This window comes from Azohydromonas sp. (assembly GCF_035325925.1).
GTDB lineage: Bacteria > Pseudomonadota > Gammaproteobacteria > Burkholderiales > Burkholderiaceae_C > Calidifontimicrobium.
Genome location: NZ_DAOKZA010000025.1, coordinates 1 through 52583, shown reverse-complemented (window position 1 = coordinate 52583; position 52583 = coordinate 1). Strand labels below are relative to the sequence as shown.

Below are 52583 nucleotides of genomic sequence, written 5' to 3'. Positions count from 1 at the left end.
AGGTGTCGCCGTTGGTCGACAGCACCTCGAACTGCTTCTCGCCGTCGACGTCGGCGATCTCGATGATCGAGATGTCGAAGGTGCCGCCGCCCAGGTCGTAGACCGCGATCTTGCGGTCGCCCTTGCCGTGCTTGTCCAGGCCGAAGGCCAGCGCGGCCGCGGTGGGCTCGTTGATGATGCGCTTGACGTCCAGCCCGGCGATGCGCCCGGCGTCCTTGGTGGCCTGGCGCTGGCTGTCGTTGAAGTACGCCGGCACCGTGATCACGGCCTCGGTGACTTCCTCGCCGAGGTAGTCCTCGGCGGTCTTCTTCATCTTGCGCAGCACCTCGGCGCTGACCTGGGGCGGTGCGAGCTTCTTGCCGCGCACCTCGACCCAGGCGTCGCCGTTGTCGGCGGCGACGATCTTGAAGGGCATCAGGTCGATGTCCTTCTGCACCTCCTTCTCGGTGAACTTGCGCCCGATCAGGCGCTTGACCGCGTACAGCGTGTTCTTCGGGTTGGTCACCGCCTGGCGCTTCGCGCTGGCGCCGACCAGGATCTCACCGTCCTCCTGGTAGGCGACGATCGACGGCGTGGTGCGCGCGCCCTCGCTGTTCTCGATCACCTTGGTCGAGTTGCCTTCCATGATCGACACGCACGAGTTGGTCGTGCCGAGGTCGATGCCGATGATCTTTCCCATGGTTGTGACTCCTGGATGCGGGTTCGGGTTGTTGTCGAGTTGCGGCTCGGCGCGCGGCTTTCAAGCCCCGGCGCGGCGCGTCACGACCGGGCGGCGGCCACGGTGACCAGCGCCGGGCGCAGCACGCGATCGGCGAGAAGGTAGCCCTTCTGCAGCACCGCGACCACCGTGTTCGGCTCCTGCTCGGCGGGCACGACGCTGATCGCCTGGTGCTGGTGCGGGTCGAACCGGGTGCCCGCCGGCGGGTTCACCTCGACGACCTTGTTGCGCTCGAGCACCTGGGTCAGCTGGCGCAGCACCGCGTGCACGCCCTCGAGCACCTGCTCGGTGCTCGTGCCGGGGGTCGCGATGGCCGCCTCCAGGCTGTCGCGCACCGGCAGCAGGCTGTCGGCAAACCCCTCGAGCGCGTACCTGCGCGCCTTGGCGATCTCCTCCTCGGCGCGGCGGCGCGTGTTCTCGGCTTCGGCCTTGGCGCGCAGGTAGGCGTCGGCCATCTCCGCGTGCTTGGCCTCGAGTTCGGCCAGCCGGGCCTCGGTCGACGTCTCGGTGTCGGTCGTGGCGGTCGGTGCGACGTCGGCGGGGGTCGGATCGTTGTTCGAGTTCATCGGCAATCGGGTCGGGCAGGTCGGGAACAGGGTGGTTCAGCGTCGAAGTGGGGACCGCGGCAGGGAATTCAAGCCCTGCCACGGCGGCGGCAGGCGCACGGGCGGCTCGGCGTCACTGGTCGTCGATCGACACGCTCCAGCGCTGCCACGTCGCACTGGCACGCGTCAGCTCGCGCCGCTGCTGCTTCGTCGGGCGGCCGTGCACGATCGCCAGCGCCGGCTCGACGCCCTGGCGGCGCTGCTCGGCGGCGTGCTGTCGCGCCTGCACGCTGGCCGCCGTCTCCTCGTAAAGCGCCTGCGCCACCGCTGCCGGTCCGCGCACGTGGCTGAGCCCGCGCACGTACAGCTCGCGGCGCAGCGCGCCCTGCCGAAGTTCGATGCGGTCGCCGACGCGCAACTCGCGCGCCGGTTTGGCGACCGTCCCGTTGACGCTGACGCGCCCCTTGTCGATCTCGTCGGCGGCCAGACTGCGCGTCTTGTACAGCCGTGCCGCCCACAACCACTTGTCGAGGCGCACGCGCGCCGCACCGGAGCCGGGAGCTTCGTTCATCGGGGCGGGATTGTCGGCGAATCGGTGACGGCCCGGGGCACTCAATCGGCCGCGCCGAGCGCCAGCGCGCGCTCGCGCTGCGCCTGCAGCGCGGCGGCATCGGTTGGCGAGGTCGTGTCCCAGCCCTGCAGGTGCCGGATCGCCAGCGACGCCAGCGCGGCGATCCACTCGTGCCGGTCGTTCAGGCACGCGATGTAGTTGAACTCGCGCCCGCCGGCCGACAGGAACGCCGCCTTGGCCTCCTGCGCGATCTCCTCGAGCGTCTCGAGGCAGTCGGCGACGAAGCCCGGGCACATCACGTCGACGCGACCGACGCCCTGCGCCGCGAGCTGGCGCAGCGTCGGCTCGGTGTAGGGCTCGAGCCAGCGGGCCTTGCCGAAACGGCTCTGGAACGTCACCACCAGCTGGTCCGCCGGCAACCCCAGGCGTTCGCCGAGCAGCCGGGCGGTCTTGTGGCACTCGCAGTGGTACGGGTCGCCGAGCGTCAGCGAGCGGTACGGCACGCCGTGGAAGCTCAGCACCAGCCGGTCGGGGCGGCCGTGCGTCTGCCAGTGGTCGAGCACGCGGCGCGCCAGCGCGTCGACGTAGCCGGCGTCGTCGTGGAAGCGTTGCACGAAACGCAGCTCGGGCAGGGTGCGCGTGCGCCGCGCCCAGTCGCCGACCGCGTCGACGACGCTGGCGGTCGTCGCAGCGGCGTACTGCGGGTACATCGGCAGCACCAGCACGCGCGTCGCGCCCTCGGCCTTCAGTTGGTCGAGCACCTTCGGCAGCGACGGCTCGCCGTAGCGCATCGCGTGGCGTACCAGCACGCGGTGGCCGCGCTCGCCGAGGTAGCCGGCGAGCAGCTTGGCCTGCTTGTCGGTCCACACCGCCAGCGGCGAACCGTCGGGCGTCCAGATCGTCGCGTACTTGGCCGCCGACTTGGCCGGACGCACGCGCAGGATCACCCCGTGCAGGATCAGCCACCACCAGGGGTTCGGGATCTCGACGACGCGCGGGTCGGCGAGGAACTGGCCCAGGTAGCGGCGCAGCGCCGCGGCGGTCGGCGCCTCGGGTGTGCCCAGCGCGACCATCAGCACCGCGGTGCGCGGAGGCTGGCCGTGGCGGTACGCGGGTTCGGTGTGAAACCTCATCGCCGGCATTGTCGACGATCGCCTCTTCAGCGCCGTGACCCGCCGACGCCGGATCGCGCCACGGCGCCGTTCGCTCAGTCGACGCCGGTGCGCCGCGAGCGCAGCGCTTGCAGCTCGCCGAGCACCGCGTCGATGTCCAGCGGCTTGGTCCAGTAGCCGCGGAAGCCCGCGTCGAGCGCGCGCTGCACGTCCTCGGGCATCGCGTCGGCGGAGCACATGTACGCCGGCGCGTCGGCCAAATCGTCTCGCTCGCGCAGCGCACGCAGCACCTCGTGGCCGCTGGCGCCGGGCAGGTGCGCGTCGAGCACCAGCACGTCGGGGCGCCAATGCTCGACCAGCTCGAGCGCCTCGCGCCCGTCCTCGGCCACGCGCAGCTCGAAGCCTTCGTGGCGCCGCAGGGCCTCTTCGAACAGCAGGGCGTTGATGCGGTTGTCCTCGACGTACAGCAGGCGCAGCGGCAGCGATGCGTCCAGCACGATCGGCGTCGCCGACGCGGGCTCGCGCGGCGGCGGCGGCGCCGGGGCGACCGCCGCGGCGACCAGGCGGATCGTCACCCGGGTGCCGACGCCGGCGCGGCTGTGCAGGCCCAGCGTGCCGCCCATCTGCTCGACGAGACGGCGCGCGATCACCAGCCCGAGCCCGGTCCCCTCGATCGTCGAGGTGTCGCGCCCGAGCCGCTCGAACGGCTGGAACAGGCGCGCGAGCTGGTCGTCGGTCATCCCCGCGCCGGTGTCCTCGACGACCACGTCGACCGCGCCGTCGGCGTGGCCGGCGAAGCTCCAGCGCACCTGGCCGGCCGGGCGGTTGTACTTGATCGCGTTCGAACCGATGTTGAGCAGCACCTGGCGCAGGCGCTGCGCGTCGGCCAGCGCCGGGCGCGGCGCGTCGTCCGGCGGGGGCAGCTGGTGCACGGCGCGTGCGTCGGCCAGCGGGCGCAGCATCGCGATGCACTCGTCGACGAGTGCGCGCAGCGACAGCGGCTGCGGGTGCAGCGCCAGCTCGCCGGTCTCGGCGCGCTGCAGGTCGAGCACGTCGTTGACCAGCATCAGCAGATGGCGTCCGGCGTCGAGGATGTGGTCGACGTGGTCGATGCGCGTGCCCGAGCGCAGGCGCAGCAGCTGCGCGAAGCCGATGATCGCGTTCAGCGGCGTGCGCATCTCGTGGCTCATGCGCGACATGAACTCGCTCTTGCTGCGGTTGGCCATCTCCGCGACGATCTTCTCCTGCCGCGCCTGCTCGGCCTGCCGTCGCTCGCTGCGGTCGTGCAGCAGGCCGATCAGGTGCGTCGTGCGACCGTCGGCGTCGCGCGCGGCGACGATCGACAGCTCGTTGACGAAGCGGCTGCCGTCGCGGCGCACGCCGTCGACGACCAGCGTCGCGTCGCCGCGGCGGCGCAGCGCGTCTTCGAGCAGCGCGCGCGCCGGCGCGTCGGCAGCGGCGAAGAAGTCGAACGGCCGCCCGACGGCTTCGTCGCGGCTCCAGCCCGTGAGCTGCTCGAACGCGTTGTTGACGTAGGCGAGCACGACGCCGCCGTGGTGCGTGTCGGCGATGAGGATCGGCAGCGACGCCGGCGACTCGAACACGCGCTGCATCAGCAGCACGTCGCGTGCCAACGCGCGCATCTCGGTCAGATCGCGCGTCAGGTACAGCAACTCGCCGCCGGGCATCGGCGAGACGCGCGCCTCGAAGTGACGCGTCGCGCCGTCGCCCATCGTCAGCGCGTACTCGAAGCGCTGCACCCGCCCGAGCGTGCGCGCGCGCTGCATCGCCTGCTGCGCGACCTCGTTGACCGACGCCGGCAGCCCGTGTGCAAACGGGCGCCCTGCGAGTTCCTCGAACGGGCGCATCAGCGCCGGGTGGCGCGGCGAGCTGACGCGGCTGTAGCGGCCCTCGGCGTCGAGCACGAACCACAGGTCGGGCACCGCCGCGAGCACCGCGCTGAGCTGCGCGTCGGCGTCGTACTGGCGCCGCTGCAGCGCGGCCAGCGCGCGCTCGGTGTTCTTCTGCGCCGTGCGGTCGACCGACAGGTGCACGACGTGGCCGCCGGGCAGCCGCAGGTCGCTGACCAGGCCCCAGCCCTCGCGCCAGCGCAGCTCGCGCGGCGCCGGGTGTTCGCCCGCGAGTCCGAGCCGCCACTCGATGAACGCCTCCTCGCGGCCGACGGCGTCGGGGTAGTCGCCGGCATAGGCCAGGTGGCGCACCAGCGACGGCCAGGTCAGCGGCGCCGGCAGCTCGGCGCCGGCGACCTGCTCGTACCAGGCGGCGTTGGCGAGCACGATGCGCCCAAGGGCGTCGCTGACCGCGACGCCGGCCGGCAGCCCGTCGAGGGTCGCGTGCAGCAGCGCTTCCGCGCGCTGCGCCGCGAGCCGCGCGGCCAGCGCGTTGGTGACCACGCGGGCCGCACCCCGGTAACCGGCGAAACGCCCGGCGGCGTCGAACACCGGCGCACCCCCGAAGGCCACGACGACCCGGCCCTGCGCGGCCGGCGTGTCGCCGACCGCGTCGTCGAACGCACGCTGGTCGCGCCAGGCGGACTCGAACGCCAGCCAGCTCGCGCGCGACTCGTCGGCGCGCGGCGCGTGCACCTCGGCCAGCGGGCGGCCCAGCCACCGTTCGGGCGGCTGCCCGAGATGGCGCTCGACGTCGTCGGAGATCCAGCTCAGCCGCCCGTCGGCGTCGGTCTCCCACAGCCAGTCACAACCGGCCTGGCTCGCATCGTGCACGCGTTGCTGCTGCTGCACGCGGCGGCGCTCGCGCAGCCGCGCGTGCAGCAGCGTGCCGGCGGCGGTCGCGAGGTCGGCCAGGAGCTCAAGTGTCGATTCGTCCCAGTCCGTGGCGCCGGGACCGGCGACGCTCAGCGTGCCCACCGGCAGCCCCTCGACGCGCACCGGCACCCCGGCGTAGGTGTCGCCCGGCGTCGCGGGGCCGGCGCCGGCGCCGCGCAGCAGCAGCGCGGCGTCGGAGGCGACGACGCGCGCGCACGGGCTGGCCGCGCGCGGCGAAGTGGCCGACGGCGCGCCGTGCACCGCCATCGGCCACAGCAGCTGGGCGGTCACGAGGTTCAGCCTTGCGCTCGACGCACCGGCCAGCGTGGCGGCACTGCGCACCAGCGCGTCGATGGCCGGGTCGGGGCCGGTGTCCAGCACCGCCATCGCCTCGAGCAGGCGCAGGCGTGCGACTTCCTGGCGGTGCAGGGTGGTCGCCGGGCCCGACATCGGCGCGCGGGTCGCCGTCGTGGGCGGCGCGGTCATCGCGCCGGCGACGCGGCATCGGTCCGCGGCGTGCGCGCCATGCCGTGCCGCAGCACCTCGAAGCGCACGACGGCGGCGCTGAGGTCCTGCGGCGAGCTGCCCAGGCCGATCGAGCCGCTGCCGTGCAGCGCACAGGTGCCACGTCGCAGCGCCAGCACCTCGGCGTCGTCGCCGAAGCGCAGGTAGGTGCCGTTGAAGCTCAGGTCGGTGAGCTGGAACGCGCCGCCATGCCAGTCGATGCGTGCGTGCGAGCGCGACACGCGCGAGTCATCGACGCAGAAGTTGGCCTGCGGGCTGCGCCCCAGCACCACCGGCAGCTGGGCGACCCTGAACACGCGGTTCGCGTCGAGCCAGCTCAGCCGCAGCCCTTCGGGCTCGTCGGCCGGCGGCAGGTCGCCGAACTGCGTGACGGTGCCTTCGCCGGTGTGCGTGTTGTCGAGCAGGAACACCGGCACCGGCTCGGCGCGACCGCGCAGGTGGATGCGGTCGAGGCTTCGAAAGCGCGTTCGCGGCGCCATGCCGAGGCCGGCCACCACCTCTGCAGTCGCCAGCGTCTCGTTGTCGCCGGCGTGCTGCAGCAGGCGTGCCGCGATGTTGACCGCGTCGCCGTAGCAGTCGCCGGCCATCTCGACGACTTCGCCACGGGCCAGCCCCACCTGCAGGCGCAGTCCGCGCAGGCCCGACGACGCGCCACGCTCGCCGCCGCGCACCACCAGGCGCGCCAGCGCGTCGTGCATCTGTTCCGACGCGTCGAACGCATGCTGCGGGCGGTCGAACACCGCCATCAGTCCGTCGCCCAGCGTCTTGACGACGTGGCCGCCGTGCGCCTGCGCGCTGTCCGCGAGCGCGCCGACGGTGTGCGTGATCACCGAGGTGGCTTCGGCGTTGCCCAGCGTCTCGAACAACGCCGTACTGCCCCGCAGGTCGGCAAACAGCACGGTACGTTCGAGGATGCGCGTCATCTCGGGAGCCGAGTTTAACGGCGCCCGGTGTCGGGCCTGCCGCGGACTGCCGCTGCGCGCCCCCGAATCAGACGTCGGACGGAAGGCGCGCGCGGGCCGTCACCGGGGCGCAGGCCGCCCCCTGTCCCGGCAGCGACCACAAGCGCAGGTGACGGCCGCTTCCCTGGCCGATCAGAGATTGTCCAGGTAGGTGCGCAGCTTGTCCGAGCGGCTGGGGTGCTTGAGCTTGCGGATCGCCTTGGCCTCGATCTGGCGGATGCGCTCGCGCGTGACGTCGAACTGCTTGCCGACTTCCTCCAGGGTGTGGTCGGTGCTCATCTCGATGCCGAAGCGCATGCGCAGCACCTTGGCCTCGCGTGGCGTGAGCGAATCGAGCACCTCCTTGACGACGCCGTGCATCGACGCGTGCAGCGCGGCGTCGGCCGGCGCCAGCGTGGCGGTGTCCTCGATGAAGTCGCCCAGGTGCGAGTCGTCGTCGTCGCCGATCGGCGTCTCCATCGAGATCGGCTCCTTGGCGATCTTCATGATCTTGCGGATCTTGTCCTCGGGCATCTCCATCTTCTCGGCCAGGATGGCGGCGTCGGGCTCGAAGCCGAACTCCTGCAGGTGCTGGCGCGAGATGCGGTTCATCTTGTTGATCGTCTCGATCATGTGCACCGGGATGCGGATGGTGCGCGCCTGGTCGGCGATCGAGCGCGTGATCGCCTGGCGGATCCACCAGGTGGCGTAGGTCGAGAACTTGTAGCCGCGGCGGTATTCGAACTTGTCCACCGCCTTCATCAGGCCGATGTTGCCTTCCTGGATGAGGTCGAGGAACTGCAGGCCGCGGTTGGTGTACTTCTTGGCGATCGAGATCACCAGGCGCAGGTTGGCCTCGATCATCTCCTTCTTCGCGTCGCGCGAGGCCCTCTCGCCCTCGTTCATGCGCTTGTTGATCAGCTTCAGGTCGTCGAGAGGCACCACCGCCCTGGCCTGGATGTCGACCAGCTTCTGCTGCAGTTCCTGCACCGCGGGCAGGTTGCGCGCGAGGACGGGGCTGTAGGGCTTGCCCGCCGCGGCCTCCTTCTCGGCCCACTTCGGGTTCAGCGCGTTCGGCGGGAACGTCCGGATGAAGTGCTCCTGCGGCATGCCGCACTTGTCGACGACGATCTTGCGGATCTCGCGCTCGTAGCGGCGCACGTCGTCGACCTGCGAGCGCAGGATGTCGCACAGCTTCTCGATCGTCTTGACCGTGAAGCGGATCGTCATCAGGTCGTCGCTGATCGCGTGCTGCGCCTTGTTGTACGCCGCCGACTTGTAGCCTTCGCGCTCGTAGGCCTTGCGCATCTTGTCGAAGTGCAGGCGCAGCCCGGCGAACTTCTCCAGCGCCTGGCTCTTCAGCTCCTCGAGCTTCTTCGTCAGTGCCTTGGAGCCGCCGTTGCCGTCGTCGTCGTCCTCCTCGTCGAACTCGTCGAAGTCCTCCTCGGCGACGTAGTCGTCGGCCTCGTCGTCGCTGACGAACCCGTCGACGACGTCTGAGATCTGCATCTCGCCGGCCTCGATGCGGTCGGCCATCGCCAGGATCTCGGCGATCGTGGTCGGGCTGGCGCTGATCGCGTACATCATCGCCTGCAGGCCGCCCTCGATGCGCTTGGCGATCTCGATCTCGCCCTCGCGCGTGAGCAGCTCGACGGTGCCCATCTCGCGCATGTACATGCGCACCGGGTCGGTGGTGCGGCCGAACTCGCTGTCGACCGTCGACAGTGCGGCCTCGGCGGCCTCCTCGGCTTCCTCCTCGGTCGCGGTGGCGCTCGAGCCGCCCGCGATCAGCAGCGTCGCCGCGTCGGGCGCCTGCTCGTACACCGCGATGCCCATGTCGTTAAGCATCGAGACGATGGCCTCGAGGATCTCGTTGTCGACGAGCTTCTCGGGCAGGTGGTCGCTGATCTCCTGGTGCGTCAGGAAGCCGCGCGTCTTGCCCATCTTGATGAGCGTCTTCAGCTCCTGGCGGCGCTTGGCGACCTCTTCCTCGGTCAGCTGCGTCTCGTCGAGGCCGAACTCGCGCATCAGCGCGCGCTCCTTGGCGCGGCTGACCTTCATGCGCAGAGGCTTGGCCTTCTCGGCCTTGTCGGACTCCTCGGCGACCTGCACCTCCGCATCGGCGTCGGCGTCGATCTCGGCGTCGACGTCGGTGAACTCCTCCTCGGCCAGCTCGACCTTCTTGCCCTTGACTGCCTTCGTCTCGTCGGACTTGCCCTTGCCGCGCGCGGGCTTGGGCGGCTCGACGGCGGTCCCGGCGCGCGACTTCGCGTCGGCCTTGGGTGCGGCCTTCGCCTTGGGCGCGACCTTCGTGTCGGCGCCGGCCACCTTGGCGGCGGCCCTGGGAGGCGGCGGTACCTTGGCGGCGGCCTTCGCCGTCGCCTTCGGGGCGGGCTTGCGCTCGTCGACCTTCGCGGGCGCCTTCGGGACGCTCGCGGCCTTGGCGTTCTTCGCGGCGGGGGCAGGTTTCTTCGCGGTCATGCAATTCCTCGGGTGCTGGGGTCGGGGACGGCCCGGACGGGGGCCCGGCCACGACGGCGCACGACGAAGCCGCCCCGACCGCTGCGGTGCGGGGCAGGCGCCGTCGTCCGACTCATGTCAGATGGGGGCATGCGTCGGGCAGGCAAGATCGCGTGGACATCCTGAGGGGCAGCCCTTGCGGGGAGGTTGGCCATCGATGGAACCCGTGACGCGGGTGGCCGGGGCCGGAGGTGCTGCTGTCACTCTTGCCGCTGCAACGAACTCGCAATTATCTTCGAGAAGCTGCCGAGCGTCAAAGCAGCGTCGGGCCGCCGACACCGTGCACGAGGGGCGATGCCCTGCGTTGACCGACAATCGCGGCCGAAGATGACCGTCGAACCCGATCGCGACGCGCCCCGCGGGTCCCCCGTGCCGGTCGGCCCGACCCCGGGCTGGCGCCTGTGCGTCGCGCCGATGCTCGACTGGACCGACCGGCACTGCCGCTACTTCCACCGGCTGCTGACTCGGCACACCAGGCTGTACACCGAGATGGTCACCACCGGCGCGCTGCTGCGCGGCGACGCGGCTCGTCACCTGGCGTTCAACGACGAGGAGCACCCGGTGGCGCTGCAGCTCGGCGGCAGCGAGCCCGACGAACTGGCCGCCTGCGCACGGCTGGCGCAGCGCTGGGGCTACGACGAGGTCAACCTGAACTGCGGCTGCCCGAGCGAGCGCGTCCAGCGCGGTGCGTTCGGCGCCTGCCTGATGGCCGAACCGTCGCTGGTGGCCGACGCGGTGCGCGCGATGCGCGACGCGACCGACCTGCCGGTGACCGTCAAGCACCGCATCGGCATCGGCCGCGACGAGAGCTACGGTTTCGTGCGCGACTTCGTCGGCGCGATCGCCGACGCCGGCTGCGAGGTGTTCATCGTGCACGCGCGCAACGCCTGGCTCCAGGGCCTGAGCCCGAAGGAGAACCGCGAGATCCCGCCGCTGCGCTACGAGATCGTCGGACGGCTGGCCGCCGACTTCCCGGCGCTGCGCTTCGTCGTCAACGGTGGTGTGACCGACGACGCGCAACTCGACGCGCACCTGCGGCGCTTCGGCGGCGCGATGGTCGGTCGCGAGGCCTACCACCGGCCCTGGTGGCTCGCCGACTGGGACGTGCGCCACCTCGGCGCCGTCGCGTCGCCGGCGACCGACCGCGACGCGATCGAGCGGCACATGGTGGTGTACATGGCGCGCCAGGCGGCGCAGGGCGTGCCGTGGCCGCACGTCGCGCGCCACATGCTCGGTTTGATGAACGGCCGCCCCGGCGCTCGGCGCTGGCGGCAGGTCTGGAGCGACCACCGCCTGCGCGACGATCCGCCCGAGGTGGTGTGGCGCCGCGCACGCGAGATGCTGCAACCGGCCGCGGCGCTGGCATGAAGGTCGACGGCACGCACCGGCGCAGCCTGTGGCCGGCCGACGGCCGCGACGCCCTGTTCGTGATCGACCAGCGGCGCCTGCCGCACGAATGCGTCGTCGCGCGGCTCGAAGACTTGGCCGCGGTCGACGCGGCGATCTGCCAGATGACTGTGCGTGGCGCGCCGCTGATCGGCGCGACCGCGGCCTACGGCGTGGCGCTGCAGATGAATGCCGACGCCGGCGACGCGGCGCTCGATCTGGCGCTGCAGCGGCTCGCGGCGACGCGGCCGACCGCGGTGAACCTGCGCTGGGCGCTCGAGCGCCAGGCCGCGCGCCTGCGCCCGCTGGCACCGGCGGTGCGGGCGGACGCGGCGTGGGACGAGGCCGACGCGATCGCCGACGCCGACGTCGCCGTCAATCGCGCGCTCGGCGCGCACGGCCTGGCACTGCTGCGCACGCTGCAGCGGCAGCACGCCGGGCGGCGGCTGAACCTGCTGACGCACTGCAACGCCGGCTGGCTGGCCACCGTCGACTGGGGCACCGCGCTGGCGCCGGTGTACCTGGCGCAAGCCGCCGGGCTGGACTTGCACCTGTGGGTCGACGAGACGCGCCCGCGCAACCAGGGCGCGAGCCTGACGGCGTGGGAGCTGGGCCAGCAGGGCGTCGCGCACACGCTGGTGGCCGACAACGCCGGCGGGCACCTGATGCAGCGCGGTCTGGTCGATGCCGTGATCGTCGGCTGCGACCGCGTCAGCGCGCGCGGCGACGTCGCCAACAAGATCGGCACCTACCTGAAGGCGCTGGCGGCGCGCGACAACGGCGTGCCGTTCTGGGTCGCGATGCCGCTGTCGACGCTCGACCGCCGCGTCAGCGACGGGCTGCGCGACATCCCGATCGAGCAGCGTGACGCGCGCGAGGTCACCCACCTCGGCGGGCGCGGCGCCGACGGCGTCGTGGTCGAGGTGCAGCTCGCGCCCGACGGCACCTCGGCGCTGAACCCGGCGTTCGACGTCACGCCGGCGCGGCTGGTCGACGCGCTGATCACCGAGCGCGGCGTAGTGCCGGCCACCGCCGAGGCCATCGCCGCGCTGACGAGGGCTGCCCCGGGCCCGGCCGACGATGGTTGAGGACGCGGCCGATGCCGACCCGCGCGCGGCGGTCGTCGCCGCCGTGCGGCGCCTCGACGCGCTCGGGCTGAACCGCGGCAGCACCGGCAACGTCAGCGTGCGCGCACCGCGCGACGGCGTCGGCGGGTGCTGGATCACGCCCACCGGCGCCGCGGCGCAGGGGCTTGGCGCCGACGACCTGGTGTGGGTCGGCGACGACGGCCGCGTCGACGGGCGCTGGCAGCCGTCGTCGGAAACGCCGATGCACCTCGCGGTCTACGCGGCGCGCGCCGACCTGCACGCCGTCGTGCACGTGCACGCGGTGCACGCCACGGCGCTGGCCTGCCTGCGCCGGCCGCTGCCGGCCTTCCACTACATGGTCGCCGTCGCCGGTGGCGACGACGTGCCCTGCGTGCCGTACCACCTGTTCGGCAGCGAGGCGCTGTCGCAGGCGGTGGCCGCGGCGTTCGCCCGGCGCCACGCGGCGCTGCTGGCGCATCACGGGCTGGTCGCGGGCGGGCGCTCGCTCGAGCAGGCGATGACGGTCACGGTCGAGGTCGAGGCGCTGTGCCGGACCTACCTCGCGGCACTCGCCGTCGGCGAGCCGGCGCTGCTCGACGCGGCGCAGATGGCCGCGGTGATCGAACGCTTCACCGGCTACGGCCGCACCGCGCGGCGCTGAGCGATGGCGGCGGCGCGTGCCGGCCAGGTGGCCAGCAGCACGCCGGCCAGCGCCAGCGCGAACGCGGCGAGGTGGGCGGCACCGAACGGTTCGCCGAGCACGGCGATGCCCACCAGCGCCGCGCCGACCGGCAGCATCACCGTGAACACGCCGGCGTGCGACGCCGGCACGTCGCGCAGCCCGCGCATCCACAGCCACACGGTGACCATGCTCGCCGCCAGCGCGTAGAAGACCAGCAGGGCCCAGGTGGGTGCGCAGACTGCACCGAAGTCGAACCCGCGCGCCTGCCACAGTCCGAGCGGCGTCACCAGCGCCAGCCCCCAGAGGTTGATCAGCGCACTGACGCGCCGTGGCGACACCCGCGCGCTCAGCCGCTTGCCGATCACCACGTAAGAAGCCTCGCAGACCACGGCGGCCAGCAGCAGCGCGTAGCCCCACCAGGGGCCACCCGGCGCGCTCGCGCCCGGCTCGTCGCGCGCCAGCGCGAGCAGCGCGATGCCCGAGGCCGCGCAGCCGATGCCGACCGCCACGCGCGGCGCGATGCACTCGCCCAGGAAGGCGCGCGACAGCAGCGCCACGGCTGCCGGGATCGCCGCCATCACGACCCCGGCGGCCACCGCCGACGTGTGCAGCACACCGTACAGCATGCACACCGAGAACAGGAAGTTGCCGAGGAAACTCTGCCAGAACAACAGCGCGCGGTCGTGCGCCGACAGCGGCGGCTCGTGCGGGGCGCGGCGAACCCAGTGCGCCATCGCCAGCGCGGCGATGCCGAAGCGCAGCCACGCGAGCAGGAACACCGGCAAGGCGGCCAGCAACAGCTTTGACAGCCCGACGTAGCTGCCGACCAGCGCCATGCTCGCCGCCAGGCTGAGGTAGGCGAGCCAGGGCAGGGGATGCGTTCCAGACGTCGGGCCGGGCATCGCGTGGGCGGGGTCGGAATGGGCGCGGACGGTGCGCCGGCCATGGCGGTGCGGCGCCGCGCGGATGATGCCCGAGCGCCGCCAGGCAGCGACGGCGCCGCGCCGCTGCATTTGACGCCGCGCCCGGTGGCTGCCGAGAATGCCCCGATGAAACCCGCCGCCCCTGCCAGCGCCGACCCGTCACCCGGATGGCGGCAGGCGCAACGCGCCTGGCGCATCCAGTTCACCGACTCGGCAGGGTCGCTGGCCGGTGCCGAACGCGTGCTGGCCCGCGCCGACGCGTGCGCCGCGGCGAAGGCCTGGGCGAGGCTCGCGCGTGCCTACCACCGCATGCGCTACGCGACGCCGGCCGACGCGGTGTCCGAGTTCGCACTCGCCCGGCAGGCCTTCGTCGCGTCGCGCGACCGCCGTGGGCAGATCCTGGCCACCGTCGGGCACGGGCGCTGCCTGTGGATGCAGGGACGCTTCGACGACGCGCTCGCACGCGTGCTGCCGCTGCGCGACGAGGCGCTGCAGTGCCTGCCGCCGGCGGAGCGTGCGCTGGTGCTCAACGCGCTGGCGGGCTGCTACTCGGCGCTCGGACAACCGGCCCTGGCCTTCGGTTACATGTACCAGGGGCTGCGCGAGGGGCGCGGCGGGCGCGGCCTGGGTTTCGACGCGGTCCTGCACTGCAACATCGCGCACGAGTTGCTGCTGCTCGGCGACGTCGACGAGGCGCTGCGCCACGTCGATGAGGGGCTGCGACGCTGCGCGACGCTGCGCAACCCGAAACTCGACAGCGTGCTGCGCGTCAACCGCATCGCCGCGCTGACCGACCTCGGGCGCGCGCACGACTCGTTGCCCGACGTCGAGCGCCTGAGCGCCGTGCGCCTCGACGCCGAGGGCCACGACTGCGACGCCGGATTCGAGACGATGGCCATCGCGGCGTTGCGCGCCGGCCGCACCGCGCTCGGCATCGAGCTGGTCGAGCGCGCCGAGCGCGCCGACCCCGATCCGGGGCTGCCGGACGTGCGCGTCGAACGCGCGGTGGCGCAGGCCGAGGCCCTGCGCGCCCGCGGCCGCACCGCCGAGGCGCTGACGCTGATGGAGCGCCAGCTGCCGCTGACCACCGACGGCGTGGGCGCGCGCGAGCGCTGCAACGCGCTGCACCTGCTCGCCGACCTCGCCGAGTCGCTCGGCCACAGTGCGCGTGCGCTGCGCTGGCTGCGCGCCTGGCAGCAGGCCCAGCTCGCGCGTGCGCAGATGGCTTCGCGGGCGCGCCAGCAGGCCGCCGCGCTGCACACCGAGCTGTTGCGGGTACAGCGCGAGCGCGACGAAGCCGAGGCGCGGCGGCGCGCCAGCGAGCGCGCGCAGCACGCGCTGGCCGCGCTGAACGCGCAGCTCGCGCAGCGCGTCGCGCAGGTGCAGGCGTTGCAGAGCGAGCTCGAGCAGCAGGCCGTGCGCGACGTGCTGACCGGGCTGTACAACCGGCGCCACCTCAACGAGGTGCTGCCGGCGATGTTCGCGCTGGCGCGCCGCGACGGGCAGCCGCTGGCCGCCGTCGTCATCGACCTCGATCACTTCAAGCGCGTCAACGACGAGCACGGTCACCTCGCCGGCGACGAGCTGCTGGCCGCGTTCGGTCGCCTGCTCGCGGCACAGTTGCGGCGCAGCGACGTCGCCTGCCGCTACGGCGGCGAGGAGTTCTGCCTGCTCCTGCCGCGCACCAGCGCGACGGCGGCGCGGCGCAAGGTCGCGGCGCTGCTGCGCCAGTGGCGTGCGATGCGCTTCGAGTTCGACGGCGCGGCGCTGCAGGGGTTGACCTTCTCGGCCGGCGTCGCCGACAGCAGCGACGCCGCGCAGCGGCTGCCGCTGCACCTATTGCGCGCGGCCGACCTGGCGGTGCTCGCCGCCAAGCGCGGCGGCCGGGCACGCGTGCTCGGCGACACGGTCGCGGCCACGGCGAGCACGCCGTGACGCTCGCGCCGCGCTCAGGCCGCGCGCAGCGCGTCGCGCAGGATCGCCAGCGCCTCGTCGAACACCGCCTCGGGCACGGTCAGCGGGAACAGGAAGCGAACCACGTTGGCGTCGACGCCGCAGGTCAGCAGGATCAGCCCGCGCTGCAGCGCTTGTGCCTGGACGCACCTCGTGAACTCGGCGTCGGGCGCACCGTCGGGCCGCCGGAGCTCGACCGCGACCATGCCGCCGAGCCCGCGCACGTCGGCGATCTGCGGCACCTCGGCGCGCGCCGCGTCGAGCTCGGCGCGCAGCCGTTCGCCCAGCCTGGCGCCGCGCTCGGGCAGGCGTTCGTCGGCCATCACGTCGATCACCGCGTGCGCCGCCGCCACGGCGAGCGGGTTGCCGGCGTAGGTGCCCCCCAGCCCGCCGGCGGCGGGTGCGTCCATGATCTCGGCGCGGCCGGTGACCGCCGACAGCGGCAAGCCGGCGGCCAGCGACTTGGCGATCGTCATCAGGTCGGGCGCCACGCCGTAGTGCTCCATCGCGAACATCCTGCCGGTGCGCCCGAAGCCGGTCTGCACCTCGTCGGCGATCAGCACGATGCCGTGTTCGTCGCACAGCTCGCGCAGCCACGCCACCGCCTCGGGCCGGATCACGTTGAAGCCGCCTTCGCCCTGCACCGGCTCGAACACGATCGCCGCGACGCGGCCAGGTTCGATGTCGGCCTTGAACAGGTGGTGCACGGCCTTGCGGGTGTCCTCGAGGCTCGCACCGTGGCAAGGAAACGGCGCGTGATAGATCTCGGGCGGGAACGGGCCGAAACCCGCCTTGTACGGCTGCACCTTGCCGGTGAGTGACACCGCGAACAGGCTGCGGCCGTGGAACGCGCCGCCGAAGGCGATGACGCCGCTGCGCCGGGTGTGGGCGCGGGCGATCTTGACCGCGTTCTCGACGGCCTCTGCGCCGGTCGAGAAGAACGCGGTCTTCTTCGCGTGCGTGCCGGGCGTCAGCCGGTTGAGCTTCTCGGCGAGCGACACGTAGCCCTCGTAGGGCACGACCTGGTAGCACGTGTGGCTGAAACGCTCGAGCTGCGCCTGGATCGCGGCCAGCACCTTCGGGTGGCCGTGGCCGACGTTCATCACCGCGATGCCGCCCGCGAAGTCGATGTAGCGCCGGCCTTCGACGTCCCACAGCTCGGCGCCCTGCGCGCGCTCGGCGAAGAACGCGCCCATCACGCCGACGCCGCGCGGCGTCGCCGCGGCCTTGCGCGCCATCAGCTGTTCGTTGCGCGAGTGGTTCATCGTGATCTCCTTCGTGGTGGGTCGTCGCGCGTCGCGTCGCGGCGCAGCGAGCCCGTCAAGCGGCCGCCGCGCACCCGGCTTCGCCAGTGCGCTGGCGGCACCCCCGGCAGAGGGAAGCGCCGCAGGCGCTTCGGGGGTGGTTCAAGCCTCGATGCGCAGCCACGTCGTCTTCAGCTCGGTGTACTTGTCGAACGCGTGCAGGCTCTTGTCGCGGCCGTTGCCGCTTTGCTTGTAGCCGCCGAACGGCACGGTGATGTCGTCGTCGTCGTACTGGTTGACGTGCACCGTGCCGGCGCGCAGCGCACGGGCGACGCGGTGCGCGCGGTTGACGTTGTCGCTCCACACGCTGGCCTGCAGCCCGTAGGGGCTGTCGTTGGCGATCGCCACCGCCTCGGCCTCGGTCGAGAAACGCAGCACGCTCATCACCGGGCCGAAGATCTCCTCGCGCGCGATCTTCATCGTGTTGGCCACACCGTCGAAGACGGTCGGCTCGACGTAGAAGCCGCCGGTCTCGGCGCGCACCCGGCGGCCACCGACAACGCAGCGCGCGCCTTCGCCGACGCCGGCGTCGATGTAGCCCATCACGGTGGCCAGCTGCGCCGCGTCGACGAGCGCGCCCATCACGGTGGCGGGGTCGAGCGGGTCGGCCGGGCGGTGGCGCGGTGCCTGCGCGGCGACGATCTCGACGAAGCGGTCGGCGACGGCCTCGTGCACCAGCACGCGCGACGGCGCATTGCAGCTCTCGCCCTGATTGAAGAACATGCTGCCGGCGACCGTCTTCGCGGCGCGCTCGAGGTCGGCGAAGTCGTCGAACACGACAAAGGCGCTCTTGCCGCCGAGCTCGTTGTACACGCGCTTGAGGTTGCTGCGGCTCGCGTACTCGAGCATGCGCCGGCCGGTGCGCGTGCTGCCGGTGAAACCGATCGCGTCGACGTCCATGTGCAGCGCCAGCGCCTCACCGGCCTCGTGGCCGAAGCCGGGCACGACGTTGAAGACCCCCGGCGGCAGCCCGGCCTCGAGCGCGAGCTCGGCCAGGCGCAGCGCGGTGAACGGGCTCTTCTCGCTGGGCTTGAGCACCACCGAGTTACCGGCGGCCAGCGCGGGGCCGAGCTTCCACGCGGCCATGATCATCGGGTAGTTCCACGGCACGATCGCGCCGATCACCCCCATCGGCTCGCGCGTGATCAGCGCCAGCGCCTGGCGCCCGGTCGGCGCGACCTCGTCGTAGACCTTGTCGACCGCCTCGGCGTACCAGGTGATGCAGCGCGCGGTGGCCGGCACGTCGACCGCGAGCGCGTACTGGATCGGCTTGCCCATGTCCAGCGTCTCGAGCAGCGCGAGCTCGTCCTTCGCGGCCAGGATCAGGTCGGCGAAGCGCTGCAGCACCTTCTTGCGCGCCGCCGGCGGGCGACCGCACCAGCGCGCGTCGTCGAACGCGGCGCGCGCGGCGCGCACCGCGGTGTCCACGTCGGTGGAGTCCCCGCGGGCCACCGGCCCCAACCGCCGGCCGTCGATCGGGGAGTGCTTGTCGAAGGTGCGCGCGTCCGCGGCGTCGCGGCGACGCCCATCGACGAAGGCGCGCCCGTCGGGGCGAAGCCCGGCGGCGCGGGCGTGCCAGTCGGTCGCTGCGGTGCTCATCGGTTGCTCCTGCCTGACGGGTGTCGAGGCGGCGCGCGGCGGCCCGCCGCGCGCCGCCAGGGTCAGAACGCCACGACCACCGACGCGCCGAGCAGGTGGTTGTTCTTCTTGAAGCTGTCGCTGCCGACGTCGTAGAACACCGCGCGGTCGGCGCCGTCGAAGCGGTACTCGGCCTTGAACGTGGTGTTCAGGTTGACGATGTACTTCAGCCCCACGGTCAGCGCGTAGCGGTTGGCGCCGCGGTCGAGGTCGCCGTCCAGGTCGGGGCCGATGCCGTTGCGATCGTCGTTGCCGAACACGAACTCGCCGGCCTCGTCGTCGAAGTATGAGTAACCGTTGTAGGCGAGCAGCCCGCCGCCGTTCTTCGCGTTGCGGATGTAGTCGGCGCGCACCAGGCCCTGCAGCCGCGGCGTGAAGTTCCAGCCCGCCAGACCCGACACGCCCCACCACCGCGCGTCGCGCCACACCGCGTTGCCCTCGTCGTCGAACGCCGGGGTGATCGCGCCGCGCTTCTGCATGCCCGCGCCGACCTGGCCGCCCAGCGTCAGGTCGCCTCGCGTGTACCAGCCGTCGACCTCGAACAGGTGCGTCATCGTCTTGCCGCAGTCGTCGTCGACGCAGTTGTAGTTCGCGGTCTTGCCGTGCAGTCCGGCGAAGCCCCAGCCGGAGAACTCCCCGCGTTCGTAGTCGACGCGGTAGACCAGCGCCGGGGCGCGCGAGTTGGCCTGCACGATGGTCTCGTTGACGTTGGCCAGCATCGCACGCAGCCACCACTTGCCGCGGGTCAGGTCCAGCCCGACGCCGGTGTAGGCGGTCGGCAGCGTGAAATCGAACAGCAGGTTGTGCGTGATGAACGGGTTCAGCGTCGGCTGCATGTACTCGTAGCCCGACCAGTCGGGCACCTGACCGGCAACGAGGCGCGTCTGCAGGTCGGTCAGGGGCACCGACACGCTGGCCTCCTCGACGATGCTCTTGTAGTCGAGCACCGCGCCGACGCCGCGGTTGGGCGTCAGCGTGAGCTTCCAGATCGTGCCGCCCTCCATCTCCTTGTTCAGCGTCAGCGACGCGCTGCCGATGTACGAGGTGTCGTAGTAGTAGCCGTCCTCCTGCTGGTTGAGGAACTGGAAGCCGGCGCGTTTCTGGTTGCGGTTCCAGATCCAGGCGACGTCGGCGTAGCCGCTGACCGTCAGGCCCTTGTAGCCCTGGTCCTCGAAGTTGTCCTGCATCGACTCGGTCTTGATCGCGATGCGGTTGAACTCGGCCGCCTGCTCGGGCGTCATGCCCCACTGGCCGGCGGGTGGCGTCGCCTGCTGCAGCTTCTTCTCGAGCTCGCCGACGCGCTCGCGCAGCGCCTGCAGCTCGCGCATCAGTTCGGCATTGCTCTGCGCCAAGGCCGGGTAGGCGGCCATCAGCGCCAGCGCGAGCAGGGTGGGGCGGGTCACGTGCATCATCGACTCTCTCCTCGTGCAAACAAACGATTTCTGTCCGGTGGGCGGCATCAGGCGCGGTGGGCGGCCGAGATCTCGAGGGCGCGCCGCCGCTCGGCGCGCGCGATCAGGTAACTGGCGACGATCACGCCGATCGCCACGACGACGACGATCACCGTGGCCATCGCGTTCACGCTGGGGTTGAGTCCCAGCCGGGCGCGCGAGAAGATCACCAGCGGCATCGTCGTCGACCCGGGGCCCGACAGGAACGCCGAGATCACGACGTCGTCGAGCGAGATCGTGAAGGTCAGCAGCCAGGCCGACAGCAGCGACTGCGAGATCATCGGCAGCGTGACCAACCAGAACACCTGCGCCGGGCGCGCGCCGAGGTCCATCGCGGCCTCCTCGAGCTGGGGGTTCAGGTCCTGCAGGCGCGACTGCACGACCACCGCCGCGTAGGCCATGCCCAGCAGCAGGTGGCCCATCCAGATGGTGGTCATGCCGCGCTCGGGGAAGCCCAGCGCACGCTGCACCGACACCAGCATCAGCAGCAGCGACAGCCCGAGCACGACCTCGGGCATCACCAGCGGCGCGCTGACCATGCCGGAGAACGCGGTGCGCCCCGTGAAGCGCTTGTACTTGACCAGCGCGAACGCCGCGAGCGTGCCGAGCACGACCGACCCGCAGGCCGTGAGGAAGGCGATCTGCAGACTCAGGCGCAGGCCGGTGAGCATCTCGTCGTCTGCCAGCAACGCCGCGTACCACTTCAGCGTGAAGCCGCGCCAGACGTTGGGCACCGGCGAGTCGTTGAACGAGTAGACGACCAGCGCGACGATCGGCAGGTACAGGAACAGGTAGCCCAGCGACAGCCAGCCGCGGCCGAACCAGCGGTTGAAGGGGTCCGACGTGGCCAGCCTCACGGGCGCCGCTCCGTGGCCTCGGCCTGGTACTTGTTGAACAGCGCCAGCGGCACGATGACCAGCAGGATGATCACCACCGCGACGCTCGAGGCCATCGGCCAGTCGTTGTTGCTGAAGAACTCGTCCCACAGCACGCGGCCGATCATCAGCGTCTCCGGCCCGCCGAGCAGCTCGGGGATCACGAACTCGCCGACGCAGGGAATGAACACCAGCATCGAGCCGGCGATGATGCCGGCCTTGGACAGCGGCACCGTGACCCGCCAGAACGCGGTCCACGGCGTGGCGCCGAGGTCCGCCGCGGCCTCGAGCAGGCGCAGGTCCATCTTCGCCAGCGTGCCGTACAGCGGCAGGATCATGAACGGCAGGTAGGTGTAGGTCATGCCCAGCACCAGCGAGAACGGGGTGTGCATCAGCCGCCCCGGCGCGGTGATCAGCCCGAGCTGCACCAGCAGCTGGTCGATGCCCAGCGCGATCAGCGCGTCGGCGATCAGCCCGCCTTCGCTGAGCAGCGCCTTCCAGGCGTAGACGCGCAGCAGGAACGAGGTCCAGAACGGCAGCATCACCAGCATCAGCAGCGCCGGCTGCACCGTGGGCTTGGCGCGCGCCATGAAGTAGGCGAACGGGTAACCGATGGCCAGGCACAGCACGGTGGTCGCCGCCGCGTACTGCAGGCTGGCGACGTAGGTGCGCAGGTACAGCGTGTCCTCGGCGATGAACGCGTAGTTCGACAGGCGCAGCGCGAACTGCAGCACGCCGTCCTGGAAGGTGACGAGGTCGCTGAACGCCACACCGTCCATCTCGGACACGCTGATGCGCGCGACGATGACGAACGGCAGCAGGAAGAACACCAGCAGCCACAGGTACGGCACGCCGATGACCAGCTGGCGCCCGCGCAGGCGCTGCCGGCCGAGCGCCGCCGCGCGCGGCGGCGCCGTGTCGCGCGCGGCGGTCGGCCTCATTGCGTCAGCACCACCGGCGCCGAGCGCGACCAGTGCGCCCACACCTCGTCGCCCCAGGTGAACTGGTCGTCGCGGTGGCGCTGCACGTTGGCCTGGCTCACCTTGAGCATCGCGCCGCTGGCCAGTACCAGGTGATAGACCGTGAAGCTGCCGAAGTAGGCCATCTCCTTGATCGTGCCGCTGACGGTGTTGAACGCCTCGGCCGGCTGGCGCCGCGACAGGTGGATCTTCTCGGGCCGCAGCGCGACCGTGACCGGCATGCCGAGGTTGCCGGTGATGCCGTGGCCGACGTAGTGCCGGCAGTCGGCGCAGTCGACGACGACGTGATCGGGCTCGTCGGTGGTCACGCTGCCGTCCATCAGGTTGACGTTGCCGATGAAGTCGGCGACGAAGCGGGTGGCGGGCGTCTCGTAGATCTCGCCCGGCGCACCGACCTGCAGGAAGCGGCCCTCGCTCATCACCGCGATGCGCGAGGCCATCGTCATCGCCTCCTCCTGGTCGTGGGTGACCATCACGCAGGTCACGCCGACCGACTCGATGATGTTGACCAGCTCGATCTGCGTCTGCTCGCGCAGCTTCTTGTCCAGCGCGCCGAGCGGTTCGTCGAGCAGCAGCAGCTGCGGCTGCTTGGCCAGCGAGCGCGCCAGCGCGACGCGCTGCTGCTGACCGCCCGAGAGCTGATGCGGCTTGCGCTGCGCGAAGCGCTCGAGCTGCACCAGCTTGAGCATCGCGTCCACGCGCTCGGCCGCGCGCTGCTTGGACATGCCCTCGCGCCTCAGGCCGAACGCGATGTTGTCCCACACGCTCAGGTGCGGGAACAGCGCGTAGCTCTGGAACATCATGTTGATCGGGCGATCGTACGGCGGCAGGTCGGCGAGGTCGCGGCCGTCGAGCACGATGCGCCCCGAGGTCGGCACCTCGAAGCCGGCGAGCATGCGCAGCAGCGTGCTCTTGCCGCAGCCCGACGACCCCAGCAGCGCGAAGATCTCGCCCTTGGCGACGTCGAGGCTGACGTGGTTGACGGCCTTGAAGCCGTCGAACTCCTTGACCACGTCCTGGATCTGCAGGAACGCGCTGGACTTCGCGGGCGGCGTCATGGACGCGGTGTCCTCCTCGGGGCTCGGCGGCACGATCGGCTCAGAGGCCGGTCTTGAACGACGTGAACGTGCGCGTCATCAACCGGCGCAGGTCGTTGTTCAGCGGCTCGGGCGGGATCATCTTGGCCATCTCGGCGGCCGACAGGAACACCGTCGGGTTCTCGGCGACGTCCTTGCGCACGAGAGGCTTGGCCGCGGGCACCGGGTTGGCGTAGAAGACCTTGTTGACCAAGCTGGCCTGCACCTCGGGGCGCAGCATGTAGTCGATGAACTTGTGCGCGTTGCCCGGGCGCGGCGCGTCGGCGGGGATGACCATCACGTCGAAGAACAGCAGCCCGCCGGTCCTGGGCAGCAACGCCTGGATGTTGTGCCCGGTCTTGCCGTCGATGGCGCGCTGGCGCGCGATGTTGATGTCGCCCGACCAGCCCATCGCCGCGCACACCGAGCCGTTGGCCATGTCGTTGATGTAGCCCGACGAGCTGAACAGCGTGATGTGCGGACGCACCGTCTTCAGCAACTGCCCCGCGGCGGCGTAGTCCGACGGGTTCTTGCTGTACGGCGACTTGCCCAGGTAGTGCAGCGCCGCCGGGATCACCTCGGTGGCCGAGTCGAGGAACGACACCCCGCAGCTGCGCAGCTTGCTGACGTACTCGGGCTTGAAGATCAAGTCCCAGGCATTGTCGGGCATCGGCGTGCTGCCCAGCGCGGCCTTCACGCGCTCGACGTTGATGCCCACCGTCGTGAAGCCCCACATCCAGTTGACCATGTACTGGTTGCCGGGGTCCATGCTCGCCAGCTGCGCCTGCACCGCGGGGTCGAGGTTCTTCAGGTTCGCGATCTTCGCCTTGTCGAGCTTCTGCAGCAGTCCGCCGTCGATCTGCAGCTTGGCCCAGTTCGACGACGGCACGACGATGTCGTAGCCGGTCTTGCCGGCCACCAGCTTGGCGTGGACGATCTCGTTGTTGTCGAAGTTGTCGTAGCGGACCTTGATGCCGGTCTCCTTCTCGAAGTTGGCGATCGTGTCCGGCCCGATGTAGTCCGACCAGTTGTAGACGTTGAGGACTTTCTCCTCCTCCTGCGCCCACGCGGTGGTGCAGGCGAGCGCAACGGCGGCCAGGGCCAGCGCGCCGCGCGCGTGCACGCTCCAGGACCGGACAGACGACAGCTTCATGGGAGGACCTCCAGCGGTGGACAGGGTAGGGGGAAGGGGGCCGGGACGGGCGACGGCGGTCGACGAGGCGCAAGTCTACGGGCTCGCGGCACGGCAACGCCCGCCGCTCATCGCCAGCCCCGGCGTTCGACGTCGGCCAGCGTCAGATCGAGGCAACGCCGCACCAGCGCCGCCAGCTCGTCGATCTGTGCGCGCGTGATCACCAGCGGCGGCGCGATGATCATGCGGTCGCCGACGGCGCGCATGATCAGCCCGTTGCCGAAGCAGTGGCCGCGGCAGACCATGCCGACCTCGAGCTCGTCCGCAAAGGGCGTGCCGCTGGCCTTGTCCTTGACCAGCTGCAGCGCGCCCATCAGGCCGCAGGTCTGCGCCTCGCCGACCAGCGGGTGCTCGGCGAGCGTCGCGAACACCTGTGCCAGGTACGGCCCGACGTCGTCGTGCACATGCTGGACCAGCCCGAGTTCGCGCATCAGCCGGATGTTGGCCACCGCCACCGCGCACGCCACCGGGTGGCCCGAGTAGGTGTAGCCGTGCGTGAACTCGCCGCCGCGGCCGATCAGCACGTCGGCGATGCGGTCGCCGACCATCACGCCGCCCAGCGGCACGTAGCCGCTGGTCACGCCCTTGGCGAAGGTCATCAGGTCGGGGCGGGTGCCGAAGCGCTCGCAGCCGAACCAGTGGCCGGTGCGCCCGAAGCCGCAGATCACCTCGTCGGAGACGAGCAGGATGCCGTACCGGTCGCAGATGCGCTGGGCCTCGGGCCAGTAGGTCTCGGGCGGCACGATGACGCCGCCGGCGCCCTGCACCGGCTCGGCGATGAAGGCCGCCACCCGCTCGGCGCCCACCTCGAGGATCTTCTGCTCGAGCCAGCCGGCGGCGCGCCGGCCGAACTCGTCGCGCGATAGCCCCTGCGGGCGGCCGAGCTCGAACCAGTGCGGCTGCTCGATGTGCACGATGCCGGGAATCGGCAGCCCGCCCTGCGCGTGCATCCCGCTCATGCCGCCGAGCGACGCCCCGGCCATCGTCGAGCCGTGGTAGGCGTTCCTGCGGCTGATGATCACCTGGCGCTGCGGCTGGCCGAGCAGGTCCCAGTAGCGGCGCACCATGCGCACCACGGTGTCGTTGCCCTCCGAGCCCGAGCCGCTGAAGAACACGTGCTCGAACTGCGGCGGCGTCACCTCCGACAGCAACTCGGCCAGCTCGATCGCCGGCGGCGTGGCGGTCTGGAAGAAGGCGTTGTAGAACGGCAGCTCCTTGAGCTGGCGCGTCGCCGCGTCGATCAGCGCCTGCTGGCCGTAGCCGACGTTGACGCACCACAGCCCCGACATCGCGTCGAGGATCTTGTGGCCCTCGCTGTCCCACAGGTAGATGTTGTCGGCGCGCGTGATGATGCGCGCGCCCTTCTTCGCCAGCGACTGGAAGTCGGTGAACGGGTGCAGGAAGTGCGCCGCGTCGGCGGCCTGCCATTCGGCGGTGGTGCGCGTGGTCAGGGCGGCGTGGTGGGCGAGGGTGGGTGCCATGGTGGATGCTCCTTCAAGCTGCCGCCGCGGATCCGGCTTCGCCGGTCCGATGGCGGCGCCCCCCGGGCCTCGAAAGGGCTCCTCCGCGACCCTGGGGGGAGGCGGCCGCAGGCCGCTTCGGGGGTTCTCAAACGTGCAGCAGCAGGTGCTCGCGCTCCCACGGCGAGATCACCTTCATGAACTCCGCGTGCTCGACCTCCTTCACCTCGGTGTAGACGGTGACGAAGGCTTCGCCGAGCACCTCGGCGAGGTCCTTGTCGTGGCGCAGCGTCTCGAGCGCCTCGCCGAGGCTGCGCGGCAGCTGGTAGTCGCCGAGGTAGGCGTCGCCCTTGCACTCGGGGGTCGGCTCGAGGCGCTGCGCGATGCCCAGCCAGCCGCAGGCCAGCGTCGCGGCCAGCGCCACGTAGGGGTTGGCGTCGGCACCGATCACGCGGTTCTCGACGCGCCGCGCCTGCGGCGGCGCGACCGGGCTGCGGATGCCCACCGTGCGGTTGTCGGTGCCCCACTGGATGTTGATCGGCGCCGCGGTGTAGCGCGTCAGCCGCCGGTAGCTGTTGACGTAGGGCGCGAACAGCGCCATGCACGAGGGGATGTAGCGCTGCAGCCCGCCGATGTACCAGCGGAACAGGTCGCTGGCGCTGCCGTCGGGGTGGCTGAACAGGTTGCGCCCGCTGTCCAGGTCGGTCAGGCTCTGGTGAATGTGCATCGCGCTGCCCGGCTCGCCGGCGATCGGCTTGGCCATGAAGGTCGCGTACATGTCGTGGCGCAGCGCGGACTCGCGCAGCAGCCGCTTGAAGAAGAACACCTCGTCGGCGAGCTGCAGCGGGTGGTCGTGGAAGAAGTTGATCTCCATCTGCCCCGCGCCGATCTCGTGGATCAACGTGTCGACGCCGAGGTCCATCTTGTTGCAGTAGTCGTAGACGTCCTCGAACAGCGGGTCGAACTCGTTGACCGCGTCGATCGAGTACATCTGGCGCGAGGTCTCGCTGCGCCCGCTGCGCCCGATCGGCGGCTTCAGCGGCACATCGGGGTCGGTGTTGCGCGCGACCAGGTAGAACTCGAGCTCGGGGGCGACCACCGGCTGCCAGCCCTTGTCGGCGTACAGGTCGCACACGCGCTTGAGCACCGAGCGCGGCGCGAACGGGATCAGCCGCCCGGCGCGGTCGTAGCAGTCGTGGATGACCTGCGCGGTCGGGTCGGTCGCCCAGGGCACGATGCGCACCGTGCCCGGGTCGGGGCGCAGGTGCATGTCGTGGTCGGTCGGGCTGATGACGTCGAAGAACGGGCCTTCGGCGGGCGCGACACCGGTGACGGTGGTCGCGACGACGACCTCGGGCAGGCGCATGCCGCGGTCCTCGGTGAACTTCTCGCGCGGCAGGATCTTGCCGCGCGCGACGCCGGTGAGGTCGGGCACGAGGCACTCGATCTCGGTGACGCGGTTCTGGTTGAGCCAGTGCTCGAGGTCGGCGAAGGTGAAGTCTTTGCGGTTGGCCATGGGGTTGCACCTGTGTGGCGGGTCGGGGCGGGGCGCCCGGGTCGGCGACGGCGGCGCCGCTACGACCCCGGCCCGCTGGCCGCCGTGCCGGCGGTGCGCCGGCGCGCGAACTCCCGGCAGGCGTCGCCGAACGCGCGCAGCAGCGCCATCGACACCGGGTTGTCGGCCGCGCGCCACTCGGGGTGCCACTGCACCCCGAGCACGAAGCCCGGCCGCGCGGGCGCGGACACCGCCTCGACGACGCCGTCGGGGGAGCGGGCCTCGACGCGCAGGCCGGGGGCGAGGCGGTTCACGCCCTGGCCGTGCAGCGAGTTGACGGCGAAACGCGGCGCGTCGACGAGGCCGGCCAGCAGGCCGCCGGACTCGACGACGACCTCGTGCGCCGGACCGTACTGCACGTCGACGGCCGCGTCGTCGTCGGCGCGGTGGTCGGCGTGGCCGGGCACGTCATGGATCGCCTGGTGCAGGCTGCCGCCGAGCGCGACGTTGAGCTCCTGCAGCCCGCGGCAGATCGCCAGCAGCGGCAGACCGCGAGCCAGCACCTGCGGGATCAGCGCCAGTGTCGCGACGTCGCGCGCGGTGTCCAGCGGCAGCGCCGGGTCGTGCACGCCCTCGTCGAAGTGCTGCGGGTGCACGTTCGACGGCGATCCGGTGAGCAGCACGCCGTCGGCCAGGTCGAGCAGCACGCCGAGTTCGGACCGGGTCGGGTTGGCCACCACCAGCGGCACGGCGCCGGCGAGCCGCACCGCGTCGACGTACTTTCCCCCGACAATGTGGAACGGGTGGTGGCCCAGCGTGCGGTTGCACGCCGGCACGAGCACGACGGGCAGGCGGGCGAGGGGCGGCATCGGGTTCACGGGGGCGTGCAGGCGTGCCAGCGGGTCAGAGCAGGTCGCGCAGGCGGTACCAGGCCATGCCGGCCACCAGCGCCGGCATGCGCAGCAGCCGCCCGCCGGGGAAGTTGCGATGCCTCAGCCGCGCGAAGGTGTCGAACCGGCCGGCGTCGCCGGCCATCGCCTCGGCGACCAGCTTGCCGGCCAGCCCGGTCAGCGCGAGGCCGTGGCCGGAGAAGCCCTGCAGGTAGTACAGGTGGCGCCCGATGCGGCCGAAGTCGGGTGCGCGGTTCATCGAGATGTCGACGAAGCCGCCCCAGGCGTGTTCGACCTCGACGTCTGCGAGTTGCGGGAAAGTCTGCTGCATGCGCCGGCACATGCTCGCCGCCAGCCGCATCGGCGTCGCGGTGCTGTAGCTGACGCGCCCGCCGTACAGCAGCCGGTGGTCGGCGCTGGTGCGGAAGTAGTCGAGCACGAAGTTGGTGTCGCACACCGCGGCGCCGCACGGGATCAGCGCACGCGCGCGTTCGGGGCCCAGCGGTGGCGTCGCAACGATGTAGGTGCCGACCGGCATGATGCGCGGCGCCAGCTGCGGCGCCAGCCGCGGCGCGAACTGCTGCAGGTAGACGTTGCCGGCCAGCAGCACGTGGCGCGCCTCGACGCTGCCTGAAGCGGTGCGCACGCGCGCCGCGCCGGCGCCGTCGTCGACGGCGGTCACTGCGCTGTGCTCGTAGATGCGCACGCCCAGCCGCGCCGCCGCTCGGGCCAGCCCCAGGCTGTACTTCAGGGGGTGTAGATGCCCCGATCGCGGGTCGTGCACGCCGGCGGCGTAGCGCGGGCTGGCTAGCCAGCGCGGCAGCTCGCCGCCGTCGACCCAGGTCTGCCGATAGCCGTAGACGCGCTCCAGGCGAGCGGTCCATTCGCGCAGCGCGCTGGCCTTGCGCGCGTTCGTGGCCACCGCGAGGTAGCCGTCGCGCCACTCGCAGTCGATCGCGAAGCGTTCGATGCGCTGGCGGATCAGGTCCAGCGCCTCGATCGACATCGCCCACACGCGCCGCGCTTCGTCGAGGCCGAGTTGGCGTTCGATCTCCTCCTCGCCGCAGGCCAGCCCGTGGATCGCCTGCCCGCCGTTGCGTCCGCTGGCACCCCAGCCGACCTCGTGCGCCTCGAGCAGTACCGCGTCGAAGCCGCGGTCGTGCAGTTCGATGGCCGCGCTGAGCCCGGCGAGCCCGCCACCGACCACCGCGACGTCGGCGGCGACCGCGCCATCGAGGCGGGGAAACGGCGCCTCGCGCTGTGTCGTGGCGGCGTAGTACGAGTGGCGGGTCAGTTCGCGGTCGGCGTCGAGCAGCGGCATACGTTATGCGCTAGGCAGGCCCTCGGTCGGTCGACTCGGTGCGTGGAGCGTGGGGCGTTCAGGCGGCGCGCCTGAGCGCGCCGGCGATGGTGTCGATCATCTGGTCGATGTGGCTCTTCTCGATGATCAGCGGAGGCGACAGCGCGACGATGTCGCCGGTGGTGCGGATCATCAGCCCGCGGTCCCAGCAGTCGAGGAACACGCCGAACGCGCGTTTCGTCGGCTCGCCGGCGATCGGCTCGAGCTCCACGCCACCGACCAGCCCGATGTTGCGGATGTCGATGACGTGGGGCAGGCCCTTGAGCGAGTGCAGGGCGTCGGCGAAGTAGCCCTGCAGCTGCGACGCGCGCGTCAACAGCCCCTCGTCGGCGTAGGTCTCGAGCGTGGCCAGGGCGGCGGCGCAGGCCAGCGGGTGCGCCGAGTAGGTGTAGCCGTGGAAGAACTCGATCAGGTGCTCGGGGCCCTGCATGAACGCGTCGTGCACCTGCTGCTTGACGAACACCGCTCCCATCGGCACCGCGCCGTTGGTGATGCCCTTGGCCACCGTCATGATGTCGGGCGTGACGCCGAAGGTCTGTGCGCCGAACGGGTTGCCGGTGCGCCCGAAGCCGGTGATGACCTCGTCGAAGATCAGCAGGATGCCGTGCCTGTCGCAGATCTCGCGCAGCCGCTGCAGGTAGCCCTGCGGTGGGATCAGCACCCCGGTCGAGCCGGCCACCGGTTCGACGATCACCGCGGCGATCGTGCTCGCGTCGTGCAGCGCGACCAGCCGCTCGAGGTCGTCGGCGAGCTCGGCGCCGTGCGCCGGCTGGCCGACGGTGAACGCGTTGCGCACCGGGTCGTGCGTGTGGCGGATGTGGTCGACGCCAGCCAGCAGCGTGCCGAACATCTTGCGGTTGGCGACCATGCCGCCCACCGAGATGCCGCCGAAGTTGACGCCGTGGTAGCCGCGCTCGCGCCCGATCAGCCGCGTGCGCTGTCCTTCGCCGCGCACGCGGTGGTAGGCGATGGCCATCTTCAGCGCCGTCTCCACCGCCTCGGAGCCGGAGTTGGTGAAGAACACCTTGTTCACGCCCGGCGGCGTCAGCTTGACCAGCTGCTCGGCCAGCGCGAAGGCCTTCGGGTGGCCCATCTGGAACGGAGGCGCGTAGTCCATCTCGGCCGCCTGCTCGGCGATCGCCTTGACGATCTTCGGCCGCGCGTGGCCCGCGTTGACGCACCACAGCCCGGCCACGCCGTCGAGCACCTGTCGACCCTCGGGGGTCCAGAAGTGCATGCCGGCGGCCCGGGCCAGCAGGCGCGGCGCCTTCTTGAACTGGCGGTTCGCCGTGAACGGCATCCAGTAGGCGTCCATGTCGTCGTACATGCGGTTCTCCTCGCGCGACGCGCGTCGGCGGTCGATGCGCCGAGTGTCGAGCCTGCGCAGCGGGCAGTCTAGACAGGCGGCGGCGCAATGTGCGTGCGTCATCCGACGGGGCAAACCCGGCCCGATCGCATATCATGCGAACCCTGCGGTTCAGAGCCGAACTTCGTGCGAAGTATCTCCAGTCAAGCGCAACTCGATGCGATCGACCGCGCGATCCTTCGCGAGCTGCAGGACGACGGGCGGCTCACCAACGTCGAGCTCGCGCAGCGCGTGCACCTGTCGCCGTCGGCGTGCCTGCGGCGCGTGAAGCACCTGGAAGACAGCGGGGTGATCGCGCGCTACGTCGCGCTTCTCAACCCGAAGGCGGTCGGCCAGCACGGCACCAGCTTCACCATCATCAACCTCGAGAGCATGAACACGCCGCTGCTCGAGGCTTTCGAGCAGGCGGTGCGTGCCGAGCCGCAGGTGCTCGACTGCTACTACGTCGCCGGCTCGAACGACTACCTGATCCGCTTCGCGTACCGCGACGCCGAGGACCTGGAGCGGTTCCACACCCAGGTGCTGATGCGGCTGCCGGGCGTCGCGAGATCGAACTCGATGCTGGTGTTGCGCACCGTGAAGAAGACGACCGCCCTGGCCGTGTGACGCGAGCCGCGTGCGCGAGCCGCGGTGGCACCTGCCGGGCGAAGCCACTGCGCGGCGGCCGCCCGTGCGGCGAGGCTCACCGCATCGCCATGCGCGGTGCGCCGGCCGGCGACAGGCGGGTTCAGCGCGCGATCTGGCCGCACAGGTAGGTCCAGACGAGAGTCGCCGCGGCGTGGGCGGTCAGCTCGGCGTGGTCGTACGGCGGTGCGACCTCGACGCAGTCCATGCCGACGCAGCGGTGCGCGGCCAGGCCCTCGAGAAGTGACAGCAGCTGGTTGCTGCTCAACCCGCCCGGCTCGGGCGTGCCGGTGCCGGGCGCGAACGCCGGGTCGAGCCCGTCGATGTCGAGGCTGACGTACAGCGGCGGATGCCCGTGTGCGGCCAGCCGCGCGCCGATCGCAGCGAGCACCGGCGCCAGCTGCGCGGGGCTTTCGAGCCCGCGCAGGTCGCGGGCCGTGAAGATCAACCCGCCCTGGTCGCGCACGTACTCGCGCGCGGCGCGTTGTCCCGACGATCGGATGCCGATCTGCGCGAAGCACCCGGGCACGACGAGGCCTTCGGTGAAGGCTTCGTGGACCCAGGTGCCGTGGCCGCTGGGTTCGCCGAAGTGGTCCTTCCAGGTGTCGCAGTGCGCGTCGACGTGCACCACGGCCAGCGCGCGCCCCAGCCGCCGGCGGTAGGCGCGCAGCAGCGGCAGCGTGATGCTGTGGTCGCCGCCGAGCCAGACCACGTGGTGGCGCCCGATCAACGCGTCGGCCAGCGGCACCAGCGCAGCGCGCATCGCGTCGAGCGACGTGTTGGGCAGCGGCAGGTCGCCCGCGTCGCCGAGCCGACCGAGCGGGCTGACGTCGAAGTGCGGATGGATCGCGTCGCACAGCATGTGGCTGGCCAGACGGATCGCGCGCGGGCCGAAACGCGCGCCGGGGCGGTTGGTGGTCGCACCGTCCCACGCGACGCCGGCGACGGCAAAGGGTTGGTCGAGCGCGGGGCCGGCCTTCAGGAAACCGGGGCCGTCGAGGAATGCAAAGCCGGTCATCGCAGCGGTCGTCGACAATCGTCGCCGCATGATAAGCACGCCGCTGCGAGCCGGGCCGGTCGTCGCGGTCGAGCCTGTAGCATGTCGGCCTGCGACGGCGGTGCCGTCGACCCGTCTCGCGTCTCGACTCGAGGCCGTTTCTGCGTCTTTGCTCCCCGCAACCTCGAATGACGACCCGCTGCCCCCACTGCCAGACCGTCAACCTGCCCGAAGTGTCGTCGTGCACCGGCTGTGGCCGCGCGCTGCCGGGACGCGACGCGGCGTCGCTGTCACCCGGGAGCACCGGCGCACCGACCGGCATGCCGCGCTGGGCCGTCGCGGCCGTCGCGGCCGCCGTGCTGCTGGCCGTCGGCACCGGATGGCGGTTCTGGATCGTCGCGCGCCACGAGGCGGGTGCGGCCACCGCTGCCGCCGCGGCGTCGGCCGCTGGCGCGTCGGCGGCGTCCGACGCGCGCGGGCGTCCGTGAGGTCGCGCCCGCGGCGATACCGAACGGGGCATTTGTCAACGCACGGGAGTGCCTCCCACCATGTGGGAAGCAGCGATGCCGCGCTGCAGCATCGAATTTCGTCGGATGCGAATCTCGTTGCGTATCATGGAATCAAGACAATAAGTCTTTGTTTTGTTTGACGAAGATTTTTTGTCTTCTATAAGACATAAGTCTTCCCGCACCGCGTGCGCGTCGTTACGCTGGAGTCCGGAATCAGGTGGTTCCGCCATCGAAGCGACATTGCAAGCAGGAGCGATTTCATGAGCCTCACCCGTGAACAACAAGCCGCCGCCCTCGAGAAGGACTGGGCCGAGAACCCGCGCTGGAAGGGCATCAAGCGCGGCTACACCGCCGCCGACGTCGTGCGTCTGCGTGGTTCGGTGCCGATCGAGCACACGCTGGCGCGCCGCGGTGCCGACAAGCTGTGGAACCTGCTGCACACCGAGCCGTTCATCAACTCGCTCGGCGCGCTCACCGGCAACCAGGCCATGCAGCAGGTCAAGGCCGGGCTCAAGGCCATCTACCTGTCGGGCTGGCAGGTGGCGGCCGACGCCAACGACGGTGGCGAGATGTACCCCGACCAGAGCCTGTACTCGGTCGACTCGGTGCCCAAGGTCGTCAAGCGCATCAACAACACGTTCATGCGCGCCGACCAGATCCAGTGGAGCGAGGGCAAGAACGACGTCGACTACTTCGCGCCGATCGTCGCCGACGCCGAAGCCGGCTTCGGCGGCGTGCTCAACGCGTTCGAGCTGATGAAGGCCATGATCGACGCCGGGGCGGCCGGCGTGCACTTCGAGGATCAGCTCGCCAGCGTGAAGAAGTGCGGCCACATGGGCGGCAAGGTGCTGGTGCCCACGCGCGAGGCCGTGGCCAAGCTCGTCGCGGCACGGCTGGCGGCCGACGTGATGGGCACGCCGACGATCCTGCTGGCGCGCACCGACGCCGAGGCCGCCGACCTGGTGACCAGCGACGTCGACGACAACGACAAGCCGTTCCTCACCGGTGAGCGCACCGTCGAAGGGTTCTTCCGCTCGCGCAACGGGCTGGAGCAGTCGATCAGCCGCGGGCTGGCCTACGCGCCCTACGCCGACCTGATCTGGTGCGAGACCGGCAAGCCCGACCTGTCGTTCGCCAAGGCTTTCGCCGAGGCGATCCACGCCAAGTTCCCGGGCAAGCTGCTGGCCTACAACTGCTCGCCGTCGTTCAACTGGAAGAAGAACCTCGACGACGCGACGATCGCCAAGTTCCAGCGCGAGCTCGGCGCGATGGGCTACAAGTTCCAGTTCATCACGCTGGCCGGCTTCCACAGCCTGAACTACTCGATGTTCGACCTCGCCTACGGCTACGCGCGCAACAACATGAGCGCCTTCGTCGAGCTGCAGGAGAAAGAGTTCGCCGCCGCCGAGCGCGGCTTCACCGCGGTCAAGCACCAGCGCGAGGTCGGCACCGGCTACTTCGACGCGGTGACGACCACGATCGAGCGCGAGGCGTCGACCGCGGCGCTGAAGGGCTCGACCGAGGACGAGCAGTTCTTCGACAAGAAGCACGGCTGATCGACGCCGCGTTTCGACCGCTCGCGTGCGCCGACCGGCGCACCACCCCGGGCCCGATGGTCACAAGCCATCGGGCCTTCTTGCATCCGGTTGCACGCCGCGCGCAAGGCGACGCCGCGCCGATTGCCGGCATACTGCACGAAAGGGCAGGCCGGCCTGCCCGCGACGCGAGCGACCCGACCCGTGAAGCCACCGCGATTCCCGTCCTTGGTTGCGCTGGGCCTGCTGTGCCTGGCGGCGCAAGCCGTGGCCGCCGGTGCCGATGCAGAGTCCGAGGAGGCGTCGCGCGGCGTGCTCGAAACGACGCGCGAGTCGGTGCGCGCCGCCAGTGAGTGGCTGGCCCGCGGCGTCGACAGCTGGTTCGGCGAGAAACCTTTCGAGGACGGCGGCAAGGTCACGCGCGGGCGTCTCGAACTGCGCAACTCGTGGCGGCGCGACGACGGCTTCGACGTCGCGCTGCGATTCAACGCGCGCTTCGAGTTGCCGAACCTGCGCGAGCGCGCCTACGTCTACATCGGGCGCGACAACGAGCGCGAGGTCGTCACCGACAAGCCCGACGCGCTGTCGGGGCAGGACCAGCTGCTGCGCGAGGTGCGCGACGGCGACCAGTCGTTCTTCGCCGGCGTCGGCCTGCCGGTGGGTGACGACGTCGAGTTGCGCGCCGGTGTGCGCCGGGGCTACCGGCTGTACACGCAGGCGCGTTACTCGAAGGGCTGGGCGCTGAGCCACCGCGACCGCGTCGTGTTCCGCGAGACGCTGTACTGGACGCTGATCGACGGCTTCGGGTCGACGACCACGCTGTCGGTCGAGCACGCCTTCTCGCGTGCGCTCGAGCTGCGATGGCTGACCTCGGGCACCTTCGCCGAGAAGACCGACGGGCTGGCGTGGTCGAGCAGCCTGGGGCTGTACCGCAGCTTCGGCGTCGACCGCCTGCTGTCGCTCGAGACGCTGGTCAACGGCGAGACCGGACACGACATCGACGTCGACGACTACGGCGTGCGCGCCAAGTGGCTGCAGCCGGTGCACAGCGACTGGCTGCTCGGCGAGTTCATCGTCGGCCACTTCTGGCCGCGCGAGAACCTGCAGTCGCCGCGCGAGCGCACCTGGGCGCTGGGCTTCAACGTGCTGATGCGGTTCTGAGCGTGCGTCGCCGCGGTTACATCGACGCTTCGAGCATCGCGCGGTAGTCGTCGCGCGTCGCCGGCCGCGGGTTGGTCTTGTGGCAGTGGTCGGCCATCGCGCCGTCGATGACGCGCTCGAACAGGTCGCGCGTGACGCCCATCGCCGCCAGCCCCGTCGGCAGCCCCAGCCTGGCGTTCATCGCGCGGATCGCCTGCGCGACCTCGGTGCCGTCGGCGTCGCAGCCGCCCAGCCCCATCGCATGCGCCATGCGCTGCAGGCGGTGCTCGCGGCGGATCGACTCGGCCTGCGCATTGAAGCGCACCACCGCGGGCAGGAACACCGCGTTGAGCGTGCCGTGGTGCAGCCTCGGGTCGGCGCCGCCCAGGCTGTGCGACAGCGAGTGCACGCAGCCCAGCCCCTTCTGGAACGCCATCGCGCCCTGCATGCTCGCGCTCATCATGTTCCAGCGCGCGTCGCGGTCGGCGCCGTCGCGCGTCGCGCGTTCGATGTGCGCCCAGCCGCGTTCGAGCCCGTCGAGGGCGATGCCGTCGGCCGGCGGGTTCACGGCCGGCGCCATGAAGGTCTCCATGCAGTGCGCGATGGCGTCCATGCCGGTGGCGGCGGTCAGCACCCGAGGCAGTCCCAGCGTCAGCGCCGGGTCGAGGATCGCCGCCTTCGGCACCAGATGCCAGCTGTGGAAGCCGAGCTTGCGCCCGTCGTCGACGATGACGATCGCGCCGCGTGCGACCTCGCTGCCGGTGCCGGCGGTGGTCGGCACCGCGATCAGCGGCGCGACGCGCTCGGTGATGCGCGGGCTGCCGCCTTCGATGGTCGCGTAGGTCACCAGCGGGCCGTCGTGCGTGGCGGCGATCGCGACCCCCTTGGCCAGGTCGATGCTCGAGCCGCCGCCGACGGCCACCAGGCCGTCGCAGCCGTTCGCGCGATACGCTGCCACGGCGGCGCGCACCGCGGCCTCGGTCGGGTTCGACGGCGTGCCGTCGAACACCGCATGCGCCACGCCGGCCAGCGGCTGCAGCGCCTGGTCGAGCACACCGGCGGCGCGCACGCCGGCGTCGCTGACGACCAGCGGCTTGCGTATGCCCACGCGCCGGCATTCTTCGGGCAGCAGCTGCACGCTGCCGAAGTCGAGGTGGACCTGGGTGATGTAGAGGATCGTCGCCATCGCTGCGGGTTGCTCGAAGGGGGTTCGCCGCCGCACTGAGTATGCTTCAGCGCACCCAGCCCACCCATCGCCGACGTGACACCGTGCCGCGCTCCCTGCTGACCCCCGCGATGGCCGGGCTGCTCGAACGCATCCACCGCGCGCGCCGTCCGCCCTGGCACGCCATGAGCGTGCCCGACGCACGCCGCCTGTACGCGGCCGCCGCCGAGGTGCTCGAGCCGCCGCACCGCGCGCTGCCGCGCGTCGAGGACTTGCGGCTGCCCGCGAACGACGGCAGCCAGCTCGATGCGCGCCTGTACGCGCCGGCAGCCGACGCGGCGCTGCCGGTGCTGCTGTACCTGCACGGCGGGGGGTTCGTGATCGGCGGCATCGCCACGCACGACGGACTGTGCCGCGAACTCGCCGCGCGCAGCGGCGGCGCCGTGCTGTCGCTGGCCTATCGGCTCGCGCCCGAGCACCGCTTTCCGACCGCGGTCGACGACACCTGGGCCGCGCTGCAGTGGCTGCACGCGCGGGCGGGCGCCCTCGGCCTGGACGGGGCGCGCATCGCGGTCGGTGGCGACAGCGCCGGCGGCACGCTCGCCGCGGTGGCGGCGATCCTGGCGCGCGACCACGCGCTGCCGCTGGCGATGCAGCTGCTGATCGCGCCGGGCACCGGCGCCGCACAGGACACGCCGTCGCACAAGCTGTTCGCCAACGGCTTCCTTCTCGACGCCGCGAGCGTCGCCTGGTTCTTCGACCACTACGCGACGCCGCACCAGCGCCGCGACTGGCGCTTCGCGCCGCTGCTGGCCGACGACCTGGACGGCGTCGCGCCGGCGTGCGTGATCCTCGCGGAGTGCGACCCGCTGGTCGACGAGGGGCTGGCCTACGCCGACCGGCTGCGCGCCGCCGGCGTGCCGGTGGCGCTCGAGCTGTACCGCGGGCTGACGCACGACGTCATCAAGATGGGGCGGGTGCTGAAAGAGGCCGGCCAGGCCCAGCAGGCCGCCGCCGACGCGCTTCGCCACGCCTGGAGGACTGCTGCATGAACCGACGCCACGACTTCCGCTTCTTCGACCACCTGCGCGTGCGCTGGGCCGAGGTCGACATGCAGAAGATCGTCTTCAACGGCCACTACCTGATGTACCTGGACACCGCGGTGGCCGGCTACTGGCGCGCGATGGCGATGCCGTACCACGAGACAATGGCGCTGCTGCAGGGCGACCTGTACGTGCGCAAGGCGACGCTCGAGTACCACGCGTCGGCGCACTACGAGGACCGCATCGACGTCGGCATGCGCTGCGCGCGCATCGGCAACTCGTCGATGGTGTTCGAAGGCGGCGTGTTCCGCGGCGACGAATTGCTGGTCTCGGGCGAGCTGGTCTACGTCTTCGCCGACCCGTCGACGCAGACCTCGCAGCCGGTGCCGGCGCAGCTGCGTGCCGCGCTCGACGCCTTCGAGCGCGGCGAGGCGATGGTCGACGTGCGCACCGGCACCTGGGACCAACTCGGGCGCGAGGCGCAGGCGCTGCGCACCGCGGTTTTCGTCGACGAGCAGAAGATCCCCGCCGAGCTCGAATGGGACGCGGCCGACGCCAACGCGGTGCACGCGGTGGCCTACAACGGCTTCGGCATGGCGCTGGGCACCGGGCGGCTGCTCGAGCACGCTCCCGGCGTGGCGAAGGTCGGCCGCATGGCGGTGCGCCACGACCTGCGCGGCGCCGGCATCGGCGCGGCGCTGCTCGAGGCGCTTGCCGGCGTGGCGCGCACCCGCGGCGATCGCGAGGTGCTGCTGCACGCGCAGCGCAGCGCCGAGGGGTTCTACGCCCGCCAGGGTTTCGCGGTGCGCGGCCAGCCCTTCGACGAGGCCGGCATCGCGCACGTCGCGATGGTGCGGGCGATCACCCCGCTGAACGCGCCTTCCTGAGCTGCTCGAGGCGGCGTTTCTCTAGCACGCGAATGCGCTGCAGCAGCGCCTCGTCGGGATCGGCCCAGGTCGCACCCGCGGCGCGCGCCATGTGCGCGGTGGGGCGGGCGAAGTCCTCGAGCGGCAGCGTGTGGTCGCCGCCGCGGGCGGGCATGCCGCGGATGCCGACCCACGCGATGCCGGTCAGCGCGGCCAGGCCCTCGCGGATCAGCGGCGCCCAGGCCTTGCGGTCGCCGGTCTTCGGCGCCTTCTCGACGCCCTGTGCGTGGCAACGGGCGCACACCGCCTCGTAGACCTGATCGCCGGTGCGAGACTGCGCGGCGCTGCCGAAGGCGAGCGCGGCCGCGCCGACGGCGATCAGCGCCCGCGCGGCGCTGGACGACGACAGGGGCGGGGTCGGCGGCATGGCCGGCTCGGTGACGCGATCGCGACAAGCGGCGAGTGTGCCCGACGCGGCGAGCCGCGCCGCCGGCTTCAGTCGCAGGGCTCGAACAGCTCGACGTGGCGTTCGCCGAGGCGGCCCGGCGGCAGTGCCCGCGCCGCCGCTTCGATGCGCCGCACGAGCGCGTCGTCGACGCCGCCCGGGGCCGCGTAGGTCTCCATCAGCGTCACCGGCTCGCCGGCGACCTGTGGGCGTCGAAACAGCGCGCAGCGCAGCCCCGCATGCGCGCTGGCGAGCCGGTACTGCAGGTCCCGCACCGCGGCAAAGGCGGCAGGCAGCAAGTCGGGTGCGACTCGGTAGTAGACGTACAGCCGGGCGCCGCCGACGCCTTCGTGAGCGCCCATCGCCGAGGCTCAGGCTGCCTCGAGCACCGGGTAGGGCATCTCGACGCGTCGCAGCGCCGGCCCGCCCGGCGCGCCGAGCGTCAGCGGCTGGTCGAGCGCGGCCAGCCGCAGCTCGACCAGCGCCAGGTGGCCCAGCCCGTCGACCGACGCCGCGTTGGCCACCATGCCCGCCGGTTGCGACGCATCGTCGGCGGCGTAGACCTCCTGGCCGGCCTGCGCCGGCTGCTCGCTGCGGCACAGGAAGGCGCGGCGCTTCAGCGTGCCGCGGTACTGGCTGCGTGCGACGACCTCCTGGCCGGGGTAGCAGCCCTTCTGGAAGTTCACGCCGCCGACCAGTTCGAGGTTGACCATCTGCGGCACGAACTGCTCGACCGTGGCGCCGACGATCTGCACGACGCCGCTGGCCACGTCGAGCCACTGCCAGTGTGCCAGCGGCAGCGCGGGCAGCGCCGGCAGCGGCTGCGAGGCGGGCTGCACCCACAGTGCACGCGGCACGCCGGCGGCATCGCGCAGGCGGATCACGCTGCCCTCGCCGTGCGCGACGCGCTGCCACGGTGCGCTTGGCAGCGCGTCGCCGAGCGCGGCGGTGGCCGAGCGGCCGGCCACCCCGATCAGCCGCCAGTCGGCACCGGCGTCGGTGAGCTTGCACTTGGCGCGCAGCACGAACATCGACAGCCGCTTGAGCGCGGCGGGCAGCACGTCGGCGCTGCACGCCAGGAACACCGTCTCGGGGTGCGGGCGCCAGACGACGAAGCTGGCCAGCAACCGGCCCTTCGGCGAGCAGTAGCCGGCCAGCCGCGCGCTGCCGGCGTCGAGGTGCTCGATGTCCTGGGTCAACTGGCCATGAAGAAACTGCGCGGCTTCGGCGCCTTCGGCGCGCAGCAGGCCCCAGGGCGTCAGGGGCACCGCGCCGTCGATCGTGGTCGGGTCGGTGAGGGTCATGGCGGCGATTATCATCAGCCGCATGCGGGGTGAAGGCGACGGGTCGACAAGCCAATGAGCCGGCGATGGCCGTGGGCCGTGCTGGCCGCGCTGCTGCTCGCCGTCGTCGCCGCGGCCTCGACGGTGGCGTGGTGGCTCGATCGGCCGATGCCGCTGTCGCAGCCGGTGGTCGAGGTGTCGATCGAGCCGGGCACACCGCCTCGCGCAATCGCGCAGGCCTGGGTCGACGCCGGCGTGGCCGTGCCGGCGCGGCTGCTGTACGAGTGGTTCCGCTGGTCCGGTGACGCGCGACGCATCCGCGCCGGCAGCTACGAGGCGCACGCCGGCGTGACCCCGCGTGCCCTGCTGGCCAAGATGGTGCGCGGCGACGAGGTGCTCGAGGAGGTGCGGCTGATCGAGGGCTGGACCTTCCGCCAGTTCCGCGACGCGCTGGCCGCGGCGCCGCACCTGCGCGCGACGGTCTCGGGCATGACCGACACGCAGGTGATGGCCGCGATCGGGGCGGGCGGGCGACCCGCCGAGGGCTGGTTCTTCCCCGACACCTACCGCTACAGCCGCGGCGTCAGCGACCTGACGGTGCTCAAGCGCGCGCACGCGGCGATGCAGCGCCGGCTCGACGCCGCCTGGGCCGAGCGCGCCGCCGGCCTGCCGCTGAAGACGCCCGACGAGGCGCTGATCCTGGCCTCGATCGTCGAGAAGGAGACCGGCGCCGAGGCCGACCGCGGCCTGGTCGCCGGCGTGTTCGTCAACCGGCTGCGCATGGGCATGCGGCTGCAGACCGACCCGACGGTGATCTACGGGCTGGGCGAGGCCTTCGACGGCAACCTGACACGCCGCCATCTCGAGACCGACACGCCGTACAACACCTACACGCGCGCCGGGCTGCCGCCGACGCCGATCGCGATGCCCGGGCAGGCGTCGCTGCGCGCCGCGGTGCGCCCGCAGCCGACGAAGGCGCTGTACTTCGTCGCGCGCGGCGACGGCGGCAGCGTCTTCAGCGAGACGCTCGACGCCCATAATCGTGCCGTCAACCGCTACCAGCGCGGCCAGCGCTGATGCCGCCTGCGCCGATGCCCCGCGCCCTGTTCATCACCTTCGAAGGCATCGACGGCGCCGGCAAGTCGTCGCACCTCGACGCGCTGAGCGACTGGCTGCGCGCACGCGGCCACGACGTCGTGCTCACGCGCGAGCCCGGCGGCAGCGCCCTGGCCGAGCGGCTGCGCGAGCTGATCCTGCACGAGCCGATGGACGCGCTGACCGAGGCGCTGCTGGTGTTCGCGGCGCGGTGCGACCACCTGCGCACGGTCATCGAGCCGGCGCTGGCGCGCGGCGCCACCGTGCTGTGCGACCGCTTCACCGACGCGACCTTCGCCTACCAGGGCGGCGGGCGCGGCTTCGACCTGAGCGTGCTGCGCGACCTCGAGCGCTGGGTGCATCCGACGCGCCAGCCCGATCTGACGCTGTGGTTCGACCTCGACCCGGCACTGGCCGCCGAGCGCCGCGCCGCGGCGCGTGCGCCCGACCGTTTCGAGCGCCAGGACGCAGCGTTCTTCGCCCGCGTGCGCGACGGCTACGCCGCACGGGCCGCCCAGGCGCCGCGGCGCTTCGTGCGCGTCGACGCTGCCGGCAGCCTCGACACGGTGTGGGCGCGCGTCGAGGCGGTCGCGCGGGAGCGGCTGACGTGATCGGCCCCGACGTCGCGTTGCCGCTGCCGTGGCTCGGCGACGCGCTGGCGCGCGGGCGCGCACAGCGCGCGCACGCGCTGCTGATTCACGGGCCCGACGGCGTCGGGCAGTTCGAGCTGGCCTTGGCGCTGGCCCAGGCCTGGCTGTGCGAGGACGACGCCGCGCCGGTGCGGCCCTGCGGCCGCTGCACCGGCTGCCGGCAGGTGCAGGCGCGCCAGCACCCCGACATGCGCCTGGTCGTGCCGGCCGCGCTGCGCGAGTCGCTCGTCGGCGCGGATGCCGACGAGGTGGACGGCGACGCCGAGCCCACCGGCGCCGGGCGATCGAAGGCCAGGCCCAGCCGCGAGATCCGCGTCGACGAGATCCGTCAGGCGATCGCCTGGACGCAGACCACCGCGTCGCGCGGACGCGCGAAGGTGCTGGTGCTGCACCCGGCCTCGGCGATGAACGTGGTGGCCGCCAACGCGCTGCTGAAGACACTCGAGGAGCCTCCGGGCGACGTGCGGCTGCTGCTGACCTGCGGCGACCCCGAGTTGCTGCTGCCGACGATCCGCAGCCGATGCCAGCGCCTGGCGCTGGCGCTGCCGCCGCGCGACGTGGCGCTGGACTGGCTCGCGGGGCAGGGCGTGGCCGACGCCGAGGTGCTGCTCGAAGCGGCAGGCGGGCGGCCGCAGCAGGCGGTGGCGCTGCGCGACGAGGGTTTCGATGCGGCGCGCTGGACGCGCGTGCCGAAGGCGGTGGCCGCCGCAGACGCTTCGGTGCTGGCCGGCTGCAGCGTCGCGCGCGCGGTCGACGTGCTGCACAAGCTGTGCCACGACCTGATGGCGCAGGCCGCGGGCGCGGCGCCGCGCTTCTTCCCGCGCGACGCGCTGCCGCCGGGCGCGTCGTGGCCGGCGCTCGCGGCCTGGTCGAAGACGCTCGTGCGCACCGCGCGCCACGACGAGCATCCGTGGAATGCGCCACTGTTGGTCGAGTCGCTGGTGCTCGAGGGGCAACGCTGCCTCACGCCGCCGACCCGTCGGCGCGGCGGCGCCGCTACACTCGCCGCACGATGAGCGAAGCCACCCGTCCCGGCGCGCTCGCGCCGGCATCGTCGGCGCGGCCGAGCGTCATCCAGCTGGTGTTCCGCGACAAGACCGCGCTGTACGCCGCCTACATCCCGATCATGTCCGAAGGCGGGCTGTTCGTGCCGACGACGCGCGAGTACCGGCTCGGCGACGACATCTACCTGCTGCTCACGCTGCCCGACGACCCGCAGCGCTATCCGGTGGCTGGCAAGGTCGGCTGGATCACGCCGGCCAACGCCTCGGGCGGGCGCACGCAGGGCGTCGGCGTGCGCTTCCCGGCCGACGAGAAGACGCGCGCGCTGAAGCTGAAGATCGAGGAGATCCTCGGCACCACGGTCTCGTCGAGCAAGCCGACGCAGACCCTGTGACCCGCCGCCGGCCGGGCGGAGCGGCCACCGCGCGATGTTCGTCGACTCCCACTGCCACCTGAGCTTTCCCGAGTTGCACGCGCGCGTCGACGCGATCCGCGCGGCGATGGCCGCGGCGCGGGTCGATCGTGCGCTGGTCATCTGCACCACGCTCGAGGAGTTCGACACCGTGCACGCGCTGGCGCTGCGCTACGACAACTTCTGGGCCAGCGCCGGCGTGCACCCCGACAACGAAGGGGTGCGCGAGCCCACGCTCGACGACCTGCTGGCGCTGGCGGCGCGGCCGAAGGTGGTGGCGATCGGCGAGACCGGGCTCGACTACTACCGCCTGCACGGCCGCAACGTGGCCGACATGGCTTGGCAGCGCGAGCGCTTCCGCATGCATATTCGCGCCGCGCGCGCCAGCGGCAAGCCGCTGGTGATCCACACCCGCAGCGCCAGCGACGACACGCTGGCGATCCTGCGCGAGGAGGGCGGCGACGCCGCCGGTGGCGTGTTCCACTGCTTCACCGAGACCGAGGCGGTGGCGCGCGCCGCGCTCGAGATGGGTTTCTGCGTCTCGTTCTCGGGCATCGTCACGTTCCGCAATGCCGCCGACCTGCGCGCGGTGGCCCGGATGGTGCCCGACGACCGCCTGCTGATCGAGACCGACAGCCCGTACCTGGCGCCGGTGCCGCACCGCGGCAAGGTCAACGACCCGTCGCTGGTGCCGCACGTCGCCGCCTGCCTGGCGGCCGAGCGCGGCGTCGGCGTCGAGCACGTCGCGCGTGTCACCAGCGCCAACTTCGAGCGGCTGTTCGGCCTGCAGCCATTGCCGGAGGACGCATGAAAAACTTCATGTATCACTTCAGATATCTGCTGTTTTGCATTGTCACATTGTGCTTTTCTTCTGCTCATGCCGGTGCCTATGAAGACTTCTTCGCGGCCTTGGCACGCGACGACACCCGCGCCGTGACCGCGTTGCTGCAGCGCGGCTTCGACCCCAACAGCCGCGACGAGCAGGGCCAGGCGGCGCTTTACCTGGCACTGCGGCAGCCGTCGCTGGCGGTCGCCGAGGCGCTGCTGGCGCATCCGCAACTGCAGGTCGACGCGGAGAACGCCGCGGGCGAGACGCCACTGATGATGGCGGCGCTGCGTGGCCAGGTCGCGTGGATGCGCCGCCTGCTCGAGCGCGGCGCGAAGGCGCACCGCGATGGCTGGTCGCCGATCCATTACGCTGCCACCGGCCCCGAGCCGCAGGCCGTCGCGCTGCTGCTCGATCGCGGCGTTCCCGTCGACGCGCGCAGCCCCAACGGCACGACCCCGCTGATGATGGCTGCGCGCTACGGCAGCGAGCGCTCGGTCGCGCTGCTGCTGCAGCGTGGCGCCGACGCGAAGCTGCGCAACCAGCGCGACCTGGGCGCGGCCGACTTCGCACGCGAGGCGGGGCGCGACGCGCTGGCGCGCGAACTGGCCGCGCGCTGACCACCCGCACGCGCCCGCGCGCGCCGAACGGTGGCGTCGCGTGTCAGGCGGCTTCCGACACGACGAATGGTCGCGGCCCGACTGCGCGGCCGTGGCACAGGCTCTAGAGTGGGTTCACCATCGGTGATCTTGCTGGAGGCCGTGATGCACAGTCCGAGTGTGGCGAGCGATCCGTTCGCGCTGATGCTCAACCCGCAGTCCGTCGTGCAGGCGATGGAAGCCTCGGAGCGCCTGCGACGGCTGCACCGCCGCGTGTGCCGTCCGCTGGACAAGGTCGCCGGCGTCGAGCCGATCGCACCGGCCGGCCCCGTGTGGGCCGACGACGGCGACGCGTCACCGATGCACCAGCCGAGCTGAGCCTCGGCGCGCCGCCCGCCACCCCGCACGGCGGTGTGCTGCGATCGTGAGCCGCAGCGGCATGGCGCCGTTCAGGTCACGCGGAAGTTCTTGAACTGCCAGGGGTCGTCGGCGTCGACGTCCTCGTCGAACAGCCGGCCGCGGCCGGCCAGCGGCGTCCAGTCGGTGTAGACGCCGCGCACGTCGCCCAGGTACGGGCGGCACCATGGCAGCAACTCGTCGCAGGGCAGGTCGTCGGGTTCGACGATGCCGCGCCACGGGTTGCGCATCGCCCAGACCACGCCGGCCATCACCGCCGCGGTGACCTGCAGGCTGGTCGCGCTGTTGTGCGGACACAGTTGCCGCGCCCGTTCGATCGACAGCGTCGATCCGTACCAGTAGGCGCCACGCGCATGACCCATCAACAGCACGCCGAGCGCGTCGACGCCACCGACGATGTCGTCCTTGACGATGCGTTTGCGGGTCGGCGCCTGCCAATTGCGACCCGCCAACTCGTGCACCGACAGCACCGCGTCGTCGCAGGGGTGGTAGGCGTAGTGCACCGTCGGCCGGTACGCGGGCGAGGCGGGGTCGCCCAGCGTCAGATGGTCGGCGATCGAGATCGACTCGGCGTGCGTGATCAGGAACGCGTGCTGCGCGCCGGCGGCGGGTGTCCAGCTGCGCACGCGGGTGCTCGCGCCGGGGCGCTGCAGGTAGATCGCGGCACGCGAGCCGCTGGCGTGGCGGGCACCGTCGCCGGGAAAGTGGCGCTCGTGCGACCCCCAACCGAGTTCGGCCGGCTGCATGCCCTCGCCGACGAAGCCGTCGACCGACCAGGTGTTGACGAATTCGTCGACCGCCTTGCGCTGCGCGCTGAACTGCGTGTCGCGTTCGGCGATGTGGATCACGCGCACGCCCAGCGCCTGCGACAGCCGTGCCCAGTCTTCGCGCGTGGCCGGACGTGGCGCCACGTGGGCCGTATCGCGCGCGATGTCGAGCAGCGCGCGCTTGACGAAGTGCGACACCAGCCCCGGATTCGCACCATGCGTGAGCACCGCCGTGGGCCGCGTGCCGTCGCGGCGCAGTGCCAACGCCGACTCGCGCAGCGCGTAGTTGGTGCGCGCCGAAGGCGGGCGCCGGCCGTCGTCGTAGACGCCGGCCCAGGGCTCGATCACGGTGTCCAGGTACAACGCACCGAGTTCGTCGCACAAGGCGATCAGCGCGGTGCTGCTGACGTCGACCGAGAGGTTGAGCAGGAAGTCGCCCGGCCCCAGCCGGGGCTCGAGCAGCGCACGGAAGTTGTCCGGGGTGAGCGCGCAGTCGAGCATGGCCACGCCGTGGGCCCGCGCGATGGCGCCGCCGTCGTCACCGGGGGTGACGATCAGCAACTGCCGCGGCGACATCTCGATGTGCCTGAGCAGCAACGGCAGTACGCCCTGGCCGATGCTGCCGAAGCCGACCATCACCAGCCGGCCTGCGAACGCGTGGAGCTTGTCGTGTCGATCGCCCAATCGAGGGCCTCCGCCAGTGCAGGACGCCGGGTCAGCGTCGCTGTCGGCCCTCGCGCGCCTGCTCGGCCTCGATCGCCGCGACCGTGGCACGCAGTTCCTCGGCGATCACGCCGAGCATGTCGTCGAGCGTGACGAGGCCGGCGAGCGCACCCGCCGCGTCGACGACCGGCAGCCGGCGCAGCCCCTTCGCGCGCATCGTGCGCAGCAGGTCTATCACCGACGCGTCTTCGCGCACGACCACCGGGTCTGCGCTCATCACGTCCTCGACGCGCAGCGTGCGCGCGTCGACGTCGCGGGCCACCACCGCGGTGACGATGTCGCGGTCGGTGAGCACGCCCACCGGCACACGTCCCGCGGCCGTCTCGGCAACGACGACGAGACAGCCCACGTGGTGGCCACGCATCAGCTGCGCCGCTTCGTTGATCGGCATGTCGCGCTCGGCGACCGTCACCACGCGGGTGCACAGCGTGCCTGCATCGAGTCTGTCGTCCATCGCTCGCTCCTGGAGTACCCGCCCGTCACGGCAGGTCGGGCTGCCGACTGTAAGCAGCGGTGCCGGTCGTGCCTTGAGGTCGGTCAAGGCGTCGGATTGTCACCGAGACGCTGCGGCGGCTCCGCCTGCCGCGTCGCCACGCGCATACCACGCCGCGCATTCGGCCTCGCGTCCGCGCACGACGCGCCGGCCGGCCAGCGTGCCGGCACCGGCGGTGACGACGGTGTACTGGCGCTCGACGTGTGCCGGGTCCTCGACGTACAGCACGACCCAGTCGTGCACTCGACCCAGCTCGTGGGCGCGCGCCGTGTTCGAGAACAGGGCGGTGCAGTGCCAGTCGCCACGCTGCGCGTGCAGCACCGGCAGCCAGGCCTCGCCCTGCGGGTTGAACCGCCGCGGCGCGATCTTCGGCAAGCGGTCGGCGGTCGCGGCGTCCCGATAGTCGCGGTCGACGTCGAGCAGCAGCGCGACCGGGGGCGCGTCGCCCGTCGCCGCGGCCGGCGCCGCGGCGCGGCGCAGGTGACGCTGGCGGTCGAGCATCGCGGTCAGCGCGGCGCGGATGGCCGCGGCGCGTCGCGGCCCGATACGGGGCAGCTGCTCGAGGCGGCCGTCGTGTGCCGCGGCTTCCAGGGCCACCAGCGTGTCGACGCCCAGCGCGTCGTGGAGTCGGCGTGCCAGTTCGGGGCCCACGCCGGGGATGGTGCGAAACAGCGCCTCGACGTCGACCTCGCCGCGCAGCCGCTCGAGCCGTCCCCAGCGGCCGCAGGCGAGGATCTCGGCGACCGCCGCGGCGATGCCGGCACCGACGCCGGGCAGGGCGTCGAGGCCGGCCAGGCCGTCGCGCTCGAACACCGTGCGCACCGGCAGCGGCCACCCGGCCACCGTGTCGGCGGCGTGGCGGTACGCACGCGCGCGGTACGGGCTGCCGCCCTGCGCGTCGAGCAGGGCGGCCATCTCGCGCAGCATCCGCGCGATCGCCGCGTTGTCGCCGGGCGCGGCCGGCGGCGGGTTGTCCATCGGTGCGCGCGTCTCAGCGCCGCAGCATCTCGTCGACGCGGCCGCGCAGCTCGTGCAGCGGCAGCGACGTCAGGTCGACGGCCCGGCTGTCGTGCAGCACGCGGGCGGCCTCGTCGCCGAGGTGGGCACGAAGCACGCCGAGAAACGGTGGCGAGGCCAGCAGCCACAGGGTGCGACAGCGTCCGGCACCGACCTCTGGTTCGAGGAAGGCCGCGATTTCGCGGGCGAAGCGTTCGTGTTCCTTGCTGCGCGCGTCGGTGGGCGGCTCGTAAGCGGTGCGCCCCTGCGTGCGGTCGACCATGTCCATCGCGGCGCGGCCAGGGCGGTCGGCAGCCAGGTCGCGCCCGGCCTGCCGGCTCTCGGGGTGCACCAGGTCGGCCACCTCGGCCAAGCCGCCGTCGGGCCGACGTTCGCACACCCGTGCGCGCGCCGCGTTGGCGACCACGATCCAGAGTTTGTCCATCAGCCTTCTCCGTTGTGCGGGGGCGGGGCATCCACGCCGCGCGGCGGGCTGCGGCGCGCGGCGGCAAGGGCGTCGAGATCGGCCAGGACCTCGGCGTCGTCGAGTTGGTGGAAGTCGTCGTAGTGCAGCCCGATCGCGTGGAAGGGCTCGGGCTGCGCCAGGCACACGAGGTCGTCGACCTCGGCGCGCAGTGCCTGCAGCGTGTCGGCCGGCGCCACCGGCACCGCCAGCACCAGTCGCCTCGGCGAGCGTCGGCGCAGCGCCTTCAGCGCCGCGCGCACCGAGGTGCCTGTGGCGATGCCGTCGTCGACGACCACCGCGGTCGCGTCGGCCACCGACAGCGGCGCGCCCCCGCGCAGGTACACGCGGCGGCGGCGCTCGATCTCGTGCAGCTCGCGCGCCGCTTCGGCGTCGATGTACGCCCGCTCGACGCCGCTGATGCGCTGCACCTCGTCGTCGACGACGACCTGTGGTTCGTCGCCGTCGACCACCGCGGCCAGCGCCAGCTCGCGCTGCCACGGCACGCCGATCTTGCGCACCAGCAGCAGGTCCAGCGGGGCGCCGAGCGCGCGTGCGACTTCGGCGCCCACCGGCACGCCGCCGCGTGGCAGCGCCAGCACGACCACCGGCGCCGGCAGCGCCAGGTCCGCCAGCCGCTGGCCGAGCAGGTGGCCGGCTTCGTGCCGGTCGACGAAGCGCCGACTCATGCGGCGGCTCCCGCCAGTCGCGTGGCGAACCACTCGCCGGCCAGCCGCGCGACGGCGTCGAGCGTGCCCGGCTCCTCAAAGAGGTGCGACGCGCCGGGCACGACCTCGAGCCGCTTGTCGGCGCAGCCCAGCGCGGCGAACGCCTCGCGGTTGAGTGCGAGCACCTGCAGGTCCTCGCCGCCGACGATGAGCAGCGTCGGCGCGCGCACCGCCGGCAGCGCGCCGGCCGCGAGGTCGGGCCGGCCGCCGCGCGAGACGACCGCGGCCACATCGTGCGGCCGGCGGGCCGCCACGCGCAGCGCCGCCGCGGCGCCGGTGCTGGCACCGAACAGGCCCAGCGGCAGCCGCGCGATGGCGGGGTCGCCGGCGCCGAGCGCGTCGATGGTGTCGGCGACGCGATGGGCCAGCAGGTCGATGTCGAACACCTTGCGCCGGTCGTCGGCCTCGTCGGGCGTCAGCAGGTCGAACAACAGCGTGGCCAAGCCGCGCCGCTGCAGGGCCAGCGCGACGAGGCGGTTGCGCGGGCTGAGCCGGCTGCTGCCGCTGCCGTGCACGAACGCCACCAGCGCGCCTGCACCGGCGGGCACGGCGAGATCCGCGGGCAAGCCGGCGGCGCCGAGGGCCAGTGGCCGGTCGAGCGTGGAGTCGGACATCGCGCAACGGATGACGGCTGAGCGCCGATTCTGCGGCCGACGCAGGTCGCGGGGTTGTCTCGCGTCAAGTGAGCGCGCACGGTGGGCCTGCCGGTCTGGATCGTTGAATGCGCGACGATGTGTATTATGTCAACTTCGTAGTGCATGCAGTATGCCGCGAACGATGCGTCACCGCCCGGCCGGTCGCAGGAGTCGAACCCGACCCCCTGCGGTTGACGCGCCCTACCGCAGGTCGCCCGCGAGGCTGGCCAGCGTCTCCGGCGCGATCGTGACGTGCGCCGGGTAGTTGGTGTGGTCGCAGCCGAGCTTGACCGCAGCACCTGCGCGCACCGCGTCGCGCGCCGGCTTCGGGAACTCGAAGCGCAGGAAGTGCACCGACGACGTCTTCTCGTCGGTCTCGCGGTCGAGATCCTCGTCGGCGATCGCGTAGATGCGCGGCTGCCCCTCGACCTCGACGAACATGCGGTCCTCGATGCCGATCAGCCGCGCCAGCTCGCGCCGGCGTTCGTTGATGTCGGGGTACTCGATGAGCATCGTCGCCTTCCAGTTCGTGCCGTCGGGGATCAGCGGCGCGTAGGCGTCGATCTCGCCCTGGATGCCCTCCTCGTCGAAGATCTTCTCGATGTGCAGCATCTCCTGGATCTGACGGCGCACGGTGTGCTCGTCCTCGAACTGCAGCGTCACGTGCTCGCCGAGCGCGACGCTGCGCAGCCGGCGGTGCGCGATGGCCTCGGCGCGGCTGGACTTGCGGATCCTGGCGTAGGCCTCGAGCGTCAGGAGGCTGTCACGGGTCAGCGTCATGTGAGGTCTCCGTAGGGGGTTGGCGGATCAGGACAGCCCGTACGCGATGCGCACCAGGCTCAACGGGTGCTGCAGCGCCCTCGCCGGCGTGCCGGCCTGCTGCAGGCCTTGCGCGATGTGGTGGCCGGCCAGCGCGCAGTCGCTGCTGATGTAGTCCGGCTCGTCCTTGGCCATCGCCTTGAACACCGGGCGGCCGATCTTCATCGCGATCGGGTGGTACGGCGTCTTCACGCCGTAGGTGCCGGCGTGCCCCGAGCAGCGCTCGACGGTGTTGAGCTTGACCTCGACCTTCGAGCCGATCAGCTTGAACATCTCCTCGGTCTTGCGGCCGATGTTCTGCACGCGGCCGTGGCACGGGACGTGGTAGCTGACCTTGCCCAGCGCGGCCTGGAAGTCGGTCTTCAGCAACCCGTCCTTGTGACGCGCGACGAGGTACTCGAACGGGTCCCACATCGCCTCCTTCACCCGCTGCGTGTCGGCGCAGTCGGGGAACATCAGCGGCAGTTCCTGCTTGAACATCAGCGTGCAGCTGGGGATGGCCGACAGGATCGCGTAGCCGTCGTCGGCGTACTTCGCGAGCACCGGCACGTTCGCCTGCTTGTGACGCTCGACGCTGTCGAGGTCGCCGAGCTCGAGCTTGGGCATGCCGCAGCACTTCTCCTTCTCGACGATCACGTACGGGATCTCGTTGTGGTCGAGCACCTTGAGCAGGTCGTGCCCGATGCCCGGCTCGTTGTAGTTGACATAGCAGGTCGAGAAGATCGCCACCTTGCCCGGCGTGCGCTCGCCGTGGGTGACCACCGTGGCCCGCGCCTTCGGCACGCTCCAGCGGAAGCGGCGCGTTGCCAGCCCGGGCATCCAGGCGTCGGGATGCACGCCGAGCATCGCATCCATCTGCTTGCGCGCGAACTTGGTCTTGTTGATGGCGTTGACCGTCTGCACGACGATCGGGATGCCGGCGAACTGACCGTGCACGTCGGTGCTGGCGAGGAACTTCTCGCCGCCGCCGACCCGGCCCTTGCGGAACTTGATCGCCTTGGCGCGCAGCATCAGGTGCGGGAAGTCCAGGTTCCACTCGTGCGGCGGCACGTAGGGGCACTTGGTCATGTAGCACAGGTCGCACAGGTAGCACTGGTCGACGACTTTCCAGTAGTCGTCCTTGGCGACGCCGTGCACCTCACCGTCGTCGGTCGCGTCGACCAGGTCGAACAGCGTGGGGAAGCTGTGGCACAGGCTCACGCAGCGGCGGCAGCCGTGGCAGATGTCGAATACGCGTTCGAGCTCCTTGAAGGTTTCGCCTTCGTCGTAGAAGCTCGGGTTCTTCCAGTCGATCGGGTGCCGGGTCGGCGCCTCGAGGTTGCCTTCGCGCATGGTGGGCCGTGTCGTGGTTGCGTATGACGGGTTCGCAAGCGAACAAGGGGCACGAAGGCCCCTTGTGTGCGCGAGCGTCGATGCGGCTCAGTCGACCAGCTGGTCGAGCGCCTTCTGGTAGCGATTGGCGTGCGAACGCTCGGCCTTGGCCAGCGTCTCGAACCAGTCGGCGATCTCGTCGA

General features: G+C 71.8%; 50 protein-coding genes and 1 pseudogene. 17 read left to right on the top strand and 34 right to left on the bottom strand.

The window, feature by feature from the left end; translation table 11 throughout:
* The 7 genes from PKC53_RS11115 to rpoD form a co-directional block, all read right to left on the bottom strand.
* The coding region (locus PKC53_RS11115; protein ID WP_324428547.1) for an Hsp70 family protein at positions 1–679 on the bottom strand (679 nt) is incomplete at its 3' end.
* 80 nt (positions 680–759) lie between these two features.
* Positions 760–1284: a nucleotide exchange factor GrpE gene (gene grpE, locus PKC53_RS11110; RefSeq protein WP_324428546.1), complete on the bottom strand. Its 525-nt coding sequence runs from the start codon at positions 1282–1284 to the stop codon at positions 760–762.
* 112 nt (positions 1285–1396) lie between these two features.
* Positions 1397–1834 carry an RNA-binding S4 domain-containing protein gene (locus PKC53_RS11105; protein WP_324428545.1) on the bottom strand — a complete coding sequence of 146 codons (438 nt, stop codon included), beginning with the start codon at positions 1832–1834 and terminating at the stop codon, positions 1397–1399.
* 41 nt (positions 1835–1875) lie between these two features.
* Positions 1876–2967: a ferrochelatase gene (gene hemH, locus PKC53_RS11100; RefSeq protein ID WP_324428544.1), complete on the bottom strand. Its 1092-nt coding sequence runs from the start codon at positions 2965–2967 to the stop codon at positions 1876–1878.
* 74 nt (positions 2968–3041) lie between these two features.
* Positions 3042–6218: a PAS domain-containing protein gene (locus tag PKC53_RS11095; protein ID WP_324428543.1), complete on the bottom strand. Its 3177-nt coding sequence runs from the start codon at positions 6216–6218 to the stop codon at positions 3042–3044.
* Positions 6215–7180, bottom strand: coding sequence for an adenylate/guanylate cyclase domain-containing protein (locus PKC53_RS11090; protein WP_324428542.1), 966 nt, complete (start codon positions 7178–7180; stop codon positions 6215–6217). The genes PKC53_RS11095 and PKC53_RS11090 overlap by 4 nt, the downstream gene beginning before the upstream one ends.
* A gap of 171 nt (positions 7181–7351) precedes the next feature.
* On the bottom strand, positions 7352–9679 hold the full coding sequence (gene rpoD / locus PKC53_RS11085; protein WP_324428541.1) for an RNA polymerase sigma factor RpoD: 2328 nt from the start codon (positions 9677–9679) through the stop codon (positions 7352–7354).
* Positions 9680–10087: 408 nt separating this feature from the next.
* On the opposite strand from rpoD, the gene dusA reads away from it, so the two are divergent.
* The 3 genes from dusA to PKC53_RS11070 are packed head-to-tail and all read left to right on the top strand — an operon-like array spanning position 10088 to position 12853.
* Positions 10088–11086 (top strand): tRNA dihydrouridine(20/20a) synthase DusA, encoded by a 999-nt coding sequence (gene dusA, locus PKC53_RS11080; RefSeq protein ID WP_324428540.1) that lies wholly within the window; start codon positions 10088–10090, stop codon positions 11084–11086.
* Positions 11083–12192, top strand: a complete 1110-nt coding sequence (gene mtnA / locus PKC53_RS11075; RefSeq protein WP_324428539.1) for an S-methyl-5-thioribose-1-phosphate isomerase — start codon at positions 11083–11085, stop codon at positions 12190–12192. Before dusA ends, mtnA begins: the two co-directional genes overlap by 4 nt.
* Positions 12185–12853 (top strand): class II aldolase/adducin family protein, encoded by a 669-nt coding sequence (locus PKC53_RS11070; RefSeq protein WP_324428538.1) that lies wholly within the window; start codon positions 12185–12187, stop codon positions 12851–12853. The genes mtnA and PKC53_RS11070 overlap by 8 nt, the downstream gene beginning before the upstream one ends.
* Here PKC53_RS11070 and PKC53_RS11065 read toward each other — a convergent pair.
* Positions 12829–13776, bottom strand: a complete 948-nt coding sequence (locus tag PKC53_RS11065) for a DMT family transporter (RefSeq protein WP_324428537.1) — start codon at positions 13774–13776, stop codon at positions 12829–12831. The two genes, PKC53_RS11070 and PKC53_RS11065, sit on opposite strands and share 25 nt — an antisense overlap.
* Before the next feature lie 147 nt (positions 13777–13923).
* On the opposite strand from PKC53_RS11065, the gene PKC53_RS11060 reads away from it, so the two are divergent.
* The gene (locus PKC53_RS11060; protein ID WP_324428536.1) at positions 13924–15732 is read left to right on the top strand and encodes a GGDEF domain-containing protein; all 1809 of its coding nucleotides are present in this window, start codon (positions 13924–13926) and stop codon (positions 15730–15732) included.
* 14 nt (positions 15733–15746) lie between these two features.
* On the opposite strand, the gene gabT is transcribed toward PKC53_RS11060, so the two are convergent.
* The 12 genes from gabT to PKC53_RS11000 all read right to left on the bottom strand — a co-directional run bounded on the left by gabT (position 15747) and on the right by PKC53_RS11000 (position 30798).
* The gene (gene gabT, locus PKC53_RS11055) at positions 15747–17015 is read right to left on the bottom strand and encodes a 4-aminobutyrate--2-oxoglutarate transaminase (RefSeq protein ID WP_324428535.1); all 1269 of its coding nucleotides are present in this window, start codon (positions 17013–17015) and stop codon (positions 15747–15749) included.
* A gap of 141 nt (positions 17016–17156) precedes the next feature.
* Entirely contained in the window at positions 17157–18653 is a 1497-nt protein-coding gene (locus PKC53_RS11050) for an aldehyde dehydrogenase (RefSeq protein WP_324428534.1), read from the bottom strand.
* A gap of 62 nt (positions 18654–18715) precedes the next feature.
* Positions 18716–20104, bottom strand: a complete 1389-nt coding sequence (locus PKC53_RS11045) for a DUF3138 family protein (RefSeq protein WP_324428533.1) — start codon at positions 20102–20104, stop codon at positions 18716–18718.
* 47 nt (positions 20105–20151) lie between these two features.
* Positions 20152–21000, bottom strand: coding sequence for an ABC transporter permease subunit (locus tag PKC53_RS11040; protein WP_324428532.1), 849 nt, complete (start codon positions 20998–21000; stop codon positions 20152–20154).
* On the bottom strand, positions 20997–21959 hold the full coding sequence (locus PKC53_RS11035; protein ID WP_324428531.1) for an ABC transporter permease subunit: 963 nt from the start codon (positions 21957–21959) through the stop codon (positions 20997–20999). Before PKC53_RS11035 ends, PKC53_RS11040 begins: the two co-directional genes overlap by 4 nt.
* Positions 21956–23056, bottom strand: a complete 1101-nt coding sequence (gene potA / locus PKC53_RS11030; protein ID WP_324428530.1) for a polyamine ABC transporter ATP-binding protein — start codon at positions 23054–23056, stop codon at positions 21956–21958. Before potA ends, PKC53_RS11035 begins: the two co-directional genes overlap by 4 nt.
* Positions 23057–23096: 40 nt before the next feature.
* A complete protein-coding gene (locus PKC53_RS11025; protein WP_324428529.1) occupies positions 23097–24227 on the bottom strand; it encodes a polyamine ABC transporter substrate-binding protein in 1131 nt (376 codons plus the stop codon).
* A gap of 107 nt (positions 24228–24334) precedes the next feature.
* Entirely contained in the window at positions 24335–25747 is a 1413-nt protein-coding gene (locus tag PKC53_RS11020; RefSeq protein ID WP_324428528.1) for an aspartate aminotransferase family protein, read from the bottom strand.
* A gap of 127 nt (positions 25748–25874) precedes the next feature.
* Positions 25875–27242 carry a glutamine synthetase family protein gene (locus PKC53_RS11015; protein WP_324428527.1) on the bottom strand — a complete coding sequence of 456 codons (1368 nt, stop codon included), beginning with the start codon at positions 27240–27242 and terminating at the stop codon, positions 25875–25877.
* A gap of 59 nt (positions 27243–27301) precedes the next feature.
* The gene (locus PKC53_RS11010) at positions 27302–28090 is read right to left on the bottom strand and encodes a gamma-glutamyl-gamma-aminobutyrate hydrolase family protein (protein WP_324428526.1); all 789 of its coding nucleotides are present in this window, start codon (positions 28088–28090) and stop codon (positions 27302–27304) included.
* Positions 28091–28124: 34 nt separating this feature from the next.
* Entirely contained in the window at positions 28125–29432 is a 1308-nt protein-coding gene (locus tag PKC53_RS11005) for an FAD-binding oxidoreductase (RefSeq protein ID WP_324428525.1), read from the bottom strand.
* Positions 29433–29490: 58 nt separating this feature from the next.
* On the bottom strand, positions 29491–30798 hold the full coding sequence (locus PKC53_RS11000) for an aspartate aminotransferase family protein (RefSeq protein WP_324428524.1): 1308 nt from the start codon (positions 30796–30798) through the stop codon (positions 29491–29493).
* A gap of 165 nt (positions 30799–30963) precedes the next feature.
* Here PKC53_RS11000 and PKC53_RS10995 point away from each other — a divergent pair, with 165 nt between their 5' ends.
* Complete coding sequence (locus tag PKC53_RS10995) at positions 30964–31443, top strand: Lrp/AsnC family transcriptional regulator (protein ID WP_324428523.1); 480 nt, start codon at positions 30964–30966, stop codon at positions 31441–31443.
* 121 nt (positions 31444–31564) lie between these two features.
* Here PKC53_RS10995 and speB read toward each other — a convergent pair whose 3' ends face one another.
* Positions 31565–32479, bottom strand: a complete 915-nt coding sequence (speB, locus tag PKC53_RS10990) for an agmatinase (RefSeq protein ID WP_324428522.1) — start codon at positions 32477–32479, stop codon at positions 31565–31567.
* 167 nt (positions 32480–32646) lie between these two features.
* Between speB and PKC53_RS10985 the strand changes: the two genes are divergently transcribed.
* The 3 genes from PKC53_RS10985 to PKC53_RS10975 all read left to right on the top strand — a co-directional run bounded on the left by PKC53_RS10985 (position 32647) and on the right by PKC53_RS10975 (position 35663).
* Positions 32647–32946, top strand: coding sequence for a hypothetical protein (locus PKC53_RS10985; protein ID WP_324428521.1), 300 nt, complete (start codon positions 32647–32649; stop codon positions 32944–32946).
* Between the two features lie 281 nt (positions 32947–33227).
* Positions 33228–34523 (top strand): isocitrate lyase, encoded by a 1296-nt coding sequence (aceA, locus tag PKC53_RS10980; protein ID WP_324428520.1) that lies wholly within the window; start codon positions 33228–33230, stop codon positions 34521–34523.
* Positions 34524–34706: 183 nt separating this feature from the next.
* Entirely contained in the window at positions 34707–35663 is a 957-nt protein-coding gene (locus PKC53_RS10975) for a hypothetical protein (protein WP_324428519.1), read from the top strand.
* Between the two features lie 16 nt (positions 35664–35679).
* Here the strand turns inward: PKC53_RS10975 and PKC53_RS10970 are convergent, their stop codons facing one another.
* Positions 35680–36828 carry an iron-containing alcohol dehydrogenase gene (locus PKC53_RS10970; RefSeq protein WP_324428518.1) on the bottom strand — a complete coding sequence of 383 codons (1149 nt, stop codon included), beginning with the start codon at positions 36826–36828 and terminating at the stop codon, positions 35680–35682.
* A 110-nt stretch (positions 36829–36938) separates the two neighbouring features.
* Here PKC53_RS10970 and PKC53_RS10965 point away from each other — a divergent pair, with 110 nt between their 5' ends.
* Both PKC53_RS10965 and PKC53_RS10960 read left to right on the top strand, forming a co-directional pair.
* Positions 36939–37859, top strand: coding sequence for an alpha/beta hydrolase (locus tag PKC53_RS10965; RefSeq protein WP_324428549.1), 921 nt, complete (start codon positions 36939–36941; stop codon positions 37857–37859).
* A complete protein-coding gene (locus tag PKC53_RS10960) occupies positions 37856–38737 on the top strand; it encodes a YbgC/FadM family acyl-CoA thioesterase (protein WP_324428517.1) in 882 nt (293 codons plus the stop codon). Before PKC53_RS10965 ends, PKC53_RS10960 begins: the two co-directional genes overlap by 4 nt.
* Here PKC53_RS10960 and PKC53_RS10955 read toward each other — a convergent pair.
* From PKC53_RS10955 to PKC53_RS10945, 3 genes are all read right to left on the bottom strand, one after another.
* Positions 38712–39143, bottom strand: coding sequence for a c-type cytochrome (locus tag PKC53_RS10955; RefSeq protein WP_324428516.1), 432 nt, complete (start codon positions 39141–39143; stop codon positions 38712–38714). The genes PKC53_RS10960 and PKC53_RS10955 overlap by 26 nt on opposite strands.
* Positions 39144–39211: 68 nt before the next feature.
* Complete coding sequence (locus PKC53_RS10950) at positions 39212–39523, bottom strand: DUF4936 family protein (RefSeq protein WP_324428515.1); 312 nt, start codon at positions 39521–39523, stop codon at positions 39212–39214.
* Positions 39524–39532: 9 nt separating this feature from the next.
* Positions 39533–40465 (bottom strand): folate-binding protein, encoded by a 933-nt coding sequence (locus PKC53_RS10945; protein ID WP_324428514.1) that lies wholly within the window; start codon positions 40463–40465, stop codon positions 39533–39535.
* A 54-nt stretch (positions 40466–40519) separates the two neighbouring features.
* Here PKC53_RS10945 and mltG point away from each other — a divergent pair, with 54 nt between their 5' ends.
* The 7 genes from mltG (at position 40520) to PKC53_RS10910 (ending at position 45406) form a co-directional block, all read left to right on the top strand.
* Entirely contained in the window at positions 40520–41521 is a 1002-nt protein-coding gene (gene mltG / locus PKC53_RS10940; protein ID WP_324428513.1) for an endolytic transglycosylase MltG, read from the top strand.
* Between the two features lie 14 nt (positions 41522–41535).
* Positions 41536–42150 (top strand): dTMP kinase, encoded by a 615-nt coding sequence (tmk, locus tag PKC53_RS10935; protein ID WP_324428512.1) that lies wholly within the window; start codon positions 41536–41538, stop codon positions 42148–42150.
* A complete protein-coding gene (gene holB / locus PKC53_RS10930; RefSeq protein WP_324428511.1) occupies positions 42147–43205 on the top strand; it encodes a DNA polymerase III subunit delta' in 1059 nt (352 codons plus the stop codon). The genes tmk and holB overlap by 4 nt, the downstream gene beginning before the upstream one ends.
* Entirely contained in the window at positions 43202–43585 is a 384-nt protein-coding gene (locus PKC53_RS10925; protein WP_324428510.1) for a PilZ domain-containing protein, read from the top strand. Before holB ends, PKC53_RS10925 begins: the two co-directional genes overlap by 4 nt.
* A gap of 34 nt (positions 43586–43619) precedes the next feature.
* Positions 43620–44414: a TatD family hydrolase gene (locus PKC53_RS10920; RefSeq protein WP_324428509.1), complete on the top strand. Its 795-nt coding sequence runs from the start codon at positions 43620–43622 to the stop codon at positions 44412–44414.
* A gap of 8 nt (positions 44415–44422) precedes the next feature.
* A complete protein-coding gene (locus PKC53_RS10915; RefSeq protein ID WP_324428548.1) occupies positions 44423–45049 on the top strand; it encodes an ankyrin repeat domain-containing protein in 627 nt (208 codons plus the stop codon).
* Between the two features lie 144 nt (positions 45050–45193).
* Positions 45194–45406, top strand: a complete 213-nt coding sequence (locus PKC53_RS10910) for a hypothetical protein (protein WP_324428508.1) — start codon at positions 45194–45196, stop codon at positions 45404–45406.
* 71 nt (positions 45407–45477) lie between these two features.
* Here the strand turns inward: PKC53_RS10910 and PKC53_RS10905 are convergent, their stop codons facing one another.
* The 9 genes and pseudogenes from PKC53_RS10905 to PKC53_RS10865 all read right to left on the bottom strand — a co-directional run.
* Complete coding sequence (locus tag PKC53_RS10905) at positions 45478–46896, bottom strand: saccharopine dehydrogenase C-terminal domain-containing protein (protein WP_324428507.1); 1419 nt, start codon at positions 46894–46896, stop codon at positions 45478–45480.
* A 31-nt stretch (positions 46897–46927) separates the two neighbouring features.
* Entirely contained in the window at positions 46928–47389 is a 462-nt protein-coding gene (locus PKC53_RS10900; protein WP_324428506.1) for a CBS domain-containing protein, read from the bottom strand.
* Positions 47390–47488: 99 nt separating this feature from the next.
* The gene (locus tag PKC53_RS10895; RefSeq protein WP_324428505.1) at positions 47489–48406 is read right to left on the bottom strand and encodes a helix-hairpin-helix domain-containing protein; all 918 of its coding nucleotides are present in this window, start codon (positions 48404–48406) and stop codon (positions 47489–47491) included.
* 13 nt (positions 48407–48419) lie between these two features.
* Complete coding sequence (locus tag PKC53_RS10890; protein ID WP_324428504.1) at positions 48420–48869, bottom strand: host attachment protein; 450 nt, start codon at positions 48867–48869, stop codon at positions 48420–48422.
* The gene (locus tag PKC53_RS10885; protein WP_324428503.1) at positions 48869–49576 is read right to left on the bottom strand and encodes a phosphoribosyltransferase; all 708 of its coding nucleotides are present in this window, start codon (positions 49574–49576) and stop codon (positions 48869–48871) included. Before PKC53_RS10885 ends, PKC53_RS10890 begins: the two co-directional genes overlap by 1 nt.
* A complete protein-coding gene (locus PKC53_RS10880; protein ID WP_324428502.1) occupies positions 49573–50229 on the bottom strand; it encodes an alpha/beta hydrolase in 657 nt (218 codons plus the stop codon). Before PKC53_RS10880 ends, PKC53_RS10885 begins: the two co-directional genes overlap by 4 nt.
* A 222-nt stretch (positions 50230–50451) precedes the next feature.
* Entirely contained in the window at positions 50452–51030 is a 579-nt protein-coding gene (locus tag PKC53_RS10875) for a DUF3501 family protein (RefSeq protein WP_324428501.1), read from the bottom strand.
* A 27-nt stretch (positions 51031–51057) separates the two neighbouring features.
* Positions 51058–52401 (bottom strand): heterodisulfide reductase-related iron-sulfur binding cluster, encoded by a 1344-nt coding sequence (locus PKC53_RS10870; protein ID WP_324428500.1) that lies wholly within the window; start codon positions 52399–52401, stop codon positions 51058–51060.
* An 87-nt stretch (positions 52402–52488) separates the two neighbouring features.
* Positions 52489–52583: pseudogene (locus tag PKC53_RS10865) on the bottom strand (rubrerythrin); the annotation flags it as partial.

Bases quoted from the DNA above. Each gene is read 5' to 3' on its own strand.
- grpE (WP_324428546.1), bottom strand. From the start codon at position 1,284: ATGAACTCGAACAACGATCCGACCCCCGCCGACGTCGCACCGACCGCC.
- PKC53_RS11105 (WP_324428545.1), bottom strand. From the start codon at position 1,834: ATGAACGAAGCTCCCGGCTCCGGTGCGGCGCGCGTGCGCCTCGACAAG.
- hemH (WP_324428544.1), bottom strand. From the start codon at position 2,967: ATGAGGTTTCACACCGAACCCGCGTACCGCCACGGCCAGCCTCCGCGC.
- PKC53_RS11095 (WP_324428543.1), bottom strand. From the start codon at position 6,218: ATGACCGCGCCGCCCACGACGGCGACCCGCGCGCCGATGTCGGGCCCG.
- PKC53_RS11090 (WP_324428542.1), bottom strand. From the start codon at position 7,180: ATGACGCGCATCCTCGAACGTACCGTGCTGTTTGCCGACCTGCGGGGC.
- rpoD (WP_324428541.1), bottom strand. From the start codon at position 9,679: ATGACCGCGAAGAAACCTGCCCCCGCCGCGAAGAACGCCAAGGCCGCG.
- mtnA (WP_324428539.1), top strand. From the start codon at position 11,083: ATGAAGGTCGACGGCACGCACCGGCGCAGCCTGTGGCCGGCCGACGGC.
- PKC53_RS11070 (WP_324428538.1), top strand. From the start codon at position 12,185: ATGGTTGAGGACGCGGCCGATGCCGACCCGCGCGCGGCGGTCGTCGCC.
- PKC53_RS11065 (WP_324428537.1), bottom strand. From the start codon at position 13,776: ATGCCCGGCCCGACGTCTGGAACGCATCCCCTGCCCTGGCTCGCCTAC.
- PKC53_RS11060 (WP_324428536.1), top strand. From the start codon at position 13,924: ATGAAACCCGCCGCCCCTGCCAGCGCCGACCCGTCACCCGGATGGCGG.
- gabT (WP_324428535.1), bottom strand. From the start codon at position 17,015: ATGAACCACTCGCGCAACGAACAGCTGATGGCGCGCAAGGCCGCGGCG.
- PKC53_RS11050 (WP_324428534.1), bottom strand. From the start codon at position 18,653: ATGAGCACCGCAGCGACCGACTGGCACGCCCGCGCCGCCGGGCTTCGC.
- PKC53_RS11045 (WP_324428533.1), bottom strand. From the start codon at position 20,104: ATGATGCACGTGACCCGCCCCACCCTGCTCGCGCTGGCGCTGATGGCC.
- PKC53_RS11035 (WP_324428531.1), bottom strand. From the start codon at position 21,959: ATGAGGCCGACCGCCGCGCGCGACACGGCGCCGCCGCGCGCGGCGGCG.
- potA (WP_324428530.1), bottom strand. From the start codon at position 23,056: ATGACGCCGCCCGCGAAGTCCAGCGCGTTCCTGCAGATCCAGGACGTG.
- PKC53_RS11025 (WP_324428529.1), bottom strand. From the start codon at position 24,227: ATGAAGCTGTCGTCTGTCCGGTCCTGGAGCGTGCACGCGCGCGGCGCG.
- PKC53_RS11020 (WP_324428528.1), bottom strand. From the start codon at position 25,747: ATGGCACCCACCCTCGCCCACCACGCCGCCCTGACCACGCGCACCACC.
- PKC53_RS11015 (WP_324428527.1), bottom strand. From the start codon at position 27,242: ATGGCCAACCGCAAAGACTTCACCTTCGCCGACCTCGAGCACTGGCTC.
- PKC53_RS11010 (WP_324428526.1), bottom strand. From the start codon at position 28,090: ATGCCGCCCCTCGCCCGCCTGCCCGTCGTGCTCGTGCCGGCGTGCAAC.
- PKC53_RS11005 (WP_324428525.1), bottom strand. From the start codon at position 29,432: ATGCCGCTGCTCGACGCCGACCGCGAACTGACCCGCCACTCGTACTAC.
- PKC53_RS11000 (WP_324428524.1), bottom strand. From the start codon at position 30,798: ATGTACGACGACATGGACGCCTACTGGATGCCGTTCACGGCGAACCGC.
- speB (WP_324428522.1), bottom strand. From the start codon at position 32,479: ATGACCGGCTTTGCATTCCTCGACGGCCCCGGTTTCCTGAAGGCCGGC.
- PKC53_RS10985 (WP_324428521.1), top strand. From the start codon at position 32,647: ATGACGACCCGCTGCCCCCACTGCCAGACCGTCAACCTGCCCGAAGTG.
- aceA (WP_324428520.1), top strand. From the start codon at position 33,228: ATGAGCCTCACCCGTGAACAACAAGCCGCCGCCCTCGAGAAGGACTGG.
- PKC53_RS10970 (WP_324428518.1), bottom strand. From the start codon at position 36,828: ATGGCGACGATCCTCTACATCACCCAGGTCCACCTCGACTTCGGCAGC.
- PKC53_RS10965 (WP_324428549.1), top strand. From the start codon at position 36,939: ATGGCCGGGCTGCTCGAACGCATCCACCGCGCGCGCCGTCCGCCCTGG.
- PKC53_RS10960 (WP_324428517.1), top strand. From the start codon at position 37,856: ATGAACCGACGCCACGACTTCCGCTTCTTCGACCACCTGCGCGTGCGC.
- PKC53_RS10955 (WP_324428516.1), bottom strand. From the start codon at position 39,143: ATGCCGCCGACCCCGCCCCTGTCGTCGTCCAGCGCCGCGCGGGCGCTG.
- PKC53_RS10950 (WP_324428515.1), bottom strand. From the start codon at position 39,523: ATGGGCGCTCACGAAGGCGTCGGCGGCGCCCGGCTGTACGTCTACTAC.
- PKC53_RS10945 (WP_324428514.1), bottom strand. From the start codon at position 40,465: ATGACCCTCACCGACCCGACCACGATCGACGGCGCGGTGCCCCTGACG.
- mltG (WP_324428513.1), top strand. From the start codon at position 40,520: ATGAGCCGGCGATGGCCGTGGGCCGTGCTGGCCGCGCTGCTGCTCGCC.
- tmk (WP_324428512.1), top strand. From the start codon at position 41,536: ATGCCCCGCGCCCTGTTCATCACCTTCGAAGGCATCGACGGCGCCGGC.
- PKC53_RS10925 (WP_324428510.1), top strand. From the start codon at position 43,202: ATGAGCGAAGCCACCCGTCCCGGCGCGCTCGCGCCGGCATCGTCGGCG.
- PKC53_RS10920 (WP_324428509.1), top strand. From the start codon at position 43,620: ATGTTCGTCGACTCCCACTGCCACCTGAGCTTTCCCGAGTTGCACGCG.
- PKC53_RS10915 (WP_324428548.1), top strand. From the start codon at position 44,423: ATGTATCACTTCAGATATCTGCTGTTTTGCATTGTCACATTGTGCTTT.
- PKC53_RS10910 (WP_324428508.1), top strand. From the start codon at position 45,194: ATGCACAGTCCGAGTGTGGCGAGCGATCCGTTCGCGCTGATGCTCAAC.
- PKC53_RS10900 (WP_324428506.1), bottom strand. From the start codon at position 47,389: ATGGACGACAGACTCGATGCAGGCACGCTGTGCACCCGCGTGGTGACG.
- PKC53_RS10895 (WP_324428505.1), bottom strand. From the start codon at position 48,406: ATGGACAACCCGCCGCCGGCCGCGCCCGGCGACAACGCGGCGATCGCG.
- PKC53_RS10890 (WP_324428504.1), bottom strand. From the start codon at position 48,869: ATGGACAAACTCTGGATCGTGGTCGCCAACGCGGCGCGCGCACGGGTG.
- PKC53_RS10885 (WP_324428503.1), bottom strand. From the start codon at position 49,576: ATGAGTCGGCGCTTCGTCGACCGGCACGAAGCCGGCCACCTGCTCGGC.
- PKC53_RS10880 (WP_324428502.1), bottom strand. From the start codon at position 50,229: ATGTCCGACTCCACGCTCGACCGGCCACTGGCCCTCGGCGCCGCCGGC.
- PKC53_RS10875 (WP_324428501.1), bottom strand. From the start codon at position 51,030: ATGACGCTGACCCGTGACAGCCTCCTGACGCTCGAGGCCTACGCCAGG.
- PKC53_RS10870 (WP_324428500.1), bottom strand. From the start codon at position 52,401: ATGCGCGAAGGCAACCTCGAGGCGCCGACCCGGCACCCGATCGACTGG.